This window comes from Exiguobacterium sp. UBA3491 (assembly GCF_002377745.1).
Lineage (GTDB): Bacteria > Bacillota > Bacilli > Exiguobacteriales > Exiguobacteriaceae > Exiguobacterium_A.
The window spans coordinates 377056-434726 of the sequence record NZ_DFQK01000032.1; the positions used below are offsets into that span (position 1 = coordinate 377056).

The following is a 57671-nucleotide window of genomic DNA, read 5'->3' on the forward strand; positions in this document are numbered from 1 at the left end:
GACCAATTTCACGACGACCTGGTGCACGCATCGGACGTGCTTCCCCAACTGAGAATGGTGGGAAGTTATAATGGTGCATGAAACGTTTCTCTTCCTTCAGACCAAGTCCATCAATGATTTGAGCGTCAGCTGCAACACCGAGTGTCGCAACAGACAAGACTTGTGTCTGACCGCGTGTGAACAAACCTGAACCGTGCGCACGTGGTAAGAGACCGACTTCTGAATCAAGTGGACGGATCTCAGCAAGACCACGACCATCTGGACGAACTTTGTCTTCCGTGATGAGGCGACGGACTTCGTCTTTGACGAACTTGTTGAGAACGCCTGATACTTCTGCCAATTGTTCTGCTGTGACGGACTCGTCAGCTGCATACAACTCGATGTATTTTGCGATGACTTCGTTGATGGCAACGTCACGTGCTTGTTTTTCTTCGACTTGAACTGCTTGTGTGACTTCTGCCAATGCTTCTGCTTTCAGGCGATTGACGATTGTCTCATCGAAGCTTGATACCGTATATTCGAACTTCTCTTTACCGACTTGTGCGACGATTTCTTCTTGGAACGCGATCATTTCCTTGATGACATCGTGTCCGAGCAAGATCGCTTCAAGCATTGCTTGTTCCGATACTTCCTTCGCACCTGCTTCAACCATGTTGACGGCATGTTTTGTTCCGGCAACTTGAAGGTCGATGTCGCTGACTTCCATTTGCGCTGAAGTCGGGTTCACGACGAATTCTCCGTCAACGCGACCGATCGTCACGCCTGCGATTGGACCGTCGAATGGAATATCCGAGATCGAAAGCGCAATCGAAGCCCCGATCATCGCAGCGACTTCTGGTGAATTGTCAGCATCTGACGAAAGAACCGTCGTCGCCACTTGAACGTCGTGACGGAAACCGTCCGGGAATAATGGACGGATTGGACGGTCGATCAGACGCGAAGTCAAGATCGCACTCTCTCCAGGACGTCCTTCACGTTTGAGGAATCCACCTGGGATTTTCCCTGCCGCATATAATTTTTCTTCATAGTTCACTGTTAATGGGAAGAAATCTAAGTCCTTCGGTTGTTTTGATGCAACGACCGTAGCAAGAACGGCTGTATCGCCGTAACGAATCAATGCTGCTCCGTTCGCTTGTTTTGCTAATTGACCGATTTCAATCGTTAATGGACGTCCACCGAGTTCGGTCGAAAACGTCTGTTTTGTTTGTGACATGCACAAATCTCCTCTCACTGCTATCCGTTTTTTCATTCAAATCTAATTATGTAGGTTCTTGCGCAAAAAGTCCATGAATCGGCAAAAAAAAGAAACAGGAGACGATGCTCCTGCTTCCCTACCTCGTTCTCGTCGGGATTAGCGACGGAGACCAAGACGCTCGATCAACGAACGGTAACGTGCAACATCCTTGTTACGAAGGTATGTGAGCAAGTTACGGCGACGACCGACCATTTTCAAGAGACCACGACGTGAGTGGTGATCCTTTTTGTGTGTACGTAAGTGATCGTTCAAAGTTGTGATCTGTTCAGTTAAAACAGCAACTTGTACTTCCGGCGAACCAGTATCGCCTTGTTTCGTAGCATATGCTTCGATGATTTCGTTTTTACGTTCTTTTGTGAGTGCCATTGTCACTCCACCTCCATCTTATGAATGACCGTATTCCCGAGCATCGGATGGTGAGACCAGATGCCAAGTGAATCGGCTGTACGTGATCGTACTGACCTATCATAACGAACCCTGTCCGTACTGTCAAACGCTTAATTGTACCTTTGCTTCTTCGCGGTCCCGTGCCAATTGTTCTTTCAATTGATCGATACCGTTGAAGGCTTTTTCATCGCGTAAGTAAGCAATCCATTCAAGCGTCAATTCTTGACCATAAAGATCCTCATCAAAGTCAAGAAGATGCGTCTCGATGCTGACCTCTCCCGTCTCATAGAACGTCGGGCGTCTGCCGACGTTCGTCATCGCCTTGAACCGACGACCGTCTGCTAGGCGAACGAATGTCGCATACACCCCGAGTTTTGGAATGACGTAGGCAAAATCTGGGCGCATGTTCGCTGTCGGGAAGCCAATTTGTCGACCGCGTGCGTCACCGTGAATGATCGTGCCTTTGATTTGGTAAGGTTCTCCAAGCAAACATGTAGCCGGTTCGACTTCTCCTGCAGCAAGTAAACGACGAATCCGGGTTGAGCTGATCTTTTCAGCTTCTTCTTGGAATTCTGCTACGACGGTATGCGTAAATGTGCCACGACTATGAAAATCAAGCGTCGCCATTTTGCCGGCTCCGAAACGACCGTATGAATAATCGAATCCAGCAACGACGTGTTCTGCTCCAGACGCAATCAGATATTCGTCGACGAACGCTTGCGGTGATAATTCCGAGAAAGGAATCGTAAACTCAATCACATAAACACGATCTACACCAAGCTGCTCGAGTTTCTCTAATTTACGTTCAAGCGGTGTGATGTAGTGGACTGGTTCATCCCCTTTACCAAGCACTTGTTTCGGATGGGGATCAAAGGTCATGATAGCCAAGGGCAGGCGACGAGCCTCCGCCTCTTTCCGTGCTGCTGCGATGACTTGCTGATGTCCGAGATGTACACCGTCAAAAAAGCCGAGTGCGATGACAGCAGGGTCTTTTTGAGGTTGTTCCGGATATGTTAAATGTATGATGTCCATGATGCTCTCTCCGATCTTAATCGATTTGTAGCATGACCTCGACGCGTGCTACCTGTTCTTCTGGAAGACGTCGATATAGCGCTAAAGGTACGTCTTCTTCATTATAGACAGTAAACAGCTCGAATTCGACTGGAATGCTTGTTAGCTTTGCTCCGTTCAAGACACGTTGCGCTGTTGACGCATCGACCGTCAAGCGTGGCCATTTTTGGATGACGTGTTCGATCGGTAGGATGTGTTGCATCCGTTCTTCGACTGTCTCATACGATTCGAGTGTCTCAAGAGTCACTGTATCCGTCTCAGCAATCGCACCAGAGCCTGTCCGGCGTAGTTCACTCATGTGTGCCGCGTAACCAAGTCGTTCTCCGATTTCTACTGCTAATGTCCGGATATACGTCCCTTTTCCACATGCAATATCGAGGCGGAAGCGACAAAGACCATCTTCGAACACAAGGGTCGATGTCCGCTCTAATCGATCGATGCGGACGATTCGTGTCGGTCGTTCGACTTCAATGCCTTTTCGGGCATATTCATATAATTTTTTCCCATTCACTTTAACAGCTGAATAATACGGTGGCGTCTGCTCGATCTCTCCTGTCAATTGAGTCAAGATGTCCTCAATTGCTTCCTCGGTAATAGTTCCCGGTTCAACCGCTGTTTCGCGAACTGTTTCCCCGTGCGCATCTTCCGTCGTCGTTGCAAAGCCAATCGTCACTTCCGCCGCGTAGCGCTTTCCTTCATCCGTGATGAAGCGGGCAAGCTTCGTCGCTCGACCGAGACAAATCGGTAAGACACCCGTTACTTCCGGATCAAGCGTACCTGTATGTCCGACTTTTTTCGTCTGAAACAAGCGACGTAGACGAAAGACACAATCATGACTCGTCATACCCGCTGGTTTATCTAACGGTAATACTCCGATGGGTTCCACGTTATTTCCTCCTTGAAAAAAGGCAACCACACACGTGGTTGCCTTAGATGTTAATCTTTGTTCAAATTCCGAAGCAACTCATCAATGCGTGATCCGTATTCGACAGAAGAATCGACCTCGAACAATAATTCAGGTGTTTTTCGTAGACGAATCCGCGATCCGATTTCCTTGCGCATGAAGCCTTTTGATTTTTCAAGACCGATGCGCGCATCCTCACGTGCTTTTTCGTCACCGAGGACCGAATAGAAGATCGTCGCTTGTTGCAAGTCTCCTGTCACTTCGACACCTGTGACGGTAATCGGCTTGACGCGTGGATCCTTGACATCTTTGATGAGCAGTTGCGTAATTTCCTTACGCACCTGTTCGGCGACACGATTCGAGCGTAAACTCATGTTTGTTCCCTCCAGTTCGGAAGAATGGATTCCGTTCTGTTACTTCCGTTTGACTTCTTCCATGATGAACGCTTCGATGACATCATCGACTTTTACGTCATCATAACGTTCGATCTTAATACCACATTCGTAACCAGCAGCGACTTCTTTGACATCATCTTTGAAGCGGCGAAGTGTATCGAGTTTTCCTTCGTAGATGACGATGCTGTCACGAACGACACGGACGCCTGCATCACGCGTCAACTTACCTTCCGTGACATATCCACCTGCGATCGTACCGACTTTCGATACTTTGATGACATCGCGGACTTCAGCTTGACCGATGATTTTCTCGACGAATTCAGGATCAAGGAGACCTTTCATCGCTTGCTCGATTTCTTCAATCGCGTTATAGATGATCCGGTGAAGACGAATTTCGACTTTCTCCTGATCTGCCATTGATTTTGCGTTACCATCCGGACGAACGTTGAATCCGATGATGATCGCATTTGCTGCTGAGGCGAGGATGACGTCACCTTCCGTGATCGCACCAACACCTGAGTGTACGATGTTAATTTTAACACCTTCGACATCAATTTTCTTCAATGAACCGGCTAAGGCTTCAACTGAACCTTGGACATCACCTTTGATGATGATGTTGAGATCCTTGACTTCGCCTTCTTTGATGCGGTCGAAGAGATCTTCTAAGCTGACTTTCGCTGAATCGCGACGTTGTGCTTCGATTTCACGTTGGTAACGTGCTTCACCGATTTGGCGTGCTTTTTTCTCATCTTCGAACGCGAAGAATTGATCACCCGCTTTCGGGACATCGTTCAAACCTGTAATTTCGATTGGCGTCGATGGTCCGACTTCTTTGACACGACGACCGATATCGTTGACCATTGCCCGGATACGACCGAACGTGTGACCGACGACGATCGGGTCACCAACGCGAAGTGTTCCGTGTTGAACGAGAAGTGTAGCGACTGGACCGCGTCCTTTATCGAGTTTCGCCTCGATGACTGTTCCGCGACCGTTCATGTCTGGTGTTGATTTATATTCTTGAACTTCTGAGACGAGAAGGATCATCTCGAGCAATTCGTCGATGCCGTCTCCTTTAAGAGCTGAAACCGGTACGAAGATTGTATCGCCGCCCCAGTCCTCTGCAACGAGTTCAAACTCTGTCAATTCTTGTTTGACACGGTCTGGGTTTGCGCCTTCTTTATCCATCTTGTTGACAGCAACGATGATTGGAACGCCAGCTGCTTTCGCGTGGCTGATCGCTTCTTCCGTCTGTGGCATGACACCGTCATCCGCTGCAACGACGATGATCGCGATATCCGTGACATCTGCTCCACGTGCACGCATTGTCGTGAACGCCGCGTGACCTGGTGTATCAAGGAACGTAATTTTCTTGCCGTCGATCTCAACTTGGTAAGCACCGATGTGCTGTGTGATCCCGCCAGCTTCGCCTGCAGTGACCTTCGTGTTACGAATCGAATCAAGCAATGTCGTTTTACCGTGGTCAACGTGTCCCATGATCGTAACGACCGGTGGACGCTCAGACAACTCGTACTGGTCGAGATTCAATTCGTACTGATCAAAGTCCGTCTCATCGACTTGGACTGTCTTCTCGACTTCAAAGCCGAACTCTGTCGCGAGAAGTTCCACTGTCTCGTCATCAAGATCTTGGTTGATGTTCGCCATGACACCGAGACCCATCAATTTCATGATCAGTTCATTCGGTTTTTTCGCCATTTTTTCAGCGAGTTCACCGACTGTCAAGTTGTCAGAGTATTGAACGACGTTTGCCATCGCCTCTTCTTGTGCACGGCGAGCAGCTTTGCGTTGACTCGACTTCGAGTTCGGATCCGCTACTTCAAGTTTACGCGGTTCTGCTTTCTTTTGGTTCGGACGACGTTTGCCGCCACGGTTGTTACGGTTGCCGAATTCTGGGCGTCCGCCTTTGCTGTTACGTGATTGGTTACCTGCTGGTTTGTTTGTACTTCCTGGTCGGTTCGGTTTATTATCTGATTTCACTTGTTTTGGAGCCTCCGTCTTTTGAGCCCGATATTTCTCGGGATTAAATACTTGATCGAGTTGCTGTACTGTCTGTTCATCTAATACTGCCATATGATTCTTGACTGGTTTCTCCAGCTTTTCAAGCTGGGTGATGACCTGCTTACTTGTTACATTTTGTTCCTTGGCGAATTCGTATACACGTTTACCCAAAGGATCCACCTCCAATTAGTCGTTCGAGAGGAGTTCAGTTAGCTTTTTCGCAAATCCGGCTTCATTGACTGACACGACAACACGCGCATCCTTTCCTAATGCTTGACCGAGAATCGTCCGGTCGGCGACTTCTAGGTAAGGAACCTGATAACTTGTACATTTATCTGTGACTTTCTTACGCGTGGCAGCCCCCGCATCTGCTGCTAAAAGAACAAGCTTCGCTTGCCCTCCTCGTACTTCTTTCAGTACGAGTTCTTCTCCCGTCGTCACTTTTCTAGCTCGATTCGCGAGACCGAGAAGGGATTCCCATTTACTCATTTGTACCTCCCGCGATTTCAAGCAATTCATCGTATAAGGCATCTGTCGTCTTGATCTTCAAATGATGATCAAGCGTCCGTTTTTTCTTCGCCGTCGCAATGACTGCCGCATCTTTCGATAAATAGGCACCCCGCCCATTCATCTTACCATTTAAATCGATGACGACCTCTTGTTCAGGTGTTCGGACGACACGAATCAACTCTTTTTTCGGTTTCATTTCTTGTGTGATGACACACTTGCGTAATGGTACCTTTTTTTGCACGAATTATTCCTCGCCTTCGACATGGACCGCTTCTACTGCCGGCTCTTCCGTCGCGAAGACATCTTCGAGATCCATCGCTTCCGCTTCAGACTCGCTCTTGATATCAATTTTCCAACCAGTCAATTTTGCTGCGAGACGTGCGTTTTGACCACGTTTCCCGATTGCAAGTGACAGCTGGAAATCTGGAACGACGACGATCGTCGCTTTCGCTGGTTCGTTGACATAGACTGCAACGACTTGAGCTGGGCTGAGTGCGTTCGCGACATATTCTTTCGGATCATCCGAGTAACGAACGATATCGATTTTTTCCCCGTTCAAATCATTGACGATGCGTTGTACACGTGCCCCTTTTTGTCCGACACATGCGCCAACTGGATCGATGTCGTCCGCTGCGACTGCGATTTTCGAACGGTCGCCCGCTTCACGTGCAACAGACTTGACTTCGACTTCGCCACTTGAAATCTCTGGTACTTCGATTTCGAAAAGACGTTTTAAGAGACCTGGATGTGTCCGTGAGACGAGAATCGATGCCCCTGATCCTTTGACCATTGGATCAACTTTCGTGACGTACACCTTGATGCGATCACGAATCCCGAAACGCTCATTGGGCATTTGTTCGTGTGTCGTCAAAACAGCTTCGATCCCTTCTAGGTTGACGTACAAGTTGCGTGCATCTTGACGCTCGACGATACCTGTCATGATCTCGTCTTCACGATCCGCGAAGTGATTGTAGATGCGTTCGCGTTCTGCTTCACGCATTTTTTGTGTGACGATCTGTTTCGCCGTTTGTGCTGCAACACGACCGAAGTCGCCTGGCGTCACTTCGACTTTATGGAAATCGCCGAGTTCATATGTCGGATCGATCTCGTGCGCTTCTTCAAGCGAAAGTTGCTCTTCTGGTTGTGTCAATCGTTCGACGACTTCCTTAAGCGCGAAGACACGGATGTCTCCTGTCTGCTGGTCGAATTCGACTTTTACAGCCTCCGATTCTTTTCCGAAGTTGCGTCGGTACGCTGAAATCAATGCCTGTTCGAGCGCATCGATGATGATGTTCTTGTCAATTTCCTTCTCTTTCGCGATTTGATTGATCGCCTCGAGTAACTGTGGTCCCATCGTTCTCTTCCTTTCCGTCAGAACATTACCGCAAGTCGCGCAAGTGAAATCTTGTCGACCGGTATCTCAATTTTCAATTTTCTTGTTTTGACACGCACTTCGATTTCAAGCATCTCAGGTGTGTACGCGAGCAACGTTCCTTCGAATTCAACCGCATTCTTTACTGGATCGTGCGTTTTGATGTACACATGTTTCCCAATCGCCTTTTCGAAGTCCTCGTCTTTCTTCAGTGGACGTTCCGCTCCTGGACTAGCGACGTCGAGGTAATACGGCTCGTCGATCGGATCATTGTCATTCAATGCTTCCGATAACTGTTCATTGATTTTGACGCAGTCTTCAAGATCCACGCCACCCTCTTTGTCGATGGAGACACGTAGGAACCAATCCGCCCCTTCTTTGACGAATTCAACGTCGACTAGCTCCATCCCCTCTCGTTCGACGATTGGTTTTGCGAGCGCTTCGACCTTTTCCGTTACGTTCGTCATCTTCATCCTCCTTCAAAAAACAAACAAGAAAGGAGCAGGTCCCCCTACTCCTTCCAAGTCGTAGTATAAAAAACATTTCCTCACTCAATATAGCATAGGAAAGCGCTCAAAGCAAGTGTTCCTAAGGGCTTACAAGTCGAACAAGGAGAGCTGATTCTCGTCTGGTAACCCTTCGAGACAGCCTAGGTTATCGAGCGTCTCGATGATCGATTTCGACAATTTGGCGCGTTTTTGGAGGTCTTCCTTCGAGAGGAATTCTCCACCTTTACGCGCTTCGACGATTTGCTTCGCAGCATTCGTCCCGAGACCTGTCACGGCGTTAAACGGTGGTAACAGCGTATCCCCGTCAATGAGGAATTCCGTTGCACTCGAGCGATAGAGATCGACCTTTTGGAACGTAAAGCCGCGTTCAATCATCTCAAGTGCGATTTCAAGAACCGTGTACAATCCCTTATCCTTCGCCGTCGCCTCGAATCCTTTGTCCTTGATGTCTTGCAAGACTTTCCGAACGGCAGCAGAGCCCTTATTCATCGCACCGATGTCAAAATCACCCGCACGTACCGTAAAGTACGAAGCGTAGTAATACATCGGATGATGGACTTTATAATAAGCAATCCGGACAGCCATCAAGACGTAGGCGGCAGCATGGGCTTTCGGGAACATATATTTGATTTTCTTGCAGGAATCGATATACCAGAGCGGCACATCGTTCTCAATCATCGCCTCTTCCATGTCAATCGAGAGTCCTTTCCCTTTACGGACCGACTCCATGATTTTAAAGGCGAGTGACGGTTCAAGACCAGCGTAGATCAAGTAGACCATGATATCATCTCGACAACCGATGACGTCTTTTAGTTCACACGTTCCGTTGTAAATTAATTCGCTGGCGTTTCCGAGCCAGACATCCGTTCCGTGCGAGAGTCCTGAAATCTGGACGAGCTCTGAGAACGTCGTCGGTTTCGTCTCTTCTAACATTTGCCGGACGAATTTTGTTCCAAACTCGGGAATACCAAGCGTTCCCGTTTTTGAATCGATTTGCTCCGGCGTCACACCGATCGATTCCGTCGAACTGAAGATTTTCATAACTTCCGGGTCATCGACCGGAATCGTCTTCGGATCACGTCCTGATAGATCCTGTAGCATCCGAATCATCGTCGGATCATCGTGACCGAGGATATCGAGTTTGAGCAAGTTATCGTGAATCGAGTGGAAGTCAAAGTGTGTCGTCTTCCATTCAGAACCCATATCGTCTGCGGGATACTGTATCGGACTGATATCGTAAATGTCCATATAGTCCGGTACGACGATGATCCCACCTGGGTGTTGCCCAGTCGTCCGTTTAACACCGGTGACACCACTGACAAGACGATCGACTTCCGCATTCCGATATGTCAACTCATTCTCCGACTGATACCCTTTGACATAGCCATACGCCGTCTTCTCGGCGATTGTTCCGATCGTTCCGGCACGGTAGACGTAATCGTCACCGAACAAGACTTTCGTATAGGCGTGTGCCTGCGGCTGGTATTCTCCACTGAAGTTCAAATCGATATCCGGTACTTTATCCCCTTTAAATCCAAGGAACGTCTCGAACGGAATATCATGACCGTCTTTGAACAACGGGACATCACATTTCGAACAGGACTTATCCGGTAAATCGAATCCTGAACCGACCGAACCGTCATCGAAGAACTCCGATTCCTTACAATTCGGACAGACATAATGCGGTGGCAATGGATTGACTTCCGTGATCTCGGTCATCGTCGCAACGAGACTTGATCCGACCGATCCCCGTGAACCGACCAAATAGCCGTCGTCGAGTGATTTTTTTACGAGTTTATGGGAAATCAAATAGATGACAGCGAATCCGTGACCGATAATCGACTTCAACTCTTTTTCGAGTCGGGCTTCGACGATCTCTGGTAACGTGTCGCCATAAATCCGGTGCGCCATATCGTACGACAGATTCCGAACTTCTTCGTCTGCCCCTTCGATCTTCGGTGTATAAAGATCTTTTGGAATGATATCGATGTTCTCGAACTGTTCCGCGACGGCTTGACTGTTCGTGATGACGAGACGTTCCGACACATCTGGTCCGAGGAACTTAAAGTCGTCCATCATTTCCTTCGTCGTCCGGAAATGCGCCGGTGGCAATTGTTTTCGCATGTTCAGCATGTTCGCTCCACCTTGCGTCCGGATCAAAATTTCTCGATACGTGGCGTCATGTTGATCGAGGTAATGTACGTTACCAGTCGCGACTGGTAAGATGTCATGTTCTTCCGCGACACGGATGATCTTTTTAATCAGTTCGCGCAGTTCAAGTTCATTCTGAACGATTTCCCGTTCGATCAAATGACCATACATCGCTGGTGGTTGAATCTCGATGAAATCATAGAACTGCATCACTTTTGCTAAATCTTCGTCCGACTTATTCAAGGCGGCATCAAATACCTCGCCGTTATCACAAGCTGACCCGATGATCAATCCATCCCGATGTGCGATGAGTTGTGAGCGTGGTGTGCGGACGACACGGTGCACGTGTTTTGTGTGAGCAATCGAAATCAATTGGTACAGATTCTTCAAGCCCGTCCGGTTCTTCGCATAGACCGTCGCGTGGTATGGTCGTGCCCGCGAGATATCTTTTCCCATCTCTCGGTTGAGTGAGGCATGTGTCTTCATGTTGAACATCTCATCTGCCATTTGAAGCAACTTGACCATCAAATATCCTGTCGCTTCCGCATCATAAATGGCGCGGTGATGCTGCGTCAATTCGATGTCAAATCGTTTCGCGAGTGTGTTCAACCGGTGGTTTTTAAGTGTCGGCATCAGGACACGGGCCAACTCAAGCGTATCAATGACCGGTAAGACTGATTCATCGTGACCACCAGACCGGAGTGTCGCATTCAAGAATCCAATATCAAACGAGGCATTGTGGGCAACGAGAATCGAGTCGCCGACCCAGTCCATGAATTCCTTGACGACTTGTTCCGGGTCTGGTTTTCCCCGGACCATATCATCGGTAATCCCTGTCAAGTCAATCGTCGTCGCCGACAATAGATGCTTCGGATCCGCGAATGCTTCGAATTTATCGATGATATCACCATCGTGGATTTTAACAGCTGCAAGTTCGATGATCTTGTTGTACATCGCCGATAAACCAGTTGTCTCGACGTCAAAGACGACGAATGTCGCGTCATCCAAATTGCGCTCCACCGGATGGTAGGCGACTTGCACCCCGTCATTGACGACGTTTGCTTCAATTCCGTACAGTACCTTGATATCGTTTTTCTTTCCGGCATAATAGGCATCCGGAAAACTTTGTGCACCGGCGTGATCCGTGATCGCGACAGCAGGGTGACCCCATTTTGCGGCACGCTCGACGTATTTTGTCACGTTCATGACGGCGTCCATCTGGCTCATTTGCGAGTGCGCATGTAACTCGACACGTTTCTCGCCTGCCCAAGGGTCAGCAGGGGCTTCCATCTTCACTTCTGACAGTTGGGCAATCATCATACAGAGATCGCGCAGGAACGTATCGAACTCGACACGACCTGCTGCTTGAATCCACATGCCTTTTTTGATGGCTGAGAGGATTTTGACGTCTGTTTCGTCACGCGCAAACATTTTGACGACGAGCGAGTCCGTATAATCTGTCATCTTGAACGTAAAAATTGTCTTCCCACTTCGTAGTTCACGACTCTCAGCTGAGAAAACAAGACCACGGATCGCAATCCGTCGTTCCTCATCTTGAATCGTCTTGATCGGAACGATCTCATCTTGAATTGGTTTCCCGATCCGGATTTCGACAGGGCCATCATCGTCATCTCGCGATTGTTCCCGTTTGAATTGCAACTCGAGCATCCGTTTTGCTTCTTCCATGTCTTCCTGTTTCACCTGATTTCGCAACGCTTCTTGTTTCGATTCGTTGATCTGAACAATCGGTTCACAGTTGAATTTTGGGAATCCGTAAGCACTATAGAGTAATTGTAATTCCCCACATAAGCTACTCTTTAAGAAACCTGCTTCCGGTTCACTTCGGACCGGAATGAATAGTTTCTGTTCTTTAAACTCCGGTAAGACACGCCCGAGTTGTGTCCGCATTGCCGATGAGACATCTGCGAGATCCTGCACGACATATGGCCAGTAATCATGATACATCCGTTCATCTGGACGGCTATCTGCGTGTAATATGATTTTGACTTCGGCAAATTGCTGATACCGACTTGTCAAACGACTCGTAAAGAGTTGATAGACGTTTTGGGGTAAAACATGTGGCAAGCGAATTTCAAATGTCCAGGTTGCCTTTGCTTTATTGACGCGAAGCTTCTCGAGAACTGCTTCGTGAAAGTATTCTTCAATGATACCGTTCGGTAATTCCAAGTCACTGAGCAACAGTGACATGCGTTGTTGTGTATCCACTCGCAATTGTGCTGTCTGATCGCTTCACACCGTGACAGCAACTCCTCCTCCTCTTGCGGATTGCCCAAGGGGCGAATGGGTGTGAGACAAGAAAACAGTCACTTTATGAAAAGTGACCGTCTCCATTCTTTATTCTAAACCTTCATAGAGTGAACGAACAGCCTCAACGACTTGTTCCTGTCCAACTTCTTCTGCATCGCCACCACGACGGGCTTTTAATTCGACGATTCCTTCTGTCGCTTTTTTCCCGACGTTCAAGCGAACCGGTAGACCGATCAAATCAGCATCGGCGAACTTGACACCTGCTCGTTCTTTCCGGTCGTCAAGCAAGACGCTGAATCCTGCAGCCGTCAACTCACGGTATAGTGTCTCTCCGAGTTCGAGTTGTTCTGCATTTTTACCGTTGACGACGATTAAATGAACATCGTATGGCGCGATTGCTTTTGGCCAAATGATTCCACGCTCATCATAATGTTGTTCAACAACTGCCGACAATGTCCGCGAGACACCAATGCCGTAACAACCCATGATGAGAGGTTGTGCTTTACCGCCCTCGTCGAGGAACGTCGCTCCCATTCCTTCTGAGTAACGTGTTCCGAGTTTGAAGACTTGACCGACTTCAATCCCGCGAGCGAACTTGACTTGACCGTTACCGTCTGGTGACGCGTCACCTTCTTCGACGAAACGCAAGTCTGTATATTCTGCTTCGAAATCACGGCTTGGGTCGACATGGATATAATGCGTTTCCGCTTTATTTGCACCACAGACAGCGTTCGTCAAGGCACGAATCGCGTAGTCCGCGACGACCTTCATATCTGCCCCGATTGGTCCAAGTGTTCCAGGCGTTGAGTGAAGCGCTGCTTCAATCTCTTCGTCGCTCGCCATCGTGATGTCGAGTGCACCGAGATAGTTTTTCAACTTGATATCGTTGACTTCGTGATCGCCCCGGACGAGTGCCATGACAAGCCCTTGCTCCGTCTTGAAGATGACGGTCTTGATTGATTCGTTTGCTGGTAAATTCAAATGTGCGCTGACCGCTTCGATCGTCTTCGCATCTGCCGTATGCACTTCTTCAAGTGCTTCTGGTGCTTTGTCTTGCTTCGGATAGGCGTCGATCGACTCTGCCATCTCTAAGTTTGCCGCATAGTCCGACTGATCCGAATAGACGATCGTATCTTCACCGATTGCTGCTAACGCATGGAACTCATGTGTTCCACTACCACCTATCGCACCTGAGTCAGCGACGACTGGACGGAACTCAAGACCGACACGTGTGAAAATCCGCGAATACGTATCAAACATGTTTTGATACTCTTCGTCTAAGCTCTCTTGTGAAGAATGGAACGAATAAGCGTCCTTCATGATGAACTCACGACCACGTAATAAACCGAAACGTGGACGACGTTCGTCACGGTACTTCATTTGAATCTGGAAGAGATTGACCGGTAACTTTTTGTACGAGTTCAATTCATCACGAACGATCGAAGTGATCAGTTCCTCGTGTGTCGCTCCGAGCGCGAACCGGCGATCATGACGATCCGTCAAGCGCATTAATTCAGGTCCATAGATATCCCAGCGTTTTGTTTCTTCCCATAGTTCAGCTGGTTGAATCGCTGGCATCAGTAATTCTTGCGCACCCGCCGCTTCTAATTCCTCGCGGATGATCGTCTCGATGTTTGCGAGTACTCGTTTTGCGAGGGGTAGATACGAATAGATCCCAGCGGCATTTTGACGCATGAATCCTGCACGAAGCAAGAGTTGGTGACTGATGGCTTCTGCATCAGATGGTACTTCACGCAACGTTGGCATGAATAGTTTTGATTGTTTCATAATGAGTCACGAACTCCTTTGACTGAGTGATTAATTAAAAGAATTTTTGAATGTCGTTCCAAGTGACGACGAGCATGAGTAGCATCAAAAGCGCGAAACCGACGAAGTGAACCAATCCTTCTTTTTGAGGATCAACTGGTTTACCACGTAAGGCTTCAAGGAAGAGGAACAACAATCGTCCTCCGTCAAGTGCTGGAAGTGGCAATAAGTTGAAGACTGCTAAGTTGACGGACAACAATGCTGTCCATGTCAATAGCATCGAGAACCCACTATCTGCGACTTGATCGGTCATTTTGACGATCCCAACTGGTCCTGATAACTGATCGACGCCGACGACACCCGTCACGAGATCTCCAACAGCTCCGACAATGAGCGTCGACATCCGCCATGTTTCTGAAACTCCGGTTTGGAGTGCTGTCCCGAATGATTTTTCTGTCTCATTCGTGACGCCGATGATGCCGACCTTCTGTTCTCCTTGCTGTTGTACTTTTGGCGTGATTTGTGTTGTCGTTTCTTTCCCATCACGTTCGTATTTCACTTCTGTCGCTTTACCGGCACGATCTTGGAATCCAGCACGTAAATCAGTCCATTTGGCTGTATCCTGACCGTTGACCGAGACAATCCGGTCACCTTCAACAAGTCCAGCTTGATCGGCCGGAGAACCCTTTTGAACTGTTCCGATGACGCTGTCCCCCGTTGGAGAGCCATTATATAAGGCAAGACCGAACAGGATAACGAACGCGAGGACAAAGTTCATGAACGGTCCTGCAGCGATCGCAAGGACGCGCTTCCATACGGATTTCGAACCGAATGTACGATCGTACGGTGCAATTTGTGTCCGTGTCTGACCTTCAACGAGAAATGCTGTCGGTGAAACGGGGTAGCGAACCGATGTCTCGTCTTGCAATCCAACGAGTTCGAGTTGACGCAATAAGTCAATCCGTTCGACAGTAACGACTTGGTCGACTTGTGGCTGATCCGCATCGAAATAAATCGTCTCGATGACGCCGTCCTTTAACTGTAATCCGACGGTTTGACCTGATTTGATTTCAACGAGTTCCGGTTCTTCACCCGCCATCTTGACGTAACCGCCGATTGGCAACAGACGTACCGTATACAACGTCTCATTCTTAAACACTGAAAAGATTTTCGGTCCAAATCCAATCGCGAATTCCCGACAGAGAATACCTGCCCGTTTCGCCATCACGAGATGACCCCATTCATGGACGGCGACGAGTACACCGAACATCAGCACGATTGAAATAAAGGTCGTCATTACTTATCCCATCCTTAGTTAGCGAATGTAAGAGACGATACGAACTCACGCGCCCATCGATCAGCCTCAAGGATTTGATCCAAGGAAGGCTCCTCGATAAGTTCATGAGCTTGAAGCGCCGCCTCAACGCTCGCTTCGATTTCTAAAAAGCGAATGTCTCCTTTTAAAAAGCGATCCACCGCTTGTTCGTTCGCAGCATTGAGTACTGATGGCATCGATCCGCCGGCTTGACCTGCTTCAAAAGCAAGTCGCAACAACGGATAACGCTCAAATGAAGCATCAGCAAAGTGTAGGCGTCCGATTTCCTTTAAGTTTAACCGTTCTCCCCCTTGAATTTCAAGGCGGGACGGATATGTAAGAGCGTACTGAATCGGTTCTCGCATGTCAGGCATACCAAGTTGTGCCATGACCGCACCATCGTTGAATTCGACCATCGAGTGGATGATGGATTCACGGTGAATGACGACATCGATATTTGCATAATCGACATCAAATAACCAATGTGCTTCAATGACTTCGAACCCTTTGTTCATCATTGTCGCAGAATCAATCGTGATTTTTGCTCCCATCGACCAGTTTGGATGCGCTAGTGCTTGTTCGACCGTAACATTCGCTAACTCATCCCGCGTTTGGTCGCGGAAGCTACCACCTGAAGCCGTCAAGATGATTTGACGCACATCTTCACGACGTTCCCCGTTTAAGCATTGGAAAATCGCCGCATGTTCACTGTCAACTGGTAAGATCGTCACGTTTTTCTCACGTGCCAACTTCATGACAAGATGACCTGCCGTGACGAGTGTCTCCTTATTCGCAAGACCAATCGTCTTACCCGCCTCGATTGCAGCAAGCGTTGGACGTAAGCCAACAGCTCCTACGACCGCTGTAATGACCGTATCGACTTCGGGATGCGTCACGACATCAAGCAATTTTTCTTCACCGACAACGATCGTTGGCTGATAAGTCAAGTGTTGCTCGAGTTCTTGACGTGTCTCCTCATCTTGGACTCCGACAAGCATCGGTTGCAGACGGTTCAACCACGGTATGGCGACCGTCGTGTTTCGACCAAATGCAAAACTCGTCAATTCAAAAAGGTCTGGATTAGCCGCAATGACATCGAGCGTCTGCGTACCAATCGATCCTGTACCACCGATGATACTGATTTTCTTCATAATGAAGTGCCTCCTAAGCAAAGATATCAAGTACGACGAGGACCGTAAAGACGATCATCATGCTGTCGAACCGATCTAGAATACCACCATGACCCGGTAGTAACGTTCCAGAATCTTTCACACCATAATGGCGTTTGTAAGCAGACTGGACCAAGTCACCAAGTTGCCCAACGACGGCAACGATGATGGCAAGGACAATGACTTTCCCAAAACCGACTGTCGGTTCGATACCTTCAAATACGACACCGAGTAAGATGGCAAGCAGTACGCCACCGACTGCCCCTTCGATCGTTTTGTTGGGACTGATCGACGGCCACAGTTTATTCTTACCGAATCGTTTCCCGACGAAGTAAGCGCCTGAATCCGTGAACCAGATCAAGAGGATGATCAACAGTGACCACGTTAATCCGTGTTCGAGTAAGCGGATATAGGCGAATGATGCAAAACCGACACCGACATACACGGCCGTCAGCAGTAAAAACGCAACATCATCGAACGTAAAGACATTTTTTGAAAATACGTTCCAGAAGAGACCGATCAATAAAATGATCATTGCCCAAGCGATTGGCGAAAGTCCGATCGGAAGCGTCTGATCGACTGCTTCTTCATAAATACCAACGAAAGGCAATAACGTCCCAATACCAAACAGAATCCGAGGAACGCGTGAGCCGCTCCATTGTCGCATCCGAACGAGCACGGTATATCCGAGAAGCGTTAAGATTGCCATAAATGCTAAAAAGGGAAGTCCGCCGAGATACAGAAGTGCCAAAAAGATAGCACCAGCCCATATCCCTGTGATGATTCGAGTTTTCATAAGCTAGTTCCTCATTTAATCAGACGCCACCGAATCGGCGTGTCCGTTGATTGTAATCTTCAATTGCTGCTAAGAAAGCATTTCGGCGAAATTCTGGCCACAAGACGTCTGTGAAATAAAACTCCGCATATGCCGCTTGCCAAAGTAAAAAGTTCGATAACCGTTGTTCCCCACTCGTTCGAATGACGAAATCGACGTCGGTTACGGATCCTGTCATCAACTCGCGTTCAATCGTCTCCGTTGTAATCGCATCCGGTGACAGTGTTCCTGTCTGAACCTGTTCGCCCAGTTTTTGCATGACTTGAACGAGTTCATCGCGTCCTCCATAATTCAGAGCGAAAATCAGACGAAGTCCTGTATTATGTTGCGTATCCAGTTTCGCTTGTTCCACTGCCTCACGTGTAAAATGAGGGAGGCGTGATACTTCTCCTGCTACCTCGACTTTAACATTTTGCGCGTCTAACTCTTTTAAATCCGACTCTAAGAATTGCGCCGGCAGCTTCATGAGAAAACTCACTTCTTCTTCCGGACGCGTCCAATTCTCCGTCGAGAAAGCATATAATGTCAGACTCTTAATGCCGAGTTCATTTGCAACCCGAACGACTTCACGAATCGATTTCATACCTTCGCGATGTCCCATGATACGCGGAAGTCCGCGTTTTTGTGCCCATCTACCGTTTCCGTCCATGATGATAGCGACATGCTCTGGTACCCGATCATAGGTTTCGGTTTCTTTCGTCTGATTCAACCATTGAAACATCCGCACTTCCTCCTCTCTCAATTATGAAGAAAGGGACTCTTCGTGTGACAAAGAGTCCCCCCCATGACGATCCGTCGCGTCATACTTCCATGATTTCTTGTTCTTTTTCCGTTGCCGTCTGATCAAGTTGTTTAACGAACTTGTCTGTCAACGTCTGAACATCTTCTGTGTATCCACGCAGATCATCTTCTGTCAATGCACCATCTTTTTCTTGTTTCTTTAACTGCTCGTTCGTATCACGACGAATATTACGGAGGGCAACTTTACCTTCTTCCGTATACTTCTTGACGAGTTTGACGAGTTCCTTCCGGCGCTCTTCCGTTAATGGTGGAATCGCAAGACGGATGACCGTACCATCAGACGACGGCGCAAGACCAAGATCAGCACGTTGAATCGCTTTTTCGATTTCGCTGACCATTGATTTATCCCAAGGAGTGATCAAGATCAGACGTGCTTCTGGTGTGTTGACGTTCGCTACTTGATTGAGCGGTGTCGGTGAACCGTAGTATTCGACTTGAACGGGATCCAAAATCGCAACGTTTGCACGACCTGCGCGGAGCGTCGCAAGTTCTTTCTTAAGTGAAAGATGTGCTTTCTCCATCCGTTCTTCGGCTTGTTTTAAGATTTCTTTTGACATATTATTTCCCCCTTACGATTGTCCCGATTTCGTCACCGATGACGACACGTTTGATGTTACCTTCTTCCATCAACGAGAAGACGATGAGCGGGATGTCATTGTCCATACAAAGTGAAGTTGCTGTAGAATCCATAACTTGAAGTCCATCTTTTAAGACGTCCAAGTAAGAGAGCGTCTCGAATTTCTTCGCTTCTGGATCAACATTCGGGTCAGCTGAGTACACACCATCGACGTTGTTTTTCGCCATTAAGATGACCTCTGCTTCGATTTCAGCTGCACGAAGAGCAGCTGTCGTATCTGTCGAGAAGTACGGGTTCCCTGTACCTGCTGCAAAGATGACGACGCGTCCTTTTTCAAGGTGACGCATCGCACGGCGGCGGATGTACGGTTCTGCTACTTGGCGCATCTCGATAGATGTTTGGACGCGTGTCTCGACACCTACATCTTCCAAGCTGTCTTGAAGCGCAAGCGAGTTCATGACTGTCGCTAACATCCCCATATAATCGGCGTTGGCCCGGTCCATCCCAAGTTCTGCACCTGTTTTGCCACGCCAAATGTTTCCAGCTCCGACGACGACCGCTACTTCAACGTTCAGTTCAACTAATTCGCGAATCTGTTCCGAGATAGATTTGACGATGACAGGATTGATTCCAAACCCTTGATCTCCTGCGAGCGCTTCTCCGCTCAATTTTAACACAATCCGGTTATATTTCGGTTGCATGACTATGTCCCCCTTGCTAAATTCCGTAAAAAAGGAACACGAACCACTTCCACACGAAAGTGGATTGAAGCATACGTGTTCCTTCTCTTGTCATCAGGATGATCCCGATTCTTATTTTTTAAGTTGGTTCATAACTTCTTCAGCGAAGTTCTCTTCGCGTTTTTCCATACCTTCTCCAACTTCGAAGCGTACGAATGACACGACTTTACCGCCTTTAGATTCTACATATTTACCAACTTTGAAGTCTGGATCCTTGACGAACGTTTGGTCGACGAGGCAGATTTCCTCGAAGAATTTGTTCATACGACCAACGATCATTTTTTCAACGATGTTAGCTGGTTTTCCTTCGTTCAATGCTTGCTCAGTGAGGACTTTTTCTTCACGTGCTTTTTCTTCTTCTGTGACAGAAGTACGGTCAACGTAAAGTGGACGTGCTGCTGCGATGTGCATTGCAACGTCTTTTGCAACTGTTTCGTCTGTCGTACCTTCGATGACGACGACTGAACCGATGCGTCCACCCATGTGGAGGTAAGAACCGAAGACTGCATCATCTGCTTTTGTGAAGAGTGCTACGCGACGGAGTGAGATTTTCTCTCCGATTGTTGAAGCTTCTTCTGAGATGTATGTGTCGATTGTTTTACCTGCTTCGTATTCAGAAGCAAGAGCCGCTTCAGCTGTTTCTGAAGCGTTACGGAGAACAGCGTCTGCGATGTTTTGAACGAGCGTTTGGAAACGTTCGTTTTTCGCAACGAAGTCTGTTTCTGAGTTGATTTCGACGAGTGCCGCTTTGTTGCCGTCAACTGCAACTGCAGTCAACCCTTCAGCTGCGATACGATCGCCTTTTGCTGCTGCTTTAGCGATCCCTTTTTCACGCAAGAAATCTACTGCTGCATTCATGTCACCGTCAGTTTCAACGAGTGCTTTTTTGCAGTCGAGCATACCTGCACCTGTTTTTTCACGAAGTTCTTTAACCATTGCTGCTGTAATAGCCATTCGATATTCCTCCTTATAACATCCTTAGTTTCAAAAAAAAGGTGATAAAAGGTCGATTCCCTTTATCACCTGGCATCACGAATTACTCAGCGTCTGCTACTACTTCTTCAGTAGTTTCAGGTGCTACGTTATCTTCGCCTTGTTTAACTTCGAGGATTGCGTCAGCCATTTTACCAGTGAGCAATTTGACTGCACGGATCGCATCGTCGTTCGCTGGGATGACGTAGTCGATTTCGTCTGGATCACAGTTAGTATCAACAATCGCAACGATTGGGATGTTGAGTTTGTGTGCTTCTGCAATCGCGATACGCTCTTTGCGTGGGTCAACGATGAAGAGTGCATCCGGAACGCCTGGCATATCTTTGATACCGCCGAGGAATTTCTCAAGACGAGTCATTTCTTTTTTAAGAATGATGACTTCTTTTTTAGGAAGAACTTCGAATGTACCGTTCTCTTCCATTTTTTCGAGTTGTTTCAAACGGTTGATACGTTTTTTGATTGTAGAGAAGTTCGTGAGAGTTCCACCTAACCAACGTTCGTTGATGAAGTATTGACCTGCACGGATCGCTTCTTCTTTCACAGTGTCTTGAGCTTGTTTTTTCGTACCAACGAAAAGAACGTTTCCGCCTTCAGACGCTACTTCACGGATGAAGTTATATGCTTCGTCTACTTTTTTGACCGTTTTTTGAAGGTCGATGATGTAGATTCCGTTCCGTTCTGTGAAGATGTATTTTGCCATTTTTGGGTTCCAACGGCGTGTTTGGTGACCGAAGTGTACACCAGCTTCTAACAATTGTTTCATCGAGATTACTGCCATGATGAATTCCTCCTTTTGGGTTTTGGATGTCCTCCGCGATGATCGTCTGTCCAGCTAACCTATTAAAGGCACCGCAGCTGGCGATACATGCGTGCGTAATTAACACCGTAGACTAATATAGCATAAAGATTACCGAGGGGCAACCTTCGTTTGATGAGAAAGTTTAGCAATCAAAGCCACCTCGCCGGTCCCCCGATTCAAAGATCGTGCAAGCGTCTCAAGATCTGCTCCTTCTCGTAGTGCCTGCTTGACATCCGTTAACGATGGTTCCTTTGAAACGGACCGTTCGACTTCGACGGTTTCTGGCTTCTCATTTGTAGCAACTTGCACTATTTGTAAAGACGCATCCGGTACTTGATCAACGGGTTCGGTTGTCTCATATATAGATGTATCCGTCATGGCGTTGACGTGCTCCATGAAATGTAATAACACTTGTTCCGTCTCGTTTTTTTCGCGTTCTAAATGTGTGATCCGGTCTTTGAGCGCCGCCTGCTGACGAAATAAAACTAGCAGGGCATAACAGACGAGTGCAGCTAATAAGATATAAACGACAGTCATAATTCTCCCTTTCACATGGCGACACGATCTGCTAAATAGGCACTTCCGAGCGCATTTTTCAACTTACGAAGCGCTTTGGAATGGATTTGCGAAATACGGGAAGTCGAGAGTCCGAGAACTTCACCAATTTCAGTAAGCGTCAATTCCTCATAGTAGAACAAAGAAACGACAAGTTGTTCTTTTTCTGATAACCCTTCGACTTCCTCTGCCAGTTTAGCAATCAACTCACGCATTAACAACATATCTTCTGGTGTAGCGGTATCCGGATCAAGATAGGAGACGGTCATCGCTTTTCCCTCATCTTGTAACGTGACTGCTTCATCGATCGATAATACATTCGCGAAATAACTTTCTGCTAACGCACCCTTGACCTCGTCTGGTGTCATATTGACGATAGAAGAGACTTCTTCTATCGTCGGCGTCCGTTGCAAGGATTGTTCTAGGATCTCGACAGCTGCCTCGACCCGCTTTGCTTTTTCGCGTAAGGAACGTGGTAACCAATCGATTTTACGAAGCCCATCTAAAATAGCTCCTCGAATCCGAAAGGCGGCATACGTGTCGAATTTATTATTATGATTTTGATCGAATTTTTGAAGCGCATCGTACAATCCCATCATCCCTAAACTTTTCAACTCGTCTCGATCGACACTTTTAGGCAATGTCGCACTTAAACGCTGAACGTGGTATTGAACAAGTGGTTCATAATTGTGAAGTAACAGGTCTGCCACCGCAATATCGCGTGTGGTCAGCCATCGATCCCAAAGTTGTTGTAATTCCTCACGCATGACCATTCCTCCTCTAGATTTCCAGCGTCCCGACATTCACCGTCCGGATGACGAGACGCCCTGATTGTGAGTGGAACTCGATCGTTCGTCCATTCGTGCCGCCAACATCTTCAGCAACGAGTGGAATTTTGACTTGTTGAAGCATTGCTTTGACCGCAGCGATGTTTCGCTCACCGATCCGCATTGATTCATGTTCATATTTAAATTGAAACATCTGAGCCCCACCAGCAATCTTCGCACGTAATCGGATGGCACCACTTGCTCGAAGTTGGCGGGCTACTTCTAGAATTGCCGTATCGGCAAACTTCCCGACTTCAAGCTCCCGATTCCGACTGATAGCTGAATCAGGTAACATGACATGCGCCATACTCGATAACCCTTGTTCCAGGTCGTAGATGACAACGCCTACACACGATCCAAGACCTGCCGTTCGTAAAATGACGGGGTGCTTACTGATGGCGTACTCCGCAATGCCAATCCGTACGATTTCATCCATTCATGTCCACACCCAATCGTTCAAAGACCGTCTGAAAGGCGTTCGCTTCAGGCAACAAAAGTAAATGTCCGGTCAAATCGTTTCCTGCACTAGACAAGTGCGTGTCAATATAGACAGCCATATTTCCAGGAGTCGTTGATTCAAGTAAGGCTACTTCAAGTAACGCACCTACCATATCAAATGCCGATGCAGGAACACTGACATGTAACGATAAGTTAAGCCAATCGGAGATAGCCCGAGCATACGCTCCTATTAAAATATTCCCAATTTCTTCCCATGCGGAAACCCCCATTTCGTGGGACTCGGAAAAAAAGTGGAATTCCGTCTGCATCAATTGACTCACAAGTTTTTCTGCATCGCGTAGTGGCATCAAAAAGAGTAACGTGGCTTGAATGTCTCCAGAAAAACGTAATAGTGCACCAGCAGTATACGTCTCAGCTCCTCCACTTCGCTCGACGATCGTCGTGAAATCCTCCAGCTCAGCAGAAGGGACTTCGATCTCAATCGGCTGTCCGAGTAAAGTAGAAAGTGCCGTTGCCGCGTGACCGGCTCCAATGTTGCCGACTTCTCTTAAGATGTCACGTTCGTTTGGGTTAAGCATGAACGATGTCCTCAAATAAGCGATTCGGTTCAATCAACGAGAACAATTGCTGATCGCCTTTGGCGACTAGTGTCAAATATGAGGCATCCTCCTGCTTTTGTTCACTGAGCGGTTCAATGCGAACATCCGTTGATTCGACGACTTCGTTTGCCCGGTCGACGATGAATCCAGCATCTCCATGCTCTAAAGTGGCGATGATGATGCGTGTCTCTTCTGTCTCTTTCGCTAACTCGAATCCAAGACGAGCACGCAAATCAATCACGGGCGTAACGACACCGCGTAAATTGATGACTCCTTTGACATAAGATGCAGCGTTCGGAATCCGCGTGATCGGGATGAGCCGTTCGATTGAACGAACAGACTGTACATCAATACCGTATGCATTATCTTCTAATTGAAAAACAACCCATTTTTGTTCCATCTTCGTTCCCCTCACTTCCGTAATAGTGCATTGCTGTCAATGATCAACGCGACTTGCCCGTCTCCAAGAATCGTCGCACCAGAAATGGCACGGATTCCTTCAAGATAACTGCCAAGTGGTTTCATGACGATCTCTTGTTGACCAATCAATTCAGATACAATCAAACCAGCTAATTTTTCACCACTCCGGACGACGACGACCGAATAGGCTTCTGCCTCATGTTGCGGCAACCCATAAACCTCATTTAACGAAATAAGCGGAACCAACTGCCCACGGAAATCAAATACTTTTTCCCGGTGTGCTTGTAGAATGGCTGATTTACGTAAAGAGGTTGTTTCGATGATGGCAGTCAATGGAATCGCATACGTCTCTTGTCCGAGTTCTACGAGCATGGCTGAGATGATCGATAGCGTCAGTGGTAAACTGATTCGGAAAATCGTTCCTTCTCCTCGACGTGTCTCGACGAACACTTCTCCGCCCAGTGACTCGATCTTCGATTTGACGACATCGAGACCAACACCACGACCAGACAAGTCGGTGACTTCTTCTGCCGTTGAGAAACCAGGTGCAAATAACAGCATCGAAGCCTCTTCCATCGTTAATTGCATTGCTTCTTCTTCCGTAATCAATCCTTTTTCAATCGCGATCTGTGTGACACGTTCGTGATTGATACCGGCTCCATCATCTTCAATCTCGATGAAGACCCGGTTTCCTGAGTGATAAGCACGTAGCGAAAGATTTCCTTCGACCGGCTTATTTGCTAAAATACGTTCTGCCTTGTTCTCAATCCCATGATCAATGGCATTTCGGATCAAGTGGACGAGCGGATCACCGATCTCATCGATAACTGTACGGTCAAGTTCCGTCTCGGCACCCGTAATGTGTAATTTGATATGTTTTCCGACATCTTTCGAAACGGAACGCACCATTCTTGGGAATCGGTTGAACACTTGTTCGATCGGCATCATCCGTAACGTTAGGACGAGCGATTGCAATTCATTCGTACCTCGTTTGATCCGTTCGACCGTATCTGTCAATTCAGGTGAGCTGACTTCTGCTGCAATACGCTCCAAACGTCCGCGATCGATGATGAACTCTTCGAACAGGTTCATCAAACGATCGATTCGCTCGAGGTTAACACGAATCGTTTTCGAAGCGACAGGCGCAGATATGTCTGTCTGGTCGGATGATTCCGGTGAAGCTACTGATGCAGAGACAGATGTCGGCACAGGAACTTCCTGCGGCAGTGTGGACGTCGCCACCTCCGCTTCAGGTGTTGTCTCGAATGTGTCGATCGTTACTGTCGCAACTTCGGATACAGAAGCAATCGCTTCTTGAATCGTCACCTGATCTTGTTGCGTCACGAACAAGACTGAGAACGTCGTCTCAAAATGCTCCTGCTCCAGTTCATCAGATGTCGGGTTCGATAAGATGACATCTCCGAGTTGTTGTAAACGATCAAACACCATATAAACGCGTGCCGCTTTTAAAATGACGTCCGCCGAGAGTTCGACGTGGACGATATACGCTTGATAACCGGATGCAATCGATTGTTTGACGACTGCCTCCGAGTAAACGTCGCATTCAAAGGTTTGTGAAGCAACTATAGATGTAACTGGAACGATTTCTTCTTGCTCGGGACGAATGAACTGCTGTAAACGTCTCACTGTTTCAGTGACGTCAAGCTTTCCTTTCCCACCTCGACTGATATCTTCTACCATCGTCTCTAATTGCTCGGCGGCTACGAAGAGAACATCGATCAGTTCAGCAGTAGCAGGTTGTTTTTTCGATCTGACTAAATCAAGGGCACTCTCCATCTCGTGCGTTAAATCAGCGATTGCGTCGTATCCCATCGTTCCTGCCATCCCTTTTAACGTATGGGCAGAACGGAAAATTTGATCGATGACCGCCTCGTCGTCTCGCCGCTCCTCAAAAACCAATAAGCTTGTATTGATTGCTTGTAAATGCTCCATCGACTCATCGAGGAACAACCCCACATATTCATTTAAGTCCATGACTGATACCCTCCTTTAATCTTAACGGACATGATCTTTTCGTTTTTTCAGACGATGTAACAATCGATCTAAAAACTTCCGTTCTTTGACTTGTACACCTGTTAGAGACGTCGTGATATGATCGAGTCGCCAACTGACGTCACTCGTTCGATCCATCAAGTAAAATGGCATCTGTGCCTTGACTGCTTTAACGACTGTCGGATCTTCCGGCAAAAAACCGGTAAAGCGCAGTGGCTTTTGTAAAAATTGTTGGCTGACGAGCGCTAGTCGATCAAACGTTTCAAGTGCTTCTCCACCATTCGTAGCCCGATTGACGACGACGGAAATCGGAAGATCCGTCGCATGATGGTGTGCCAGTTTGACAAACGCATAACCGTCCATGATCGAAGTCGGCTCTGGCGTGACAATCAACCATGCTTCGTCTGCACTACTGATGAAATCAAATGTCTGATGATTCGCACCGGCTCCTAAATCGAGTAACACATAGTCATATTCATAGAAAAATTGGAACTCCTGTAGAAGGAACATCACGTCTTCCTTCGTCAGATTCGTCAGTTCCGCAAATCCCCTCCCGCCATGAATGAAATGAAGGGATGGAGACTGTTCCACGATTGCGTGCTGGAGTGATTCTCGTCGTTTGACGCATTCCATCAAGGATGACTTCGATGATTTACCGAATAGAATCCCGATGTTCGCCATCCCGATATCAAGATCAATCAAGAGTACTCGTTTTTCTTGCAACGATAATGCCACGCCAAGATTCACCGCGACATTCGTTTTTCCTACGCCACCTTTTCCACTCACGATGGCAATCGTCTTCGTTTCCTTGACGGTCACTTTAGATCGTAAGACACGTGCTTGATCTTCTCGCATCATCTCATCCCTCTCTCGACAATCATTCGGGATAACTCATCCGCCGTAGCGAACGTGATGTCTTCCGGCACTTCTTGCCCCGTCGTCACACAATAGATCGGCAACTTCGTCTCGGTCGCGAGTCCGAAAATCGACCAGAGTTCACTTGTTTCATCTGCTTTCGAAAAGACGATTCCGGATAAGGGAATCTTGCCAAAACGGTCGTGGATTTGTAATAAATCTCGGTATTTCGAGGTCAAACTAAGAACCAAAAATACATCCGTATCCGCAAAATCATGCCGACTTCGTAACTGCTCCACATACGCTTCGTCTAAGAAATTTCGCCCCGCTGTATCGACAAGTACGATGTCACACGATGCTAACGCCTGCTTGGCTCGTTCGAAATCATCCAAATCATAAGCGACATGAATCGGAATGCCTAATATGTCTGCATATGTTTTTAATTGTTCAATCGCTGAGATCCGGTATGTATCGGTCGTGATGAGTCCAACTCGTTGATTTTTAATGAGAGCATGGTGAGCAGCAAGCTTAGCGATGGTCGTTGTCTTTCCGACACCCGTCGGTCCTGCCAACATGACATACCGTGCAGTCGACGGTGTCACGCGTAATGACGCTTTCACTTCTTCCGTCAAGAGATCCGTTAACTCCGTTTGTTGTGTTTGATAATACGCAGTCAATAACCGCTCGTGTAATCGTTCAGATACCTGCTGTAACGCTGGTTCAGCCAGTAACGGCGCATAATGTCGCAATTCTTTTGGCAATGGTCGCTCGCCGACCGTAACAATCGTCGGACGCACTGGTACTGGTTGAATGGTTTCCACAACCTCCAGTCGACTCGTTGCTTGCTTCGAGCCGACAGGTTCGCTTGAGACATGTTCATCCACCGATGCAACCAATTCCACTTTTTTCTTCGCAAATAAACCAAAGAATCCGCCCACTTTGATGTGGCGAGTATTTAATATAATGGCATCGTTCCCGAGTTCGCGTTTGATCCGTTCCATGGCCTCGCTAACAGAATCCGCCGTGACTTTTTTGACTATCATCTCTTAAATCACCCCAATACTCTTGACTTCGATCGTCGGCATTAATTCGTTATAGGACAAAATCGGAATATCTGGAAAATAGCGTTCTGTCAATTGACGAACGAACATCCGGATACTTGGAGAAGTCAGGATGATCGGATGCGCCCCGTATCGTTCGAATTCCATTGCTCGCTCTTGCAACGTCTCGATGAAACGTGTCGCCTTTTCGGGATCAAGCGCTAAATAATTACCGAACTCCGTCTTTTGGATGGCCGACTGGATATCCAGTTCCATCTCACTTGAGATCGTCACGACGTGCAAGACATCTCCTTGCATGACCTGTTCCGTAATTTGACGCGATAAGGATTGACGAACATATTCCGCGAGCAATTCGCTGTCTTTCGTCACAGCTGCATAATCTGCGAGCGTTTCGAAAATCAATGGTAGATTTCGAATCGAAACTTTTTCTTTTAGTAATTGAACGAATACTTTTTGAAGGTCACCGATCGATAACAGCTGTGGTGTGACTTCTTCGACTAGAATCGGATGCGATTCCTTCAAATGGTCGACTAATTGTTTCGTCTCTTCTCGTCCGAGTAATTCAGCGGCATGTTTCTTCAAGAGCTCCGTCAAATGTGTCGCGACGACAGATGGTGGATCAACGACCGTATACCCTGACATCTCTGCTCGACTACGTGTCTGTTCATCAATCCAGAGTGCTGGCATACCAAAGGCTGGTTCGACCGTTTCGATACCTCGAATTTCTGGATCATCGACACCTGGGCTCATCGCTAAGTAATGATCCAGTAAAAGCTCACCACTTGCCATCTCACTTCCGCGAATCTTGATTCGATACTGGTTCGGGGATAACTGCAGATGATCGCGAATCCGAACGGTCGGTAGAACGAATCCAAGTTCAAGCGCTAGCTGCCGACGAATCATGACGACACGATCGAGTAAATCGCCGCCTTGGGCTTCATCAGCGAGTGGAATCAATCCGTAACCGAATTCGAATTCAATCGTATCGACATTGAGTAAGGAAATGACTGATTCGCTTGATCGTAAGTTTTCACTCGGTGCTTCTTCGACCGCAACTTCTTCTTGCAGCGTTTTCGTCGTCTGCTTCATCCGCCAAGCGAAGAAGCCGAACAGGGCTGCAATCGGCATCGTGACGTAGTCGGGAATCGCCGTGAACAATCCGAGTAAGAAGATTGCCCCAGCTGCGATTCCGACAAGTAAAGGTGTCCGTGCCAATTGACCGATGACATCCTCACCAAGGTTTCCGTCTGAAGTCGAGCGCGTGACGATGATCCCGGTCGCCACCGAAATTAAAAGGGCTGGAATTTGACTGACAAGTCCGTCTCCGACTGTCAGTAACGTATACAATTTGACTGAGTCCGCCATCGGTAAACCTTGCTGAACGACACCGATGATCATACCGAAGATTAAGTTGATGATGACGATGATGATTCCGGCGATCGCATCTCCTTTAACGAATTTCGAGGCACCGTCCATCGCACCGTAAAAGTCTGCTTCAGACTGGATTTTTTGGCGGCGGGTCCGAGCTTGTAATTCATCGATCATACCGGAATTCAAATCGGCATCGATTGCCATCTGTTTCCCTGGCATCGCATCAAGCGTAAAACGTGCCGACACTTCCGAGACCCGTTCTGAACCCTTCGTGATGACGAGGAACTGGATTAAGACGAGAATCAAGAAGACGACGAAGCCGACGAGGGCATTTCCGCCGACGACGAAATCACCAAATGCTTCAATGACTTCGCCACCGTTTCCATTTGACAGGATTGCCCGTGTCGTCGAGACGTTAAGCGCAAGACGAAACAAGGTAACGATCAATAACAATGTAGGAAAGACAGAAAACTCTAGTGCCTCTTTGGCATTCATCGCAACGAGCAATACCATCAAGGCAATGAGAATATTGATGATGATCAAAAAGTCGAGCATGATAGCGGGCAGTGGAATGACGAGCATGAAGACGATCATGATGACGCCTAGCAGGACCGTTAAATCTCGTGTTGATATACTCATGATGCTTCATCCTTTCATTTTGCTTGTTTCAGTTGATAGACAAAGGCGAGTGTTTCAGCGAGCGCCTGATAGAACGTTTCATCCACTGCCATACCAATTTCTGATTGAGCGAACAACGCCCGCGCGAGCGGACGGTTTTCAACAATCGGGACCTCAGCTGCTGTCGCCTTCTCCCGAATCCGGAACGCGACAGCATCTACGCCTTTCGCAACGACGATCGGTGCCATATGTTTACCGTCATCGTATTGGATCGCTACCGCATAATGGGTCGGGTTCGTGATAACGACGTCGGCATTTGGTATTTCTTGCATCATCCGCCGCATCGCCATCTCCCGTTGTTGTTGTTTAATCTTTCCTTTGATTTGAGGGTCACCCTCTGTGTTTTTATGCTCATCCTTTAAATCCTGCTTACTCATTCGGATCGACTTCTCGAAATCAAATTTCTGATAGGCAAAATCAAGAATGGCTAATGCAATCAAGGCGATACTGACCGATAAACCGAGTAAAAATGTTAAATGACCAATGATAGCTAACGCATCGCCAATCGGTTCCGAGGTCAATCTCGAGATCTCGACCTTGTTGTTCCATAAGACTGTTCCACTTGTTACACCGATCACCAGCAATTTAAAGACCGATTTCAAAAACTCGACAAGTGCTTTGACGCTCACGATCCGTTTGACGCCTTGAAGCGGATTGATCCGGTCCAGTTTCGGCTGAATCGCCTCACCGCTTAAGAGCACACCGATTTGGACGAAGTTTCCGAGAATACCAATCACGACCGCTGTTAAAAAGAAAGGTGCGACTAAAATCCCCATTTGCATCAGCATCTCGATGAGAATCTGTTCAACTCGTCCTTCTTCAACCGCTTGCAGGACTTGACTAGCACTAAGACCATCTTGCAGGACGAGAACGAAACGCCGTCCTAGAAACGGACCAAAAAAATAGAGGACGAGAAACATGGCGAACAACATGAAACTGCTTGTTAAATCTGCTGATTTTGCGACTTGTCCCTTCTTACGGGAGTCATACCGCTTTCGAGGTGTCGCCTTTTCCGTCTTTTCACCAGCGAAATACTGAAGATCAAGGCGTAATCGATATGAATGCATGTCCTCAACCTCCTAGTAATCGAATGGCATCTGCAAGTACATCCTGCAACAATGGAACGAATCGACCGATTCCTGTGATCGTCGCGCCTGCTAATAAAAACAGAATCGCGTACCCCATTAAAAGTTTGACGGAAAAACCAATCGCAAAAATGTTGAACTGGGGTGCCGTTTTCGCTAAGAAACCGAGTGCGAGATCCACTAAAAAGAGTGAAACGACAAGTGGCATCGCCATTTGTAAGGCAGTCAACATCGCAAGACCAACGACACGGATGACAAGGCTCATTCCAGCGTCCCCTGATACCGCAATCAGACTGCCTGGCGGAAAGATTTGAAAACTCGTGTAAATTCCGTCAAGTAAAATCAGATGCATATCAGAAGCGAGCAAGACAAGTAACGTCAGCATGTAATAAAATCGTCCGACGATGGGTGACTGCCCGCCAAACATCGGGTCATAAGCAGAAGCCATTGCAAGACCCATCTGCAAGTCGATGATCGAGCCCGCGATTTGTGGGGCATACAATAAAAAACTAGCAAGTAAGCCAAGAGCTAGCCCCACTAAGACTTCCGTTCCCATCCGAAAGAAAAAATCGAAGTCTTCTACACGAACATCTGTCTTCACGGCGTAGCTCGCAAAGTAAGCAAGTCCCGCAGCAAGCGCTAATTTATGTTGCGCTGGTAATTGCTTTGATGAAAACAAAGGCGCCGCGACAAGAAAACCAACGATCCGTCCAAAGACGAGCAAAAAAACACTCAGGAAAGAAAGTAACGTCATTTTCGGGAAACCTCAGCGATTTGTTTGAATAGATCAATCGTAAAGGTCTGTAGCTCCTGCATGATCCAAGGTCCAAAGAAGACAAGTGCTAAAAATACGGCAACGATCTTCGGAACGAATGATAACGTCTGTTCCTGAATCTGTGTCGTCGCCTGCAAGATACTGACGAGCAGACCGACGACGAGCGAGACAAGTAATAAGGGAGCCGATACCTTGAGTAATGTCCAGACAGCAGAGCTTGCCAACTGAATAATCATTTCTTGAGTCATCTTTTCTCCCCCTAACGCATACTGACGAGCAGTGATTCAACGATCAGGTGCCAGCCGTCAACTAGAATAAATAACAATAACTTAAACGGTAACGCAATCATGACCGGCGGTAACATCATCATCCCCATCGACATNNAAAATCATGAACCCGATTTGAAAGGCCGTTTTTAATTCACTGATCGCATAAGCTGGAACAAGTGCGACAAGTGGAATATCTTCAATTTTTTCTGGTTTTTCATAATTACCGTATTTTAAAAACAACTCTAAATCGTTTGTTCGCGTGTGTTTCGACATGAACCGTTTCATCGTATCTCCCGCTTTATCAAACGCTTCATCTTGACTGATTTTATCTGCCATATATGGTTTTAAGGCCGTCGTGTTTAATTCAGATAAGACAGGCGACATAACGAATAATGTAATGAACAAAGCGAGTCCAACGAGGAGCTGGTTTGGTGGCGTCTGTTGTGTTCCAAGAGCAGAACGGACAAAAGACAACACAACGACAACACGCGTAAAGCAGGTCATTAAAATGAGCAGTGACGGCGCAAGGGATAACAACGTCAGTAACACAAGTAGCTTAATCGATGTCGCTGTTCCTGACGGAGTATCAAGTGATATCAGATTCTCAATCGTATTCATGAGCGACCTCGATTCTTTTGCAGTTGTTCGAGTTGTTGTTTAAACGTCTCAAGAAACGGTGAAGATCCCGTTTTAGATGAAGACTCTTTAAGATCCATCGGCTCATATCCCTCTAAATCATCAAGTGTATCTAACAACTGTACGTTCTCTCCAACACCTACGACATAAATCTTGTCCTGCACCTTCACTAACTGGACGGATCGATCCTTTCCTAGTGGTACACCACCTAGGTGAGTCAATCGACCAGAATGTCTCACACCTCGTGTCCGTTCATGAATGAATCGTGTCACAAGGATGAATCCGCCGATCAAAACGACGAGAACGACGACTCCTTTGAAGATAGTCAACGCCATGGAAGGACTCTCATCGACTTGCTGAGTCGTTGGTGTATCGCTCTGAGTTGGATTCAATTTTTCTTCGACTGTTTCCGCTTGCACAGGAAGCGCAAGCAGAAACAGGAGACAAATCAGCAAAGTCACTTTTTTCATGACGAGACAGTTTTCGAGACCGCTTCAAGCACACGATCCGCTTGGAACGGTTTAACGATGAAATCTTTTGCACCTGCTTGAATCGCATCGATGACCATCGACTGTTGCCCCATCGCTGAACACATGATGACTTTAGCGGCAGGGTTAAATGCTTTGATTTCTTTAAGCGCAGAGATTCCGTCCATCTCAGGCATCGTAATGTCTAGCGTGACGAGGTCCGGTGTCAATTCCTTGTACTTAGAGACCGCTTCGCGTCCGTTTTCTGCTTCACCGACGACATCATAGCCGTTCTTCGATAAGATTTCCTTGATCATCATCCGCATGAAAGCGGCGTCGTCTACGATTAATACTTTTGCACTCATATTAGTTCCTCCTTAGAACATCCGAAGACGTTCTTTTGTATTTACGATTTCTGTAATGCGTACACCGAAGTTTTCTTCGATGACGACCACTTCACCTGTTGCGATCAATGTATTGTTGACGAGAACGTCAACCGGTTCTCCTGCCAGTTTATCCAGCTCAATCACGGAACCTTGTGTCAATTCCAATATGTCACGAACGGAGCGACGTGTCCGTCCTAACTCAACCGTGACGTTCAACGGAACGTCATATAACATCCCAATATTTCCTGGCGTACCCTCTACTTCCATCTCCCCTAATTGGCTGAATTGAACCGGACTGACACCGACTGGCGTTGCTTTCGGTTCAGGTGATGCAACTGTAGTTTGTTGTGCCATTGCTGGCGCCGATGGTGGTGATGGTGATGGTTGTGCTTGCTCCGTTACTTGTGGTGCAGGCTCTGCTTGTTGAGTCGTACTCGCGCTAAAGAGTTTTTGAATCAATTGTTTCGAGAAGTCCAGTGGTGCTAATTGAACGATTTTTGAATCGATCATCGTGCCGATCTTAAGATCAAACTCGATGATGACCATGTTCTCCCAAAGAGAAAAGCTATCGACGATACTCTTATCTTGAGAAAAGTCGAAGATTTCAACTGCTGGCGGCGAAATATCGATTCGCATCGAGAATACAGTCGACATCGAGGTAGCAGCTGCTCCCATCATCTGGTTCATCGCTTCCTGTACGGCAGATAGAGCAATCGGGTCCATCTCCAGTGACTCGTCGATGACGCCATCGCCTCCCATCATCAGGTTCGCGATGACGGAAGCATCTCGCTGTGTCAGGATCAGGACGTTTTCTCCTTTGAACCCTTCCGTATAACCGACACGTAGCGCGACGTGCGGGATCGGATAACGACTGCGTAATTCTTCCATGGAGATCATTCGGACGTGCGGTGTCGTAATCTCTACTTTTTGATTCAACAATGCCGATAAGGCCGTTGCCGAATTACCAAGTGAGATATTTCCGACCTCCCCTAATGCATCAATCTCCATGTCATCTAGTATTTCCTTTACGTCTGGCTCTTGCGGTTCATCGGTGGATGGCGTTCCGCGTAATAACGCATCGATTTCATCTTGCGAAAGCATATCGCTCATGTTATTCCTCCTCAATTCGTTGTAAGACTTGCAAAGCGAGGTGTTTCCCGTTTAATCCCGGTCGCGCCTTAAACATCTTCCGGTCGTCGACGAATACATCGACGGCATCCGAGGCTCGTGTCTTCAGGGATAAACAATCGCCTACTTCGAGGTGTAACAATTCACCAAACGAAAGCTCTGTTTGGCCGAGCACTGCTTTTAAATCGACGACGGAACTCATCAACTGCGTTTGCATGTGTTCAGACTCTTGATTATCTGCTGTCGTTCGCTTTTCTTGTTGCATCCAATAATGACTTGATAATTTCGGAAGAACGGATTCAAGGGTCACGAACGGCAAGCAGACATTCAACGTACCGCTCACTTCTCCGACCGTTACGTAAATCGAGACGAGAATGACTGTCTCATTTGGAGAGACCAGTTGCAGAAACTGCGGATTGATTTCCAAATCATCGTATTCCGCTTCGACTTCTGTTACCGACTCCCAAGCCGCCCCGTATTGAACGAAGGCACGCTTGAACAGTTGTGTTAGTATACGTGTCTCGATTTCCGTCAAATTCTCGATCTTGTTCATTCCTTCACCTGGTCCCCCAAGTAAACGATCGAGCATCGCATAGGCGATGTTCGGATTGACTTCAAATAAGACTTTTCCATCGAGCGGATGAAGATTGACTAGATTGATCAACGTCATGTTCGGAATGGAATGAATGAATTCATCATACGGAAGTTGTTCGACCGTATTAACCGTGAACTGAACATATGTCCGAAGTTGTGCAGAAAAATGTGTCGTCAAGACTCGGGCGAACTGTTCATGAATACGCGTCAAATTCCGTAATTGATCTTTTGAGAAACGGAGTGCTCGTTTAAAGTCATAGACCTTGACTCGACGCTGCTCCTCTTGACTTCGGATTTCCTCGACTTCCATATCTCCGCTTGAAATGGCTGATAGCAAGGCATCGATTTCATGTTGGGATAATACTTCGCTCATGCTGCCACCTCACTGGATGATTTTTTTCGTCGTGTAGACACGCTGGACATCGCCTTCTTGGATGAGCTTTTTGAATTGCATCCGTAACCGCTCTTCAAGCTTCTCCATATCCGCTTTTGAGTCTAAGTCCGACTTTTTCATAGCCGAAAGGTCACCCAAGATGATGTTATTGATTTGAAACTTTCGTAATTCTAAATCGTCACGTGTTGCTTGATCATCGGTGACGATCGTGAACTGAACATTTAAGAAACGTTCGTCAGCGATGTTCGTTGTCAAGTCGTCCGTTTGCAGACTTCGTGCATCAAGTTCTTCACCTGTCGGTTGTTCAACTTTTGCTTCCGTCATGTCATTTGCTAAAAAATAATTCATGATCATGTATCCTGCCCCGATCATCAATGCTGCAACAATGATCATGATCAAGGGGATTTTCAGTTTACTCTTCTTCTTTTCCTCGGCCATCTTCGAGCCTCCTTACACTGTTCAAGCCCGCTAATCCGATTTCTTGATAAAAAGCGATTGCGATTGCTTTGACCTCTTCCATTGATTCCTTCACGACATAAATCTGTCCTCCGATGAGTTGAATCGTCGTATCCGGTGTAGAACGGACGGATTCGATCAACACGGCGTTCAGTACGAGTGGTGCGTTACGTAATGTCGTTAACGTGATCATCGTTTCAAATTGACTAGTTCCTCAAGAACCTGGTCCGATGTCGTGATGATTCGTGTATTCGCCTGGAAACCACGTTGAGCAATGATCATCTCCGTGAATTCTTCTGATAAGTCGACGTTCGACATCTCAAGCGTTCCCGACGTCAACTGTCCCATTCCGTTCAAGCTCGGTGTTCCGAGTACCGGTGGACCTGAGTTCTGTGATGCGGCGAATACGTTGACACCTGATTTTTCTAGACCACCTGGGTTAGCAAAGTTCGCGATCGTGATATAACCGACGTTTTGCAATGCTCCCGTCGTATCGACGTAAGTGACGAGACCGTCTTTACCAATCGATAAGTTACGTGCATCCGTTGGTACTTTTAGTTTTTGGAATCCTGCACCACCTGCTTCCGGGAGTGGTACTGGCGGAGTGCCGTTTGCAGCTGCTTGTGTCCCGGTACCGATTAAGTAGTTTCCGTCACCTGTAACTAAGTTTCCATCAAGATCCGTATAGAAGTTACCTGAACGGGTATAACGAATCCCTTCCGCCGTGACGACCTGGAAGAATCCTTCCCCAGAGATCCCGACATCAAGGACGCGACCTGTATTCTGAAGCGCACCTTGGTTATACACATTATCGACTGTTGACATCGATGCTCCAAGACCGACCTGTTTCGGGTTCGTCCCACCGACATTGCCGCCTGCACCAGATGATGAGCCGACCGATTGACTGACGAGGTCTTTAAACGTCACCCGTCCTTTTTTATAACCGAACGTGTTGACGTTCGCGATGTTATTCCCGACGACATCCAGTTTTGTCTGGAAGTTCTTAAGCCCACTGATTCCTGAATACATTGAACGTAACATTATTTTTCCTCCTTTGATTGAATCTGCGTCAACTCGTAAACACTGATCTGTTTTCCGTTCGATAGTTCGGCCATGATATCCAGCCCATCCCGTTTTACACTAACGACACTGGCTGTCTCTTCGACGGTGGTCGTCTGCTCAGCACCTGAAGCATCCGTCGTCTTCGACTCCGCTTCATAACTGACTTTTTTACCAATCAGATTGCTGTAGGACAGCAATGCTGTTGCATGTTGGTTCAAGACCATCGTATCCATCGTCTTCCCGATTGCTTGCATCTGTTCCAGCGACGAAAACTGGGCCATTTGAGCGATGAAATCCTTGTCTTCCATCGGTGCTGTTGGATCCTGATTCGAAAGCTGGGCAATCAGAATTTTCATGAACATATCCTTATCCATCGCTTTATTCGTCGGTACCTGTGATTTTTCAGGAAGCTGGTATGAACTACTATCCGTTTTGATTGCGTCAGTCATCGTCTTCCTCCTCTTCTTCGTCTACTGGAACGGGTGTCTCTTGATACGGTGACTCATGCTCCTGCTGATCACGTGTGAAAGATTGTTGGAACTCCCGCGCACTCGAAGCAATCATCCCCGTCTCGATCTTTACGACTGACGTCTGTTGATGCAAGACGGTTTGTAATTTCCCAAGTTGTTGCTCGATTGATTGTTTTGCTTGCTCGGTGCTCGCAAATAGTTTGACAGTCAATGCCCCTTCTTTACGATCGAGTTGAACGACAACCTCACCAAGTTGCTCTGGGTACAGGCGAATCGACAATCGTGTGGACCCATCCGCACCTTTTATGAATGGTGCTTGCTGCAGTGCGGCTTCAATCCGTTGTTGAATCTGTTCTGAGACAGATAGCGGCACTGGACGAATCGTTTGCAACGGAGTGCCTCTGTAAATCGGCATACTCATCGGAGGCGGTGCGGCTTTTCCTTCTGGATCAACGGGCATGGTCGCTTTTCGCATGAGTGAAGCGAATGCTAACGGAAGCGGTGTTTTTCCTTTTGCCTGCTCGGCTACAGCTACAGTGTCCGGCTTGATCGTTTCGACAACAGAACCAGTTTGCGGGAGTGTCTGTTTCAATGGCATCGCAGAAACCACTCCGTCCATTGTTGAAACTGGCGACTGCTTTAACATGTTCGTGTCATAATCTTTTACTTTGATCGTATCATTCGTCATTGTCTGCAAGACGAACTGTTGAAGTGATGGTGGCAATTGATCGAACTGACCTTTCGCCTGCTCCATATTTCCTTCGAGCAATTGTTTGACGAACGCTAGTAGTTGCTCCATTTTCTTTGGGTCTTGTTTTAACGCCTCTACTTCTGGTTGTTTCAGTAAGGAGAGAATCTCATCCGGCTGGTCTACAAGTTGTTGCATCCAGTCCGGTAAGGGTTGCGTCTCCGTTTCCGGCTCGAGTGTCATCGCATCCGCTGAGACTGATGACGGTAACGCCGTCGGCAGTTTTGTCAGATAATCAAGTAATGAGGCGAATTGACCACCAACCGTGGTCATCTCTCCTTTTTTCCCTGTTCCAGTATTCAAGTTCGGGGAGGATGATTGTATTACTTCCGTCATGTTCATCTGGCTTCCCTCCTTACTTCGTCGCGAGTAGCTGTGTTAAGGCCGCCGCTTTTTTAGCATCCATCTTGGCAATGATCGCCGCCTGTTGTTCCGCATCGATGTCCTCGATGATCGGTACGACTTCTGTCGGACTAAGTTCGTTTAAGATGAGCGCAGCATCCTTTGGTGCCATTTCAGCATAGACATCTGTCACAGATGCTGCTTTTTTCTTCGTCGTCTTCGTTTGATCCGTCGTCGCGGGCGTAGGTGTTTGTTTTAAACGATCCCGTTCTACAATCAAACGTTCGACTTCCTGTTCTTTAGCTTTTAAAGTATCCGATTGTTCCTTGCTTTGATTGCGTAGTTTCTTGATTTCTTGATTCGCTACTTTCAGACGACGTTCGAGTTCTGCTGACGGATTTGCTTGATTCGTAGTCGTTTTTTCCGTTGCGAACGGTAAGGATAGCAGTGGACGTCCATTCGCATAATTTAATACGAAATAAGCTGTCAGCAAGATTAAAATCAAAGGGATGATCAATAAAGGTAAGATCCATCCTTTTGACGTTTTATTTTCACTCATATCATCCGTCCTCTTCCAAACTGTAACAATGCCAGTTCATCTAATTGATTTTGTTCCGTCAATGCTTCGATACGTTTTGTTTCAACCGTATGATTCTCCTGCAGACGACTAAACTTCTTCTCCTCAATCAATGCTCGTTCGAGTGCTTCCTGTGCGCGTTCATAGCGATTTTTCGATTGTGTCACGTACAGTTGTTGCCGTTCGATTTCTTGCTTCACGACATCTCGAGCCCGCTCTCGATATTGCGAAGACGTTAATTCGACGATGCCAATCTCATCTTGCGCTTTCAGAAAGGATTCATAACGGACGAGCAGATGGTATAGTTTTTCGACTTCGATCTCATATTGTTTTTTATGAAGGCTCAATTCTTTTGCGACGCGATCTTTCTCTGCTTCAGCCAAAGGAATGATTCGTTCATAAATCGTCTTCATCTTCCGTCCTCCTTACTGAATCGTTGCCATGAGTTGCTGACAAGCTTTCTCGAAGTCACTGTCTTCATGGATTTGTTGTTTTAAAAAACGGATCAGCTCCGGATATTTATCAACGGCACGATCAATTTCTGGGTTCGTCCCTTTTTTGTAGGCGCCGATATTGATTAAGTCTTCCGAATCAAGATACGTCGATAACAGCTGTCGAAATGCGACGGCAGATGTCTTTTGTTCAGCAGTCGTGATTTGATTCATGACACGACTGATGGATCGTAAGACATGAATCGCCGGAAACTGTCCTTTGTTCGCAAGATTACGATCAAGAACGAAATGACCATCTAAGATCCCTCGTACAGCGTCAGCAATCGGTTCATTCATATCGTCTCCATCGACGAGCACAGTATAAAAAGCCGTAATCGAGCCATCTTGCGTTTTTCCGCTACGTTCGAGTAACTGAGGAAGAAGAGCAAAAACGCTTGGTGTATACCCTTTTGACGCAGGCGGTTCACCTGTCGCAAGACCAATTTCTCGTTGTGCCATCGCAAAACGAGTAACTGAGTCCATCATCAAGACCACATTTTTCCCTTGATCTCGAAAATATTCAGCGATTGCCGTTGCCGTATAGGCACCTTTTAGACGAACAAGTGGAGGTTGATCGCTCGTTGCTACGACTAAAATAGATCGTTTCATCCCCTCTTCACCAAGTTCTGCCTCTACAAATTCCTTGACTTCACGTCCTCGTTCACCAATCAAAGCGATGACATTGATGTCTGCTGTCGATCGTTTCGCGATCATCCCGAGTAATGTCGATTTTCCGACACCTGATCCTGCGAACAAACCCACACGTTGTCCTTGACCGACTGTTAGTAGCCCATCGATGGCACGGATGCCCGTCGAGAGAACATCACTGATACGAGGTCGTTCCAACGGACTAGGTGGTTTACGAACGATCGATGTCGTGCGTAAATTTTCTAATGACTCACCATCTAGTGGTCTTCCTAGACCATCAAGCACCTTACCAATCAGTTCGTTCCCTACTGGAACGTGGAGTGGTTTTCCTGTCGCAAGAACAATCGAGCCTGGAGCAATCGATGTCGTTTCACCGTATGGCATGAGTAGAACATGCCCTTCTCTAAATCCGACGACTTCTGCTTCGATTGTCTGACGTTGTTGGATTTGGATTAAACACCGCTCACCGATTGCCACTGCTGTCGGTCCTCGCGATTCGATCATCAACCCGATCACTTGGACGACCTTACCAGAGTGCTGTACAAGTTCTTCTGAGCGAATTTCTCGAACCGCGGCCTGCATCGCATTGAGATTAAACATGATGTAAAACCTCATTGATTTTGGTTTGCAATGCTTCAAAGCCACTGGTTAAACCGCCAGTGATCGCTCCATTCTCCGAATCAATCCGATAATCGCGTGCCTTTAACGCTGGATCAAATCGCAATTGAATCGTTGCGTTGGCACCTAGAACGCCTTGTAGTCGTTCTTCAAGTAACACGACCCGTTCAAAATCCGCCGGTGACGCATAGATGATGATTTTTTCACGATCGCGGAACTGAATGATCAATTGATGTAACAATTGGTATAACGCTTCTTCCTCTTCATCATGTAACTGTTCTAAAAATTGATGTGTCACTTGGAGTCCGAGGACACATAATTCATGTTCTAGTCGCATCAATCGTTCTTGACTCTGCTCTTCTAGGCGATCAGCAAACGAATTCGTTTTGGCAATCTGCTCTTCAAACGTTGCTTGTCCTTCCGCATGTCCTGTTTCAAATCCAGCTTGATACCCTTGTTGACGTGCTTCTTCTAACGCTTGAAGGCGTTCTTGCTCGAACTGCTGTTGACGCTGTTCGAAATCTAGGAGCATCGCCTGTCGAAGGCGCTCTAACTCAGCGTGTCCTTCTGCCATCTTCTCTTCGTAGAATGTATCTGGAACGATCGCAGGCTCTTCCTGACTAGTCCGAACCTGCACGAGCGTTCGTTCCTGTCGTTCAATTACTGCTTGTCTCTTGATGACGTTAGACAACAATATCATCTCCTCCACCACGAGCAACGACGATCTCACCCATGTCCTCTAAGCGGCGGATGATTCCGACGATTCGACTTTGAGCTTCTTCGACGTCTCGGAGACGCACAGGACCCATGAATTCCATGTCCTCTTTGAACGACTCGACCATCCGTTGTGACATGTTGCGATAGACCATGTCCTTGACATCGTCTGACGATACTTTGAGTGCCAATAGTAAATCCTCGTTTGAGACTTCGCGAATGATTCGCTGTATCGCCCGCGCATCGAGTGTGACGATGTCTTCGAAGACGAACATCCGTTTTTTGATTTCTTCCGCAAGCTCTGGATCCTGAATCTCGAGCGTATCGAGAATCGTTCGTTCCGTTGTGCGGTCGACGCCATTTAATACTTGAACGACAGCCTCGATGCCTCCCGATTGAGCAAAATCTTGCATCCCTGCTTGTGACAGATTCCGTTCAAGAATTTGTTCTACCTCGCTGATGATTTCCGGATTCATCCGGTCCATCGTCGCAATCCGTCTTGCTACATCGGACTGTGCTTCTGCCGGGAGCTCTGAGAGAATCTGACCGGATTTTGCTGGATCGAGATGAGCAAGAACAAGTGCGATCGTTTGTGGATGTTCATTTTGAATGAAGTTCAGAAGCTGTTTCGGATCTGCCTTTCGTGCAAACTCAAACGGACGGACTTGTAACGTCGACGTCAGGCGATAGATGAGTTCCATCGCTTTTTCTTCACCAAGTGCTTTTTCAAGGACAGATTTAGCAAATCCGATTCCACCTTGCGTGATATAGTTCTGCGCCATCGCTAGTTCATGAAACTCATCAAGGACGACTAACTTCTCTTCTGGATCAATTCGTTTCATGCTAGAGATTTGAAGGGTTAACCATTCCATCTCTTCTTCCGATAAATGTTTATATACACTGGCAGCGACTTCAGGACCTAACGAAATCATGAGAATCGCAGCCTTTTCACGACTGTTCATTTCTAGCTTCTTCATCTCATCAATCCTCCGCTAACCAAGTACGTAATAATTTTGCGAACTCATCCGGATTAGACGCGGCGAGTTTCTCAAGCTGTTTGCGTTTGACCGCACCATCGCTTGTATCTTCTGTTGAGAGTTCAGGAATTTCGGTTTCGATCGGCGTCCATTCCTCAAGTTCTTCGATTTCATTTTCTCTCCGTCGACGCATGAGGAGAATGACTGCTCCAATGACGAGGATTGCTGCACCACCAAGCGCGAACCATACCCACATCGGTGTCGTTGTCGTCGTTTTCGTCGCCGTCGTTGTTTTAGCGAACGGTCGAGACATGACAACGACTTTATTAGCAAGTTCTGCATCCGTCAGCGTCGTTTTCGCATCCGTCTTCGTTAACGACGTCCGGATGATGGAATACATCATCGTTTGTAAATCCGTCTGTAATTGCGGATCGATTTGATTTTGACCTTTTGGCGGCTCGACGATGATTTGAATTCCTAAATCCCGAATTTCATAAGGAGCGNNTTCGTGATGCGATTGACTTCATAGTTGATGATGTCGTGCGTCTTCTCACTCGTATCACCGGTCGTTCCAGTACCTGCTGGGAAGTTCGTCGTCTCATTTTGTCCCGTACCTGCTGTTCCGGCATTCGCAGACCCTGTATACGCCTCTGCTACTTTTTCTGCCGATGTGACAATCCCTTCGATTTTATCGGGATCTACTGGTTCAACAAGCTTTTGTTCTTCCTGACGTTTCGTGACATCGACATCTGCCGTAACCGAAACGAGCGCTTTTTGTGGACCGAGAACGACAGACAACATTTGTTGAATCTGTTTACGTAAATCGTTTTCCGTCGTTTTTTTCAGCGCCATCGGATCTGTCCCGCCCGCTGTTTGCGTAGCGTTACCTGGCTCGTAATACGTAAAGTACTGATCCATGATCGTAATATTTTCTTCTTTTAAGTTCGGGATACTCTTTGCAATCAGATGGTAAAGACCTTGGACTGTTTGATTGTTCAGATTACTACCCGCACTAGAAGTCAAGACGACAGAAACCGTTGAAGATTCTTTTTCATCGGAGAGAAAGACGCTCTTTTCTGGAAGAGTAATCATGACTTTTGCAGACTCGATCCCGTTAACTTGTGTAATCAAGTTTTCAAGTTCTGTCTGCATCGTATCGCGTTCAAGAATATTCATTTCTTTATCTGTCGTACCAAATCCAGCATTCTCACTAAAGAAGGAATAATCAATCTGACCGGACTTCGGAATACCTGCCGTTGCTAATTCGACTTTCAAGTTTTCCACGTTTGCTTCCGGAACGAGAATCGTCACACCGTTTGCTGAGCTGACGACTTCCGACGCGATTCCATCCTCATTTAGCTTTTCTGTTACTTGCCCTGCCTCTTGAGGTGACAATTTCGAATAAAGTGGCGTCATCGTTGGTTTAGATAACCAGATAATGGCGACAATCAACGCTGCTAAAACGACGACGATGCTTCCAAGAACCATCGCTTTTTTCGCAAGTGACCACTCTTTCCATGTCGTATTCATAGCTCCGAATCGAGCTTTTATTCGTTCGTTCATTCAACATCTCCCACGCTTTCCTTAACAGTCACAGTTGCATACGCATCATTTCTTGGTATGCTTCGATGCCTTTGTTTCGGACTTCAAGGGCGAGTTGCATAGAAAGCGATGCCTCTTCTGTTTTAATCATGATGTTATGTAGATCCGTCGTCTTCCCTGTCGCTAGGTCGACACGCGCTTGAGATGAGGCTTGCTGTGTTGCATTCAGTCCGTTCATCGCCTCGCTGAGCACCTCACTGAAATCACTTGGTGTCGTCTTCGCGATTGTCTGAGTGGGTAAGACCATTTGCATGTTTTGAATAGGTTGAATTGCCATCCCGTCATCTCCTCTATTTATTTACCGATCTCCATCGCTTTGACGAGCATCGCTTTTGTTGCATTTAAGGCCGTTACGTTCGCTTCGTATGAACGTGTCGCTCCCATCATGTCGACCATTTCTTTCAATAGATCGACATTCGGCATCTTGACGTATCCAAGTTCATCCGCATCTGGATGCGTCGGATTATATTCTAATTTGAACGGTTCAGGATCTTTCTTCAATTCGCTGACCGTGACCCCATTAGCAGTTTCTTTTAAAACAGCAAGTTTCCTCGCATAGGGTTGCCATTGACCGTTGACAAGCTCACCACGTGTCGTTTGAGCATTGGCGATGTTTGCTGAGACAGTATCCAGTCGTAAACGCTGGGCAGTAAGCCCAGACGCAGATGTATGAAAGCCATTGAACATACTCATCGATTATTTTCCTCCCCGGATGACAGACTGGATACCCGAGAACTTACGATTCAATTGCTCCACGAGCGCCTCATACTCAATTTGATTGCGTGATAATTCAGACATCTCAAGATCGATATCGACACCGTTTCCATCATTACGCATCGTATTTGGTCGATCGACGATACTACCGGTCGTTCCGATTGTTGCATGACGTTTTAGGCTCATCTTCATCTCTGAATCGAGAACATCTCCAAACGCCACTCGCTTCGCCTTATAACCCGGTGTATCGACATTCGCGATATTTTTAGCAATAACTTCTTGTGCCATGACCGTTCGATTGACGACTTGCGTCATCAAACTGTAGTCAGACCCTAACCAATTCATGTTCTTTCCTCCACTCATGGAACTAGTATTCGAATTTGCGACAAATATTAAGTCATTAGTAACACATCTGAAATAATTGAAACAAATAGGTCAATGTTTGAAAAGAAGTTTTTTGAAAAATAGGGTAATGAGATGCTAATTTTCTGTTTTTTATTCCCTTTTCTTATAAAAATGATAAATAATACCTAGTCAAACAAAAGAGACCTAGTACTTTACTAGGTCTCTTATTTATTAATAGCCATTTTCTATTTTTAGTTTGATTTAATTCGCTCTAATTCATATAGGAAGTTATCATTTAAGATTTTAATATACGTTCCCTTCATACCAAGCGAACGTGACTCGATGACTCCTGCACTTTCGAGTTTACGAAGTGCATTGACGATAACAGAACGCGTAATACCGACACGATCGGCAATTTTTGAAGCGACAAGTAGTCCTTCATTACCCTCGAGTTCTTCGAAGATATGCTCGATTGCTTCGAGTTCTGAATAAGATAACGAATTGATCGCCATCTGAACGACTGCTTTCTTACGTGCCTTGTCTTCCGCTTCATGAGCCTTCTCACGAAGGATTTCCATCCCAACGACTGTCGCCCCATACTCTGCAAGCACGAGGTCTTCTTCGTTGAAGTCTTCCACCATACGGCCGAGGACAAGCGTACCAAGGCGTTCTCCACCACCGATGATTGGTACGATCGTCGTTTTCGACGTTTCGAACGTATCACGGTTGTCGACCGGGAATGCCGTATGTTCGCTGTCGATGGCAATGTTTGCTGTCGTTTCAGTGACGTTAAAAAGTTTTTTCGTGTAATCTTCCGGGAATTGGCGTTCTTCCAAGAAACCACGGACCCGGTCATTTTCGATTTGTTGCTTAATTGCGATACCTAGTAACTTACCGCGTCGACTTACGATGAATGTGTTCGATTCCATGACTTCGCTGAGCCGATCAGCCATGACCTTGAAATCAACATGTGTGCTTGCTTCTTGTTGTAACATCGTATTCAACTTCCGCGTTTTCGCCAATAAATTCATTTTTTCTTCCTCCACTTTATAAGATGAACTGACTTAAGTCTCGATCATCTGCTACTTTTCCAACACGATCCGTCACGTATTGTGGCGTGATCGTTACATCCGTTTCAGGCATGTCTGCTGCTTCGAAGGATAATTCTTCAAGTACGCGCTCCATGATCGTATACAAGCGCCGCGCTCCGATATTATCCGTCTCATCGTTTACCTGTGCAGCAATACGTGCAATTTCACGAATGGCCTCTTCTGTAAAGGTGACATGAACGTGCTCTGCCCCTAGTAATGCTTTATATTGTTTGAGTAATGCTTGATTCGGTTCAGTTAAAATTTTAACAAAGTCATCTTCCGTCAAACTGTCGAGTTCGACACGGATCGGGAAACGACCTTGGAGTTCAGGAATTAGATCAGACGGTTTCGCCATATGGAATGCACCGGCAGCGATAAACAAGATATGATCCGTCTTGACTGGTCCATATTTCGTGACGATCGTCGATCCCTCAACGATCGGCAAAATATCTCGTTGAACACCTTCTCGTGAAACACCTGCTGAATCATGTCCCTTTGTCGCAATCTTATCAATCTCATCAACGAAAATGATGCCCATTTGTTCTGCACGGCGGACCGCTTCGTCATGAACTTCATTTAAGTCAAGCAATCGTTCCGCTTCTTCTGCTGTCAAAATCGGACGTGCTTCCTTAACAGTAAGCTGGCGCTTCTTCGTTTTCTTCGGCATGACTTGTCCAAGCATATCCTGAAGATTTGCGAGCCCCTCCATGCCTTGTTGTCCGGAGAATAAATCAACTTGACGTTCTTCAACATCGACCTCGATCATTCGATCTTCGAGTTGACCTGTCAGCAATTGCTGACGGAGTAGCGAACGATCAGCTGTCGCTTCCGATGTATCTGGCTCTTGCTGCTTCTGGTTCCCACCGAACAACATCTCAAACGGATTCGTACCACCACCGAGACCAGTTGACGCTTTTTTGCCAGACAACGCATCAACGATTCGTTCGTTCGCCACTGCCTCCGCCCGATCTTTAAGCGCTTCTTTTTTCTCATCTTTGACTAGACGTAGAGACGCTTCCACAAGATCTCGCACCATCGATTCTACATCGCGACCGACATATCCTACTTCCGTGAATTTCGTCGCTTCGATTTTAACGAACGGCGCTCGGACGAGTTTCGCGAGACGTCGCGCAATCTCTGTTTTTCCGACACCGGTAGGTCCGATCATCAGGATATTCTTTGGCGTGACTTCATCCCGCATCGATACATCGAGTAATTGTCGACGGTATCGATTACGTAAAGCGATCGCCACCGCACGTTTAGCATCAGCTTGTCCGATGACATGTTCATTCAACTTCTCGACGATTTGTCTTGGCGTCAATTCATGCATGGTCATTGCCTCCGATCGTTTCTAAGATGATTTGATCGTTCGTAAAGACACAGAGTTCTCCAGCCGTCTCAAGCGCCGCACGAGCGATTTCTTCTGCCGTGAGATGACTTGCGTGTCGAGCTAACGCGCGACCTGCAGCCAGCGCATAATTACCACCTGAACCGATCGCAAGAATGCCGTCATCCGGCTCGATGACTTCTCCGTTTCCGGATACAAGTAACAGATGTGTTCCATCCATGACGAGTAAGAGTGCTTCTAGTTGACGCAACATCTTATCGCCTCGCCATTCCTTCGCCAGTTCAACAGCTGCCCGTTGTAAGTTCCCGTTATACATTTCAAGCTTCGCTTCGAATTTTTCAAAGAGTGTAAACGCGTCCGCGACACTTCCAGCAAATCCGGCAATGACTTTGCCACCATAGAGGCGCCGTACTTTTTTCGCACTTTTCTTCATGATGACCTGGTTTCCGAAAGTCACCTGTCCGTCTCCACTCATCGCGGATTGTCCGTTATGTTGAATCGCAAAAATCGTCGTTGCATGAAACATCAATGTTTCCTCCCTTAGGCACGAGGATGTGCTTGTTGATAAACATGTCGTAATCGTTCCGTTGTTACGTGTGTATACTGACCGGTCGTCGAAAGAGATGCATGTCCAAGTAGCTCCTGGACCGCTCGCAAATCGGCTCCTCTTTCTAGCAGATCCGTCGCGAAACTATGACGAAGCGCATGGGGTGTCACATGTTTCCCAACGAGTTGTTCCCCTTTTTTCATGATTTTCCGAATCGCATCCGTCGTCAATCGACGCCCTGAATGAGACAAGAACAACGCTTGCTCATGACCTGCGATTGGATCTCGTGATGGTAAGTACAGTTCTAATGCATCTTTCGCAAAGGTTCCAATTGGCGCAATGCGCTCTTTCCCACCTTTTCCATACACGTGGACGTAGGAATGATCAGTTGCGAGATCACGAAGATCCAGTTGAACGACCTCGCTGACTCGCATACCCGTCGCATATAAAAGTTCCACTAACGCGACATTCCGGTTACCAAGCGTATCACTCGATCGAAATGCATCGAGGAAACGTTCATATTCCGTTGGGACAAGGAATGTCGGAAGTCCTTGTTGTCGTTTTGGTGCTTTTAATCCATCAAATGGATTAGGTTCATCGGTGTCACGTGTCAAAAAACGACCAAATTGTTTGAGGCAGGAAACTTTTTGTGCAATCGTCGCCCGCGCCAGCTCCTGATCGTAAAGAGCATACAAATAACGCCGTGCACTTGCCAATTCAATCGATCGTAATTGATGATCGCGGCAAAAAGCGGCGTATTGTCGAAGTGTTTGATCATAAGAGCGACCTGTATTCGGAGATAATTGACGTTCAATATGAACATACCGCATGAAATCTTCTAGCAGTCGCTCAAAAGCAGTGTCTATCCCCATGAATGCGCCCCCTTCTGACCATTTCATTCTCGAATCGCCCTTAGCATAGCACAGACCAAGTAGTCTGACAATAGACCAAAAACCGAAAAATTAACGAAATTATCGCGCTTTTGTGACAAATTAAGAAATGGGGAGAAAGAGCGCTGAATCACGCCTTTCTCCCCATCAACAATCACATATCCGTGAAATCTTTGATTGCTTCAAGTGCTCGCTCTGCGTAGAGCGCATACTTCTCAGGTTTTTTCATCCGAACCGGATGACCGACGAGTGCTGGTACCAATCCGAAGTTGGCATTCATTGGCTGGAAGTTCTTCCCTTCCGTCGTCGTGATATAGTGCGACATCGCACCCATCATCGTTTCCTGCGGGAATGTTACCGGTTCCGCCTCATTGACGAGACGTGCCGCATTGATTCCTGCCGTCAAACCGGATGCTGCTGACTCGACGTATCCTTCGACCCCTGTCATTTGACCAGCAAAGAACAAATCGTCACGCGTACGTGTCTGATACGTCGGTTTCAACAAGTTCGGTGAGTTGACGAACGTGTTACGATGCATGACACCATAACGGACGATTTCTGCATTTTCAAGACCTGGAATTAAACGAATGATCCGCTTTTGTTCGCCCCATTTCAAATGTGTCTGGAAGCCGACAAGGTTGAACAATGTTCCAGCTGAGTTATCCTGACGCAATTGAACGACAGCATATGGTCGTTTGCCTGTCTTCGGATCTTCCAGTCCGACTGGCTTCATTGGTCCGAACAAGAGTGTTTTCGGTCCGCGAGAAGCGAGAACTTCAAAAGGCATACAGCCCTCGAAGTAAATCTCTTTTTCAAATTCCTTCAGTGGAACGACTTCCGCATTGATCAGCTCATCATAGAAGAGTTGGAATTCTTCTTCCGTCATTGGACAATTCAAGTAGGCAGCTTCGCCTTTATCATATCGTGATTTCAGATAAACCTTCTCACGATCAATCGTGTCTCCATCGAGAATCGGTGCCGCTGCATCGAAGAAGTATAGGTAATCTTCACCTGTGAATTGTTTAAGTGATTCCGATAAGGCCGCACTCGTCAACGGACCTGTCGCGACGATCGTCGGACCATCTGGAATCGCTTCGATTTCTTCATGATGGACAGTAACGTTCGGATGGTTTTTCAACGTTTCCGTCACATATCCTGCGAAGTCATGCCGATCGACAGCAAGTGCTCCACCTGCTGGAACGCTCGCTAAGTCTGCCGCTTTCATGATCAAGGAATCGAGCTGACGCATCTCTTCCTTTAATACACCGACTGCATTCGTCAACTGATTTGCCCGAAGTGAGTTCGAACAGACGAGTTCTGCGAATTGGTCTGTATGGTGTGCGGGTGTCTGTTTGACTGGCCGCATTTCATATAAATCTACTTGTACGCCGCGTTTTGCAAGTTGCCATGCTGCTTCAGAACCTGCAAGTCCCGCGCCGATTACCGTTACACGTTTCAACGGTCATTCCTCCTCTTGCTCCTGATCGATGCGTGTTTCATGATGTCCACAAGATGTACATTCTACTTTCACACCGTTCTTGATTTTCTTTTGTACCATCATACTGCTACATACCGGACATGGTTCTTCGACCGGTTTATCCCATGAGACGAACTCACACTCCGGATAGTTCGAACAACCGTAGAACAAACGTCCTTTTTTACTACGACGTTCGACGATGTCGCCCGTTCCACATGTCGGACACTTCACACCAATCTCGACTTGGATCGGTTTCGTGTTACGACACTCTGGGAAGTTCGAGCACGCCATGAACTTACCATAACGTCCCATCTTGATGACCATCGGATGACCACAGACTTCACAATCTTCTCCAGCCGGTTCATCTTTGATTTCAATCTTCTCGATCTCTGCTTCTGCTCGTGTCAGACGTTTCGCAAAGGATTTATAGATTGGATCGACGACTTCCGTCCACTGCATGTCGCCTTTTTCGATCGCATCGAGTAAAGCTTCCATGTCTGCCGTGAACTGGACGGTGATGAACTCCTGGAAATAGTCGCTGATCATATCGATGACGAGTTCACCGAGTTCCGTTGGTAAAAACTTTTTCTCCTCGAGTGTCACATAACCCCGTTTTTGGATCGTATCAAGTGTCGGCGCATACGTCGACGGACGACCACTTCCGAGTTCTTCCATCGCCCGGACAAGACGTGCTTCCGTATAACGTGGTGGTGGTTGAGTAAAGTGTTGTTTCGGTTCAATCGCTGATCGTTTCAACTCTTCCCCTTCATCAAGTGGAGGAAGTAGTCCTTCCTTGACGTCTGTGACGGCCTCATCATCGGTATCTTCGATGTAAACCTTCATGAAGCCTGGGAATTTAACAGTTGATCCGTTCGCACGGAACATAACATCGTTCGAGACAAGGTCAATTTTGACGGTATCGAGAATTGCTGGCGCCATCTGACTTGCGACGAATCGTTCCCAGATCAGTTTATATAAACGGAATTGGTCACGCGATAGATACGATTTAACGAGTTGTGGCTCACGCATTGTCGAAGTCGGGCGAACCGCTTCGTGCGCATCCTGTGAGTTCGCTGATTTCTTTTCTTTGCGTTTTTCACTTGCGATGTATTCTTTTCCATACGCCTGCTCGATGAACCCGTGTGCTTCGAGGTTCGCCGATTCAGACGTCCGTGTTGAATCGGTACGCATATACGTGATCAAACCGACCGTACCTTCTTTTCCGATCTCGATTCCTTCGTATAGCTGTTGTGCGATCATCATTGTCTTCTTCGCTCGGAAATTTAGTTTACGTGCTGCTTCCTGTTGCAAAGAACTAGTCGTAAACGGTAACGCTGGATTCCGTTTCCGCTCTTTTTTCGTGACGGAATCAACTGTGAAGTCTTCTGAGAGTTGATTCAAGATTTGATCGACTTCTTCTTGCGAATGAAGTTCACGTTTCTTACCATCGACTCCGTAGAAGTTTGCTTCGAGCTTTTCACCGTTTGCATCGAGTTCGAGTTTGATTGTCCAGTATTCTTCTGGCATGAACGCATTGATTTCTTGTTCCCGGTCGATAATCATCTTAACGGCAACCGATTGTACACGTCCTGCAGATAAACCTTTTTTGATCTTCTTCCATAATAACGGACTCATGCTATAACCAACAAGGCGGTCCAAGATACGACGTGCTTGCTGTGCATCCACAAGATCATAATTGAGCTTGCGTGGTCGCTTGAACGAATCCTTGATGGCATCTTTCGTGATTTCATTGAAGACGACGCGGCACTCTGTTGATTCATCAACGCCTAATGCTTTGGCTAAATGCCATGCGATCGCTTCCCCTTCACGGTCGGGGTCGGCTGCGAGATAGATTTTTTGTGCTTTTTTCGCAGCTGTCTTGAGTTCTTTTAAGACCGGACCTTTACCACGGATCGTGATATATTTCGGTTCATAGTCATGTTCGACGTCGACTCCCATTTGGCTTTTCGGCAAGTCAATGACGTGCCCCATCGACGCTTTCACGGTATAGTTGGATCCGAGATAACGTTTAATGGTTTTTGCCTTAGCGGGTGACTCGACGATTACTAGATATTTTGCCATTGCAATCGCTCCCTATTAGAGGCGTACTCCGTATTTTAATCTCACTTATCATAGTAGTCTCGATTCCCATTTGTCAACGTTCAGCCGAATAGTTTTTGAAACTTCTTCCGGATCAAGGAGTGGAATCGCTCCTTCTGCGATCAATTGATTCGTTCCGGCAAAGAACGTTTCAGTCGGACACCCCGGTAAACAATAGACATCTTTTCCTTGATCGAGCGCGTGACTTGCTGTGTTCATCGTACCACTTCGTTTTGCTGCCTCGACGATGATCAACGACGAGGACAAGCCGGCAATAATCCGATTTCGTTCTAGAAATTGAAATTTTTGAATGGGTGTGCCAGGTGGATATTCGGAGAGAAGAAGACCATTCGAGAAGATACGTTCAAAAAGAGCAGCATGGGAAGTAGGATATAGACGATCAAGTCCGCCGGCCAGAACCGCAATTGTTGTCTGTTGATGTTTTAAGGATAGACGATGGACGAGGGCATCGATGCCATATGCGCCTCCGGAAACGGTGGCGAGATCTGGATGAAAGAAGGGTTGTAGAAAATGCATGCGGGAAAGGTGTTGCGGTGAGGGAGTTCGACTACCGATGATACTGATGCGTGGAAGAGTTAGGCGGGACGGATCACCGCGGTAAAAGAGGGCATAGACAGGTTGAGGAATCGTCAGTAGTACGGTTGGAAACAGTGGATCTCCTTTAACTAGAATCGACTCTTCGATCCGATCAAGTTGCAGTGCTTGTTCATATCGTTTTCGAAGCCGATTTGAAACGGGTAATTCATGACTTGGAACGATTCCGAACTGTTCAATCAATTGAACAATCGGATACGGTACCTGACACATGGCGAAGCGGACATACAGTTCTCGATTCATGAGATCAACGCTCCTTCTTTAAGCTTCTTATTTATATAGAAGAAAGCCGTCCTGATTTGATCAGGACAGCTCTTTTTTTGATTTATTTGACTGTGCTGTTCGTCACGCACTCGTCATAGATCCCTGCTTCTTTGATGACACGGATTAACGTCTCACCAATGACAGCTGGTGTTTCTGCCACTTCAATTCCGTTTGCACGGAGTGTCTTGATTTTTTCAGCAGCTGTTCCCTTACCGCCGGAAATGATCGCACCTGCGTGACCCATCCGTTTACCGGCAGGAGCCGTTTGACCACCAATGAAACCGATGACTGGCTTCGTCATGTTCGCTTTGACCCACTCAGCCGCTTCTTCTTCCGCTGTTCCACCGATTTCACCTAACATGATGACGGCTTTTGTTTCTGGATCTTCATTAAACGCTTTTAGTGTATCGATGAAGTCTGTTCCATTGACTGGGTCGCCCCCGATACCGACAGCTGTCGATTGACCGATGCCTGCCGTCGTCAATTGATGAACGGCTTCATACGTCAACGTTCCAGAACGCGAAACGATTCCGACATGTCCCGGTGTATGGATGTATCCTGGCATGATACCAAGTTTTGCGACACCTGGAGTGATGACGCCTGGACAGTTTGGTCCGATAAGACGAACTGGCTTGCCCTCAAGGTAACGTTTTACTTTAACCATATCAAGGACTGGAATACCTTCCGTGATACAGATGATCAATGCGATGTTCGCATCTGCTGCTTCCATGATCGCATCTGCTGCGAATGCTGGTGGCACGTAGATAATCGATGCGTTCGCACCTGTTTTGTCGACCGCTTGTGCGACCGTATCGAAGACAGGAACACCACCAAGTACTTCCGTACCGCCTTTTCCTGGTGTGACACCACCTACGAGGTTTGTTCCGTAGTCGATCATCTGTTCACCATGGAACATCCCTTGATTACCTGTAATCCCTTGAATAATGACTTTCGTCGATTCGTTCACCCAAATACTCATCTTTAGCTCCCCCTTACTTCACGAGCGCAGCAATTTTTTCTGCGCCGTCTGCCATTGATGTAGCTGCTGTAATCGCTAGACCTGAATCTTTGAGAATTTGTTTTCCTGCATCAACATTCGTCCCTTCAAGACGAACGACGAGCGGCAATTCGAGACCGACTTCTTTTGTCGCCGCAACGATACCTTCTGCGATGACGTCACATTTCATGATTCCACCGAAAATGTTAACGAAAATCCCTTTAACGTTCTCATCCGACAAGATCAGTTTGAAGGCTTCTGTTACCTTCTCCTTCGTCGCACCACCACCGACATCAAGGAAGTTCGCAGGATCACCACTGAAGTGTTTGATGATATCCATCGTTGCCATGGCAAGACCAGCACCATTGACGAGGCAGCCGATATTTCCATCGAGCGCGATGTAGTTCAAATCACTCTTCGATGCTTCGACTTCGCGTGGATCTTCTTCTGTTTCATCACGTAACGCCACGATGTCCGCATGACGATATAATGCGTTCGAGTCGAAGTTCAACTTCGCGTCCAGCGCGAGAACTTCGCCATCCTTCGTCGTAACGAGTGGGTTAATTTCTGCGATTGAACAATCCTTGTCGACGAAGAAATTATAAAGTTTCGTGACCATACCGACGAACTTGTTGACGAGCTTCACAGGAACACCCATTGCGAACGCAAGTTTACGCGCTTGGAATCCTTGAAGACCAACTGCAGGATCGACGACTTCTTTAATGATTTTTTCCGGTGTCGCTTCCGCCACCTCTTCGATGTCCATACCACCTTCGCTTGATCCCATGATGACGACACGTCCTGTCACACGATCAAGTACGATTCCAAGATAGTATTCTTTATCAATCGCACAGCCTTCTTCGACGAGAAGACGTTGAACGACTTTTCCTTCGGGACCTGTTTGGTGCGTGACGAGCGTTTTGCCGACGAACTCCGTCGCATATTCCTTCACTTCTTCTTGCGATTTCGCAAGCTTGACGCCACCTGCTTTACCGCGTCCCCCCGCGTGAATTTGAGCTTTAACGACTTTAATCGGGCCTGACAATTGTTCTGATGCATCGACCGCCTCTTCGACGGTGAAGGCTGCGATTCCGTTTGGTACGGGTACCCCGTACGAACGAAGTAATTCTTTTGCCTGATACTCATGTACATTCATGAAAAAATCCCCCTTAACCCCTTTAGTTTCGGCTCTTTCATTGTAGTTAAAATTGGAAGCGCTGTCTATCGTTATCGACCGAAAGCTTTATTTTTTCAGAATTCCATCTTGATCAAGACGATATAAAAAGGCGAATAATTCGGCAATGACACCGTATAGTTCTTCCGGGATCTGTTCTGATACTTGAACTGCATCCAGTAACGTCATCAGCGTTTCGTCCTGCCGGATCGGAATATCGTGCTTTAATGCCTCTTCTAAAATCCGTTCCGCGATGTGTTCTGATCCCTTAGCGACGACTTTCGGCGCATGCATTTGTTCTTCGTATGATAGAGCAATCGCTTTTTTCATATATGGAGATCCACCCTTCCATTACGCGTCGAGATATCATGTGGTACACGTTCTTTCGTCTGTTCGACCCAATCGAATCGCGTCAACGCATAGCCCTGTTCCTCGAGTCGTGCTTGAATCTGAGGCGTATAGGCTTGCATGAACGTATTGACGTGTGCGTTTGGATGAAAGACGGAAATCGAAACGTTCCGGTCTACGATCAAGACATCAATTGCGACCTCACCAAGCGTCGGTAATTGTAAGTATAAGACGATACGGGCATGATTTGGATCAAACGTTCGTTCGAACGGTGCTTCCATCATGAGATCAACATCTTCGAAAGGTCCGAATTGAGGTAATTGAAATAAATATACTCCTTTTCCTACTTCATTTGTTGCTTGAACGAGTTGTTGCGCTAAAATTTGATCACTCGTCTTTCGATCAAGCGATCGACCTGCCTCGTCGCCCTTTGCCAATTGAACGAGTTCAGTAAGAGCGTGTTTTAACTGCTTCGCTTCTCCTTCCGTCACGGGTTGACCGATTTGCCTTAGTAGTTCCCGTGTTTCCGCAGTCGGTACCGTCTGGCGCTGTAAAAAGGAATCGAGTAACTGGGGTAATGCTGATTTTTGCGGGACAGACTCAGTCGAGATGATTTTTAAGACCGGTTGTCCTTCTGCTGAAACGAC

61 protein-coding genes and 2 pseudogenes (2 of these 63 only partly in view) are annotated in these 57671 nt (G+C 47.1%); all 63 read right to left on the reverse strand.

All coding sequences use genetic code 11. The annotated features are described in order from the left end of the window. Positions 1-1213: pseudogene (gene pnp, locus B4F99_RS14385) on the reverse strand (polyribonucleotide nucleotidyltransferase) (it extends 990 nt beyond the left edge of the window). 138 nt (positions 1214-1351) lie between these two features. Beyond that, entirely contained in the window at positions 1352-1621 is a 270-nt protein-coding gene (gene rpsO / locus B4F99_RS14390) for a 30S ribosomal protein S15 (RefSeq protein WP_023468676.1), read from the reverse strand. A 123-nt stretch (positions 1622-1744) separates the two neighbouring features. Then, a complete protein-coding gene (locus B4F99_RS14395) occupies positions 1745-2674 on the reverse strand; it encodes a bifunctional riboflavin kinase/FAD synthetase (protein ID WP_290759181.1) in 930 nt (309 codons plus the stop codon). A gap of 16 nt (positions 2675-2690) precedes the next feature. Beyond that, on the reverse strand, positions 2691-3599 hold the full coding sequence (gene truB / locus B4F99_RS14400; RefSeq protein WP_290759184.1) for a tRNA pseudouridine(55) synthase TruB: 909 nt from the start codon (positions 3597-3599) through the stop codon (positions 2691-2693). A 50-nt stretch (positions 3600-3649) separates the two neighbouring features. After that, positions 3650-3991 carry a 30S ribosome-binding factor RbfA gene (gene rbfA / locus B4F99_RS14405; RefSeq protein WP_023468679.1) on the reverse strand — a complete coding sequence of 114 codons (342 nt, stop codon included), beginning with the start codon at positions 3989-3991 and terminating at the stop codon, positions 3650-3652. Positions 3992-4030: 39 nt separating this feature from the next. Beyond that, positions 4031-6202, reverse strand: coding sequence for a translation initiation factor IF-2 (gene infB / locus B4F99_RS14410; protein ID WP_290759187.1), 2172 nt, complete (start codon positions 6200-6202; stop codon positions 4031-4033). 15 nt (positions 6203-6217) lie between these two features. Further along, positions 6218-6520 carry a YlxQ family RNA-binding protein gene (locus tag B4F99_RS14415; protein ID WP_023468681.1) on the reverse strand — a complete coding sequence of 101 codons (303 nt, stop codon included), beginning with the start codon at positions 6518-6520 and terminating at the stop codon, positions 6218-6220. Next, on the reverse strand, positions 6513-6782 hold the full coding sequence (gene rnpM, locus B4F99_RS14420; RefSeq protein ID WP_290759190.1) for an RNase P modulator RnpM: 270 nt from the start codon (positions 6780-6782) through the stop codon (positions 6513-6515). Before rnpM ends, B4F99_RS14415 begins: the two co-directional genes overlap by 8 nt. A 3-nt stretch (positions 6783-6785) precedes the next feature. After that, positions 6786-7895 carry a transcription termination factor NusA gene (nusA, locus tag B4F99_RS14425; protein ID WP_290759193.1) on the reverse strand — a complete coding sequence of 370 codons (1110 nt, stop codon included), beginning with the start codon at positions 7893-7895 and terminating at the stop codon, positions 6786-6788. Between the two features lie 17 nt (positions 7896-7912). Continuing rightward, complete coding sequence (gene rimP / locus B4F99_RS14430) at positions 7913-8380, reverse strand: ribosome maturation factor RimP (protein ID WP_023468684.1); 468 nt, start codon at positions 8378-8380, stop codon at positions 7913-7915. A 129-nt stretch (positions 8381-8509) separates the two neighbouring features. After that, positions 8510-12781: a PolC-type DNA polymerase III gene (locus B4F99_RS14435; RefSeq protein ID WP_214854740.1), complete on the reverse strand. Its 4272-nt coding sequence runs from the start codon at positions 12779-12781 to the stop codon at positions 8510-8512. 147 nt (positions 12782-12928) lie between these two features. After that, positions 12929-14629, reverse strand: coding sequence for a proline--tRNA ligase (locus tag B4F99_RS14440; RefSeq protein ID WP_290759196.1), 1701 nt, complete (start codon positions 14627-14629; stop codon positions 12929-12931). 34 nt (positions 14630-14663) lie between these two features. Beyond that, positions 14664-15905: an RIP metalloprotease RseP gene (gene rseP, locus B4F99_RS14445; RefSeq protein WP_056062204.1), complete on the reverse strand. Its 1242-nt coding sequence runs from the start codon at positions 15903-15905 to the stop codon at positions 14664-14666. Between the two features lie 14 nt (positions 15906-15919). Then, positions 15920-17074, reverse strand: coding sequence for a 1-deoxy-D-xylulose-5-phosphate reductoisomerase (locus B4F99_RS14450; RefSeq protein WP_290759199.1), 1155 nt, complete (start codon positions 17072-17074; stop codon positions 15920-15922). A gap of 13 nt (positions 17075-17087) precedes the next feature. Next, on the reverse strand, positions 17088-17888 hold the full coding sequence (locus tag B4F99_RS14455; protein ID WP_290759202.1) for a phosphatidate cytidylyltransferase: 801 nt from the start codon (positions 17886-17888) through the stop codon (positions 17088-17090). Positions 17889-17907: 19 nt separating this feature from the next. Next, positions 17908-18648 (reverse strand): isoprenyl transferase, encoded by a 741-nt coding sequence (locus B4F99_RS14460; RefSeq protein ID WP_290759205.1) that lies wholly within the window; start codon positions 18646-18648, stop codon positions 17908-17910. Between the two features lie 79 nt (positions 18649-18727). Then, entirely contained in the window at positions 18728-19285 is a 558-nt protein-coding gene (gene frr / locus B4F99_RS14465) for a ribosome recycling factor (RefSeq protein ID WP_023468691.1), read from the reverse strand. Position 19286: 1 nt separating this feature from the next. Next, positions 19287-20006 (reverse strand): UMP kinase, encoded by a 720-nt coding sequence (gene pyrH, locus B4F99_RS14470; RefSeq protein ID WP_029342047.1) that lies wholly within the window; start codon positions 20004-20006, stop codon positions 19287-19289. A gap of 111 nt (positions 20007-20117) precedes the next feature. Next, the gene (gene tsf / locus B4F99_RS14475; RefSeq protein ID WP_290759208.1) at positions 20118-20999 is read right to left on the reverse strand and encodes a translation elongation factor Ts; all 882 of its coding nucleotides are present in this window, start codon (positions 20997-20999) and stop codon (positions 20118-20120) included. A gap of 82 nt (positions 21000-21081) precedes the next feature. Then, a complete protein-coding gene (rpsB, locus tag B4F99_RS14480) occupies positions 21082-21816 on the reverse strand; it encodes a 30S ribosomal protein S2 (RefSeq protein WP_012370721.1) in 735 nt (244 codons plus the stop codon). A gap of 129 nt (positions 21817-21945) precedes the next feature. Next, positions 21946-22374 carry a hypothetical protein gene (locus B4F99_RS14485; RefSeq protein ID WP_214854492.1) on the reverse strand — a complete coding sequence of 143 codons (429 nt, stop codon included), beginning with the start codon at positions 22372-22374 and terminating at the stop codon, positions 21946-21948. An 11-nt stretch (positions 22375-22385) separates the two neighbouring features. Further along, positions 22386-23159, reverse strand: coding sequence for a FliA/WhiG family RNA polymerase sigma factor (locus tag B4F99_RS14490; RefSeq protein ID WP_035407044.1), 774 nt, complete (start codon positions 23157-23159; stop codon positions 22386-22388). 13 nt (positions 23160-23172) lie between these two features. Then, positions 23173-23655 (reverse strand): chemotaxis protein CheD, encoded by a 483-nt coding sequence (locus tag B4F99_RS14495; RefSeq protein WP_035407042.1) that lies wholly within the window; start codon positions 23653-23655, stop codon positions 23173-23175. Then, positions 23648-24256 (reverse strand): chemotaxis protein CheC, encoded by a 609-nt coding sequence (locus B4F99_RS14500; RefSeq protein WP_035407039.1) that lies wholly within the window; start codon positions 24254-24256, stop codon positions 23648-23650. The genes B4F99_RS14495 and B4F99_RS14500 overlap by 8 nt, the downstream gene beginning before the upstream one ends. Beyond that, on the reverse strand, positions 24249-24677 hold the full coding sequence (locus tag B4F99_RS14505; RefSeq protein ID WP_290759212.1) for a chemotaxis protein CheW: 429 nt from the start codon (positions 24675-24677) through the stop codon (positions 24249-24251). Before B4F99_RS14505 ends, B4F99_RS14500 begins: the two co-directional genes overlap by 8 nt. Positions 24678-24688: 11 nt before the next feature. Next, positions 24689-26692, reverse strand: coding sequence for a chemotaxis protein CheA (locus B4F99_RS14510; protein WP_290759215.1), 2004 nt, complete (start codon positions 26690-26692; stop codon positions 24689-24691). Between the two features lie 21 nt (positions 26693-26713). Then, entirely contained in the window at positions 26714-27565 is an 852-nt protein-coding gene (locus B4F99_RS14515) for a MinD/ParA family protein (RefSeq protein WP_290759218.1), read from the reverse strand. Beyond that, the gene (locus tag B4F99_RS14520) at positions 27565-28608 is read right to left on the reverse strand and encodes a flagellar biosynthesis protein FlhF (RefSeq protein WP_290759221.1); all 1044 of its coding nucleotides are present in this window, start codon (positions 28606-28608) and stop codon (positions 27565-27567) included. The genes B4F99_RS14515 and B4F99_RS14520 overlap by 1 nt, the downstream gene beginning before the upstream one ends. 3 nt (positions 28609-28611) lie before the next feature. Continuing rightward, on the reverse strand, positions 28612-30636 hold the full coding sequence (flhA, locus tag B4F99_RS14525) for a flagellar biosynthesis protein FlhA (protein ID WP_290759224.1): 2025 nt from the start codon (positions 30634-30636) through the stop codon (positions 28612-28614). 14 nt (positions 30637-30650) lie between these two features. Further along, a complete protein-coding gene (gene flhB, locus B4F99_RS14530; protein WP_290759227.1) occupies positions 30651-31742 on the reverse strand; it encodes a flagellar biosynthesis protein FlhB in 1092 nt (363 codons plus the stop codon). A gap of 4 nt (positions 31743-31746) precedes the next feature. Then, positions 31747-32514, reverse strand: a complete 768-nt coding sequence (gene fliR / locus B4F99_RS14535; RefSeq protein ID WP_195864781.1) for a flagellar biosynthetic protein FliR — start codon at positions 32512-32514, stop codon at positions 31747-31749. Next, entirely contained in the window at positions 32511-32783 is a 273-nt protein-coding gene (gene fliQ / locus B4F99_RS14540; RefSeq protein ID WP_023468705.1) for a flagellar biosynthesis protein FliQ, read from the reverse strand. The genes fliR and fliQ overlap by 4 nt, the downstream gene beginning before the upstream one ends. An 11-nt stretch (positions 32784-32794) precedes the next feature. Then, positions 32795-33422: pseudogene (gene fliP / locus B4F99_RS14545) on the reverse strand (flagellar type III secretion system pore protein FliP). Then, on the reverse strand, positions 33419-33910 hold the full coding sequence (locus B4F99_RS14550; RefSeq protein WP_290759235.1) for a flagellar biosynthetic protein FliO: 492 nt from the start codon (positions 33908-33910) through the stop codon (positions 33419-33421). Before B4F99_RS14550 ends, fliP begins: the two are co-directional and overlap by 4 nt. Continuing rightward, on the reverse strand, positions 33907-34272 hold the full coding sequence (locus B4F99_RS14555; protein ID WP_035407009.1) for a response regulator: 366 nt from the start codon (positions 34270-34272) through the stop codon (positions 33907-33909). The genes B4F99_RS14550 and B4F99_RS14555 overlap by 4 nt, the downstream gene beginning before the upstream one ends. Positions 34273-34284: 12 nt before the next feature. After that, positions 34285-35403 carry a flagellar motor switch phosphatase FliY gene (gene fliY / locus B4F99_RS14560; protein ID WP_035407007.1) on the reverse strand — a complete coding sequence of 373 codons (1119 nt, stop codon included), beginning with the start codon at positions 35401-35403 and terminating at the stop codon, positions 34285-34287. Between the two features lies 1 nt (position 35404). Then, positions 35405-36388 (reverse strand): flagellar motor switch protein FliM, encoded by a 984-nt coding sequence (gene fliM / locus B4F99_RS14565; protein WP_029342065.1) that lies wholly within the window; start codon positions 36386-36388, stop codon positions 35405-35407. A 9-nt stretch (positions 36389-36397) separates the two neighbouring features. Next, positions 36398-36847: a flagellar basal body-associated FliL family protein gene (locus B4F99_RS14570; protein ID WP_214854510.1), complete on the reverse strand. Its 450-nt coding sequence runs from the start codon at positions 36845-36847 to the stop codon at positions 36398-36400. Next, positions 36822-37058 carry a flagellar FlbD family protein gene (locus B4F99_RS14575; protein ID WP_214854512.1) on the reverse strand — a complete coding sequence of 79 codons (237 nt, stop codon included), beginning with the start codon at positions 37056-37058 and terminating at the stop codon, positions 36822-36824. Before B4F99_RS14575 ends, B4F99_RS14570 begins: the two co-directional genes overlap by 26 nt. Further along, entirely contained in the window at positions 37055-37906 is an 852-nt protein-coding gene (gene flgG / locus B4F99_RS14580) for a flagellar basal body rod protein FlgG (protein ID WP_035406998.1), read from the reverse strand. Before flgG ends, B4F99_RS14575 begins: the two co-directional genes overlap by 4 nt. Continuing rightward, the gene (locus B4F99_RS14585; protein ID WP_035406995.1) at positions 37906-38376 is read right to left on the reverse strand and encodes a flagellar hook capping FlgD N-terminal domain-containing protein; all 471 of its coding nucleotides are present in this window, start codon (positions 38374-38376) and stop codon (positions 37906-37908) included. Before B4F99_RS14585 ends, flgG begins: the two co-directional genes overlap by 1 nt. Next, on the reverse strand, positions 38369-39487 hold the full coding sequence (locus B4F99_RS14590; RefSeq protein WP_290759240.1) for a flagellar hook-length control protein FliK: 1119 nt from the start codon (positions 39485-39487) through the stop codon (positions 38369-38371). Before B4F99_RS14590 ends, B4F99_RS14585 begins: the two co-directional genes overlap by 8 nt. A 13-nt stretch (positions 39488-39500) precedes the next feature. Beyond that, positions 39501-40046 (reverse strand): MotE family protein, encoded by a 546-nt coding sequence (locus tag B4F99_RS14595; protein WP_214727173.1) that lies wholly within the window; start codon positions 40044-40046, stop codon positions 39501-39503. Beyond that, entirely contained in the window at positions 40043-40477 is a 435-nt protein-coding gene (locus tag B4F99_RS14600; protein WP_029342072.1) for a flagellar export protein FliJ, read from the reverse strand. Before B4F99_RS14600 ends, B4F99_RS14595 begins: the two co-directional genes overlap by 4 nt. Positions 40478-40489: 12 nt before the next feature. Further along, a complete protein-coding gene (gene fliI / locus B4F99_RS14605) occupies positions 40490-41785 on the reverse strand; it encodes a flagellar protein export ATPase FliI (RefSeq protein WP_290759499.1) in 1296 nt (431 codons plus the stop codon). Between the two features lie 10 nt (positions 41786-41795). Beyond that, the gene (locus tag B4F99_RS14610) at positions 41796-42521 is read right to left on the reverse strand and encodes a FliH/SctL family protein (protein ID WP_290759243.1); all 726 of its coding nucleotides are present in this window, start codon (positions 42519-42521) and stop codon (positions 41796-41798) included. After that, positions 42505-43512, reverse strand: coding sequence for a flagellar motor switch protein FliG (gene fliG / locus B4F99_RS14615; protein WP_035406978.1), 1008 nt, complete (start codon positions 43510-43512; stop codon positions 42505-42507). The genes B4F99_RS14610 and fliG overlap by 17 nt, the downstream gene beginning before the upstream one ends. A gap of 4 nt (positions 43513-43516) precedes the next feature. Further along, positions 43517-43915, reverse strand: coding sequence for a hypothetical protein (locus tag B4F99_RS14620; protein WP_290759246.1), 399 nt, complete (start codon positions 43913-43915; stop codon positions 43517-43519). A 74-nt stretch (positions 43916-43989) separates the two neighbouring features. Continuing rightward, a complete protein-coding gene (gene fliF / locus B4F99_RS14625; RefSeq protein ID WP_290759249.1) occupies positions 43990-45075 on the reverse strand; it encodes a flagellar basal-body MS-ring/collar protein FliF in 1086 nt (361 codons plus the stop codon). Between the two features lie 28 nt (positions 45076-45103). Next, on the reverse strand, positions 45104-45391 hold the full coding sequence (fliE, locus tag B4F99_RS14630) for a flagellar hook-basal body complex protein FliE (RefSeq protein ID WP_035406973.1): 288 nt from the start codon (positions 45389-45391) through the stop codon (positions 45104-45106). 17 nt (positions 45392-45408) lie between these two features. Next, positions 45409-45807: a flagellar basal body rod protein FlgC gene (gene flgC, locus B4F99_RS14635; protein ID WP_035406970.1), complete on the reverse strand. Its 399-nt coding sequence runs from the start codon at positions 45805-45807 to the stop codon at positions 45409-45411. A gap of 3 nt (positions 45808-45810) precedes the next feature. Next, positions 45811-46173, reverse strand: a complete 363-nt coding sequence (gene flgB / locus B4F99_RS14640) for a flagellar basal body rod protein FlgB (RefSeq protein ID WP_290759251.1) — start codon at positions 46171-46173, stop codon at positions 45811-45813. A gap of 251 nt (positions 46174-46424) precedes the next feature. Then, on the reverse strand, positions 46425-47204 hold the full coding sequence (gene codY / locus B4F99_RS14645; RefSeq protein WP_023468725.1) for a GTP-sensing pleiotropic transcriptional regulator CodY: 780 nt from the start codon (positions 47202-47204) through the stop codon (positions 46425-46427). Between the two features lie 16 nt (positions 47205-47220). Then, complete coding sequence (gene hslU / locus B4F99_RS14650; protein WP_290759253.1) at positions 47221-48594, reverse strand: ATP-dependent protease ATPase subunit HslU; 1374 nt, start codon at positions 48592-48594, stop codon at positions 47221-47223. Next, positions 48587-49138 (reverse strand): ATP-dependent protease subunit HslV, encoded by a 552-nt coding sequence (hslV, locus tag B4F99_RS14655; protein ID WP_023468727.1) that lies wholly within the window; start codon positions 49136-49138, stop codon positions 48587-48589. The genes hslU and hslV overlap by 8 nt, the downstream gene beginning before the upstream one ends. Positions 49139-49152: 14 nt before the next feature. Further along, complete coding sequence (locus B4F99_RS14660) at positions 49153-50058, reverse strand: tyrosine recombinase XerC (protein ID WP_251137861.1); 906 nt, start codon at positions 50056-50058, stop codon at positions 49153-49155. 145 nt (positions 50059-50203) lie between these two features. After that, positions 50204-51508 (reverse strand): FADH(2)-oxidizing methylenetetrahydrofolate--tRNA-(uracil(54)-C(5))-methyltransferase TrmFO, encoded by a 1305-nt coding sequence (gene trmFO / locus B4F99_RS14665; protein WP_023468729.1) that lies wholly within the window; start codon positions 51506-51508, stop codon positions 50204-50206. A 3-nt stretch (positions 51509-51511) separates the two neighbouring features. Continuing rightward, complete coding sequence (gene topA / locus B4F99_RS14670) at positions 51512-53608, reverse strand: type I DNA topoisomerase (RefSeq protein WP_290759259.1); 2097 nt, start codon at positions 53606-53608, stop codon at positions 51512-51514. Between the two features lie 48 nt (positions 53609-53656). Next, positions 53657-54484 carry a DNA-processing protein DprA gene (gene dprA / locus B4F99_RS14675; protein ID WP_290759262.1) on the reverse strand — a complete coding sequence of 276 codons (828 nt, stop codon included), beginning with the start codon at positions 54482-54484 and terminating at the stop codon, positions 53657-53659. Positions 54485-54566: 82 nt separating this feature from the next. Further along, positions 54567-55484 carry a succinate--CoA ligase subunit alpha gene (gene sucD, locus B4F99_RS14680; RefSeq protein ID WP_035406957.1) on the reverse strand — a complete coding sequence of 306 codons (918 nt, stop codon included), beginning with the start codon at positions 55482-55484 and terminating at the stop codon, positions 54567-54569. A gap of 13 nt (positions 55485-55497) precedes the next feature. Continuing rightward, positions 55498-56658, reverse strand: a complete 1161-nt coding sequence (gene sucC / locus B4F99_RS14685) for an ADP-forming succinate--CoA ligase subunit beta (RefSeq protein ID WP_290759265.1) — start codon at positions 56656-56658, stop codon at positions 55498-55500. 87 nt (positions 56659-56745) lie between these two features. Next, positions 56746-57006: an EscU/YscU/HrcU family type III secretion system export apparatus switch protein gene (locus B4F99_RS14690; protein ID WP_035406955.1), complete on the reverse strand. Its 261-nt coding sequence runs from the start codon at positions 57004-57006 to the stop codon at positions 56746-56748. Next, positions 57003-57671, reverse strand: partial view of a flagellar hook-length control protein FliK gene (locus B4F99_RS14695; protein ID WP_290759268.1) — the 3' portion only. It continues 198 nt past the right edge of the window; only the last 669 of its 867 coding nucleotides appear in the window; its start codon lies off the right edge, out of view; it ends in the stop codon at positions 57003-57005. The genes B4F99_RS14690 and B4F99_RS14695 overlap by 4 nt, the downstream gene beginning before the upstream one ends.

Bases quoted from the DNA above. Each gene is read 5' to 3' on its own strand.
- rpsO (WP_023468676.1), bottom strand. From the start codon at position 1,621: ATGGCACTCACAAAAGAACGTAAAAACGAAATCATCGAAGCATATGCT.
- B4F99_RS14395 (WP_290759181.1), bottom strand. From the start codon at position 2,674: ATGGACATCATACATTTAACATATCCGGAACAACCTCAAAAAGACCCT.
- rbfA (WP_023468679.1), bottom strand. From the start codon at position 3,991: ATGAGTTTACGCTCGAATCGTGTCGCCGAACAGGTGCGTAAGGAAATT.
- B4F99_RS14415 (WP_023468681.1), bottom strand. From the start codon at position 6,520: ATGAGTAAATGGGAATCCCTTCTCGGTCTCGCGAATCGAGCTAGAAAA.
- nusA (WP_290759193.1), bottom strand. From the start codon at position 7,895: ATGGGACCACAGTTACTCGAGGCGATCAATCAAATCGCGAAAGAGAAG.
- rimP (WP_023468684.1), bottom strand. From the start codon at position 8,380: ATGACGAACGTAACGGAAAAGGTCGAAGCGCTCGCAAAACCAATCGTC.
- B4F99_RS14435 (WP_214854740.1), bottom strand. From the start codon at position 12,781: ATGTCACTGTTGCTCAGTGACTTGGAATTACCGAACGGTATCATTGAA.
- B4F99_RS14440 (WP_290759196.1), bottom strand. From the start codon at position 14,629: ATGAAACAATCAAAACTATTCATGCCAACGTTGCGTGAAGTACCATCT.
- rseP (WP_056062204.1), bottom strand. From the start codon at position 15,905: ATGACGACCTTTATTTCAATCGTGCTGATGTTCGGTGTACTCGTCGCC.
- B4F99_RS14450 (WP_290759199.1), bottom strand. From the start codon at position 17,074: ATGAAGAAAATCAGTATCATCGGTGGTACAGGATCGATTGGTACGCAG.
- B4F99_RS14455 (WP_290759202.1), bottom strand. From the start codon at position 17,888: ATGAAAACTCGAATCATCACAGGGATATGGGCTGGTGCTATCTTTTTG.
- B4F99_RS14460 (WP_290759205.1), bottom strand. From the start codon at position 18,648: ATGTTTCAATGGTTGAATCAGACGAAAGAAACCGAAACCTATGATCGG.
- frr (WP_023468691.1), bottom strand. From the start codon at position 19,285: ATGTCAAAAGAAATCTTAAAACAAGCCGAAGAACGGATGGAGAAAGCA.
- pyrH (WP_029342047.1), bottom strand. From the start codon at position 20,006: ATGCAACCGAAATATAACCGGATTGTGTTAAAATTGAGCGGAGAAGCG.
- tsf (WP_290759208.1), bottom strand. From the start codon at position 20,999: ATGGCTATTACAGCAGCAATGGTTAAAGAACTTCGTGAAAAAACAGGT.
- rpsB (WP_012370721.1), bottom strand. From the start codon at position 21,816: ATGGCAGTAATCTCGATGAAACAATTGTTAGAAGCTGGTGTACACTTC.
- B4F99_RS14485 (WP_214854492.1), bottom strand. From the start codon at position 22,374: ATGACTGTCGTTTATATCTTATTAGCTGCACTCGTCTGTTATGCCCTG.
- B4F99_RS14490 (WP_035407044.1), bottom strand. From the start codon at position 23,159: ATGCGTGAGGAATTACAACAACTTTGGGATCGATGGCTGACCACACGC.
- B4F99_RS14495 (WP_035407042.1), bottom strand. From the start codon at position 23,655: ATGGATGAAATCGTACGGATTGGCATTGCGGAGTACGCCATCAGTAAG.
- B4F99_RS14500 (WP_035407039.1), bottom strand. From the start codon at position 24,256: ATGCTTAACCCAAACGAACGTGACATCTTAAGAGAAGTCGGCAACATT.
- B4F99_RS14505 (WP_290759212.1), bottom strand. From the start codon at position 24,677: ATGGAACAAAAATGGGTTGTTTTTCAATTAGAAGATAATGCATACGGT.
- B4F99_RS14510 (WP_290759215.1), bottom strand. From the start codon at position 26,692: ATGGACTTAAATGAATATGTGGGGTTGTTCCTCGATGAGTCGATGGAG.
- B4F99_RS14515 (WP_290759218.1), bottom strand. From the start codon at position 27,565: ATGCGAGAAGATCAAGCACGTGTCTTACGATCTAAAGTGACCGTCAAG.
- B4F99_RS14520 (WP_290759221.1), bottom strand. From the start codon at position 28,608: ATGATAGTCAAAAAAGTCACGGCGGATTCTGTTAGCGAGGCCATGGAA.
- flhA (WP_290759224.1), bottom strand. From the start codon at position 30,636: ATGAGTATATCAACACGAGATTTAACGGTCCTGCTAGGCGTCATCATG.
- flhB (WP_290759227.1), bottom strand. From the start codon at position 31,742: ATGCATTCATATCGATTACGCCTTGATCTTCAGTATTTCGCTGGTGAA.
- fliR (WP_195864781.1), bottom strand. From the start codon at position 32,514: ATGACGTTACTTTCTTTCCTGAGTGTTTTTTTGCTCGTCTTTGGACGG.
- fliQ (WP_023468705.1), bottom strand. From the start codon at position 32,783: ATGACTCAAGAAATGATTATTCAGTTGGCAAGCTCTGCTGTCTGGACA.
- B4F99_RS14550 (WP_290759235.1), bottom strand. From the start codon at position 33,910: ATGAAAAAAGTGACTTTGCTGATTTGTCTCCTGTTTCTGCTTGCGCTT.
- B4F99_RS14555 (WP_035407009.1), bottom strand. From the start codon at position 34,272: ATGAGTGCAAAAGTATTAATCGTAGACGACGCCGCTTTCATGCGGATG.
- fliY (WP_035407007.1), bottom strand. From the start codon at position 35,403: ATGAGCGATATGCTTTCGCAAGATGAAATCGATGCGTTATTACGCGGA.
- fliM (WP_029342065.1), bottom strand. From the start codon at position 36,388: ATGAGCGAAGTATTATCCCAACATGAAATCGATGCCTTGCTATCAGCC.
- B4F99_RS14570 (WP_214854510.1), bottom strand. From the start codon at position 36,847: ATGGCCGAGGAAAAGAAGAAGAGTAAACTGAAAATCCCCTTGATCATG.
- B4F99_RS14575 (WP_214854512.1), bottom strand. From the start codon at position 37,058: ATGATCACGTTAACGACATTACGTAACGCACCACTCGTACTGAACGCC.
- flgG (WP_035406998.1), bottom strand. From the start codon at position 37,906: ATGTTACGTTCAATGTATTCAGGAATCAGTGGGCTTAAGAACTTCCAG.
- B4F99_RS14585 (WP_035406995.1), bottom strand. From the start codon at position 38,376: ATGACTGACGCAATCAAAACGGATAGTAGTTCATACCAGCTTCCTGAA.
- B4F99_RS14590 (WP_290759240.1), bottom strand. From the start codon at position 39,487: ATGAACATGACGGAAGTAATACAATCATCCTCCCCGAACTTGAATACT.
- B4F99_RS14595 (WP_214727173.1), bottom strand. From the start codon at position 40,046: ATGAGTGAAAATAAAACGTCAAAAGGATGGATCTTACCTTTATTGATC.
- B4F99_RS14600 (WP_029342072.1), bottom strand. From the start codon at position 40,477: ATGAAGACGATTTATGAACGAATCATTCCTTTGGCTGAAGCAGAGAAA.
- fliI (WP_290759499.1), bottom strand. From the start codon at position 41,785: ATGCAGGCCGCGGTTCGAGAAATTCGCTCAGAAGAACTTGTACAGCAC.
- B4F99_RS14610 (WP_290759243.1), bottom strand. From the start codon at position 42,521: ATGATATTGTTGTCTAACGTCATCAAGAGACAAGCAGTAATTGAACGA.
- fliG (WP_035406978.1), bottom strand. From the start codon at position 43,512: ATGAAGAAGCTAGAAATGAACAGTCGTGAAAAGGCTGCGATTCTCATG.
- B4F99_RS14620 (WP_290759246.1), bottom strand. From the start codon at position 43,915: ATGATGTATTCCATCATCCGGACGTCGTTAACGAAGACGGATGCGAAA.
- fliE (WP_035406973.1), bottom strand. From the start codon at position 45,391: ATGGCAATTCAACCTATTCAAAACATGCAAATGGTCTTACCCACTCAG.
- flgC (WP_035406970.1), bottom strand. From the start codon at position 45,807: ATGAGTATGTTCAATGGCTTTCATACATCTGCGTCTGGGCTTACTGCC.
- flgB (WP_290759251.1), bottom strand. From the start codon at position 46,173: ATGAATTGGTTAGGGTCTGACTACAGTTTGATGACGCAAGTCGTCAAT.
- codY (WP_023468725.1), bottom strand. From the start codon at position 47,204: ATGAATTTATTGGCGAAAACGCGGAAGTTGAATACGATGTTACAACAA.
- hslU (WP_290759253.1), bottom strand. From the start codon at position 48,594: ATGCATGAATTGACGCCAAGACAAATCGTCGAGAAGTTGAATGAACAT.
- hslV (WP_023468727.1), bottom strand. From the start codon at position 49,138: ATGTTTCATGCAACGACGATTTTTGCGATTCAACATAACGGACAATCC.
- B4F99_RS14660 (WP_251137861.1), bottom strand. From the start codon at position 50,058: ATGAAATGGTCAGAAGGGGGCGCATTCATGGGGATAGACACTGCTTTT.
- topA (WP_290759259.1), bottom strand. From the start codon at position 53,608: ATGGCAAAATATCTAGTAATCGTCGAGTCACCCGCTAAGGCAAAAACC.
- dprA (WP_290759262.1), bottom strand. From the start codon at position 54,484: ATGAATCGAGAACTGTATGTCCGCTTCGCCATGTGTCAGGTACCGTAT.
- sucD (WP_035406957.1), bottom strand. From the start codon at position 55,484: ATGAGTATTTGGGTGAACGAATCGACGAAAGTCATTATTCAAGGGATT.
- sucC (WP_290759265.1), bottom strand. From the start codon at position 56,658: ATGAATGTACATGAGTATCAGGCAAAAGAATTACTTCGTTCGTACGGG.
- B4F99_RS14690 (WP_035406955.1), bottom strand. From the start codon at position 57,006: ATGAAAAAAGCGATTGCTCTATCATACGAAGAACAAATGCATGCGCCG.